Here is a 57,671-nt window from a genome sequence, read left to right on the forward strand (position 1 = left end):
CTGTATAAATTCTCACTCTCGTGGCATGGCCGTTTACCTCCACATTATTATGCAATTCATATAGCCAGAAGGGGATATACATTCCTGTCATACCTTTAATACGATCTGCGCTCATAAACCCGCCTGGTGTAAGAAGACCGTTTTTGCACCATTTTCGAAAAGCCTTTATCGCCTTATCCTTGCTGATTGAGAAAGGAATGACCAAGCCCGGAGCCAGCTTCCCGCTCAAACGATCGCCCAGAACAACAGCCGAGTCACAAAAGCTGCAAACGGTTGCCGCCGTTTCCGCTTCAGTGATAATGACAGCTCCGCAGCTTGTACAGTGGTATTCCTGAACCTCCTCTGGAGAAACTGCTTGCTGGCCAAGAGGATCAGGGAACTGCTCGATATTATCCTTTCTTCCACAGCTATGACATGATAACATCGCCGTCTCCGGGTCAAAGATCATACCGCTGCCACAGTTCGGACATTTATATTCAATAACGTTCATCTGTTCACCTCTATGACATAAGGAATAGCAAAACCTTTATTCCTTTTTTATTTTTGCTTGGAGTGAGGCCAACTCATCCTCAGGCTTGGGAAGACTCGCCGTATTTGCATGAGCATCCGAATTCTTCTCCAATTGTGCAAGCAGCGTATCCAGATCATCTTCCTTCGTTCCAGCCCTCAGTTCAGCCAATGCCTCAGCTTCATTCAACGCTTGATCGGCCCGTTCCTCCATCGCTCTAAAGGAAGCCTGAACATCTCCAGTGGAGGAGTGACCTGAATTCATCCCCTGCTGCAGCTTTGCAGCGGCTAGCTTCCCTTTAAGCTCTATCCTCCGAGTCTCCAGCTGTCCCAGATCCGATATAAGCTTATCTTGCATTTGTTTCATGTTTGCAGCATTTGTGGAAGCAAGATCATAAGCCGCCTGCAATTCGGTTAACCTCTCGCCTAACTTCGCTTTCCTCTCCAGGAATTTCAAGGCGTCATCCTCATTGCCCGCTTCTACAGATTTCTCCGCATATCGCTGCAGCTTCTTGATCTCGGCATTACACTCATCGAGTTGCGTCTGCGCTCTTCGCTCATCAGAGAGCACGGAAGCCGTTTCGGATTTTACCTTACCCAGGTCGCTGTTCAAGGTCCGCATATATTCATCGATCGTCTTCTCCGGATCATCATTCCGCTCCAGCAAAGAGTTGACATTGACCTTCATAATATCCTTTAATCGTGACAAGATTCCCATGATACGCCACTCCCTTTCACGTTAATCATTTATTCTAATAATACAATAGTTTCAGGAAGAAGGTTGCAATGAATTAGGATAAAAGGTGGATATCGATGCCATGCTCCCTCCACTTCGCTCTGGTCCGCGCAAGACTGAACCCCTTAGCGGAATTCTCCTTCCCCTAAGGTCTCTATATTGCAAAAAAAGCTTCGACCGATTGGTCGATGCCTTTTTGCATTTTATGGAGACAAGGGAGTCGCCCCCCTATCCGAAGATAACGCCACATAGGCTTCTACGGGTGTAGTCACAGTTTTGATGTCACCCGAGTAGTTTCCGCCCATCACACCTCACTGGCCGCAGCATTTCTTATACTTCTTACCGCTCCCGCATGGGCAGGGCTCATTCCTCCCCACCTTAATAGACACTGCTTGCTGGTCAAGATATATAATATTGTTATTCTTTGTTGTCTGATTGGAGCTCGAACCTAGTTCGGCAGGTGTATGTCCACGATTGGACCAAATCCTAGTATGATTATAGACATCTATAATCAGCGGTATAATCGCCTGCAGTTGCTCCATTGTATTGAAACGAATATTCCTTCTCTCAAACTCATCCACGATTGCGTCTATCGGCTCTTCCATAGAGCACATAAGCTGAATATCTTCCACAAGGGATTCTGCAAGCCATTTATCCTTGCATAGGTGCTGTGAAATATATTTATGCAAGCTGGCCAACTGAGGAGTCTTTTCGAAATAATCCGACTCTGCGTACTTTAGAAACTCACGCTTGTCTGGAATATAGTAAGGTTTATACTTAACATCCTCAAGAAGTGCATCTTTATCCTCTCGATCATCATAATCAAAATAATCACTGATGACATCGCCGCGTTCCAAGTACCATGTTCGACCCCTGCTTGAAATCTTTACGTAAACACTATAAAACTCGTTCACAGTCAGTTCATACTTATTTTGTGAATTGAAAATTTCGATGATCTTGTCCTGGGGACAGATCCCATATAAATTAGCCGATGCATTGATATACTGTGAAACTAACTGTAAACGGTCACGGTCTTCAAGGAAAGCTTTCTGAGGTAGGCTATGATACGCTTCCTTGATCTCCTCAGGAATTAAGAAGTACATCTTCTCCTCATTATAAAAGGAATAAAGCAAGCCTTTCCCCATCAAAAACAAATATATCTCTGGATACAGTGTGTCATCCTGGACATAAGGAGCCTCTAGAAGCCTATTTATTAATTCCCAATCCTTAGTTTCTGCAATTAATAAGGCAGCTCTCACTACATTGACATTCATAAGATGCTGATAAAGCGCATCTGCAAGGTCCTGCTTCTTCATCTTGGATCGACCTGGAAGCTCGTAACTGGAAGCAAGTAAACTTAATCGCTCCTTTGTAAGGATTTGAAGATTATCCTTCAGCTTTGTTCTGACTTCGCCTTTTATCGCATATTGGATGTTCAACTCTCCTAGCCTTTTTGAAAAATCCATCCTCATTTCCCTTCTTCTATTCATTTGATATGGCTATATTACTGATCCAGTATCTAAGAGTACATTTTTAATATGAAGTTTTCGTCCATCAAAAGCATCCACCGAGTCCTCGTATCGATCAATGACAGTAACCGAATCAATGCAGCGAAGTCCGTCCTCGGAATAAGCTTCTGCAGCTTCAAATACAACCCAATCATCGGGAAATTTTTGTCGCACTTCTTCCCATTGCATCTCGCCACCTCCAGTTAAATCTGTCCACTCTATTATATCATAAATAAAATCCGATCAAACAACGTCCGACAGGCCTATTCCACTAACACCGACTCGAACCTCTTCCCCTAAAAGTGCCTTAAACCCTTGATGGGAAAGGGGTTCAGGATTCTGAGAAGAGCATCGAAATCCCGATTAACCTAACAACGAAGCAGATTGCAGCGGTAAACTTCGATGCCATGCTCGTCCACACGAACGCACAAATACGGGCATTCCCTGACCGCTCCCTGAGCACGGAAATGAACCCATGGGGTTCACCTCTGTTTATGATCAAATACAAAGGGATGGTTTTATCACCCGAAAATTAGTTAATCGACATGCATGGCACAACCAAAATAAGCAGCTGACTCCTCAAAGTCAGCTGCTTATTTGTATTTATTGATATTTTATTTTACAACTTTTTCAATGAACCTTTGGATGATAGTCGATGATTGTGCTCTAGTTGCAGTATCTGTCGGAGCAAGAATATTATTTTCATAGCCGCTGATTAACCCTGAGCCTATTGCCCATTCCATAGGTCCTTTAGCCCAGCTTGATAATTTATTTCCGTCAGTAAAGGCATCCACGTTCTTGGTACTAGAAATGTCATATCCTTTATGCTTTGCATAATTGTACAGTATAGTGCATAGTTGTTCTCTTGATATGTCATCATTCGGTCCGAAGAGCCCATTTCCATAGCCACTTACAACGGTGTTTGATGAAGCCCAAGCAACGGCACCACTATACCATGTGTCTGTCTTAACATCCGTAAAGCTGCTTTCCAATGCTGACGGATTGCCTTCTAGTCTATAAAGAATAGTCACTAACATGGCTCTAGTGATATTTTGAGTTGGGCTGAAGCTGTTTTCGGATGTTCCTACCATAAGCCCTTTTTCACTCATAAATTTTATACCTTTATAGGACCAATCATCTTCCCTTACATCGGTGAATTTTTTAGAATCTGAAGTCCCCGGAACTTGAACTTCTTTGTCTCCATCTTTGGCTTGTTCTTTCTTATTAAATGCAGGCTCAACTTTAGCCCCGCCTTCAGGCATGATAAAGCTATAGGTACCATCTGCATTTTTAGTGATGTTTACTTCCTTACCATTTTGATCGAATACCTTAATAGCATCCAACTTATAACCTTCATTTGGCGTGACGGTAATAGTTACCTTGCTTCCGGCAGTTGCTTTGGCTATGTCATAAGAAACCGAACCGTTTGCCGCCTTGGTACCTTCCGACACGGAATAACTTGTAGAGGCACTGCTACCGCCTCCGCCTCCGCCACTGCTACTTCTACTGCTACCGCTTATGGAAATGCTCAAATTAATGGAGGTGCTTCCCACATCGTTTGTAGCTTTTACTGTGAAGCTTGCTGTACCTGCTGCAATCGGCGTTCCGCTTATATTGCCTGTCGATGCTTCCAGTGAAAGTCCTACCGGCAAGCTACCGCTTGCAATGCTCCAGGTTATTGGGGTATCGCCTGTTGCAACTAACTTTTGACTGTAGGCTGCGCCAATTGCGCCACTTGGTAAGTTGCTTGTGGTAATAGTTGGGGCTACCGGAGTTAATAATGTGCGCGTTACACTTGGCCCATGACCAGTCCATTTTCCAAAAGTCACCTGGTTCCGAGGAAGATCGGTATTTTTTGTACCAGTAAATCCTGTGGAGCCGCTAAGTCCGCCTGAGCCTGACGCGTATTTTAGAATCTCGCTTCCCGCTTCCACCGAGATTGTATAAGGAATATTGGGAAGAAGTCCGGCAGTGGAAAGCACATAAGTATTTTGACCCGGTTTAACGGTTGGTTTCGCGGTTACTTGAACTGCTCCACCGTCCACCGGCACGCCGTTAATCAAAATGCGGTAGCCGGCAAATCGTGCGGTATCGCCATTGGAATAATCCGTCACGTCTTTTTCGTTCCATGTGATGGTCATATCATCCCCAATCCGCCTGCCGCCGCTGACGGTAAGCTTGCTGTCGGGAGCCCACGTCGGAATCTGCATTAAGGTGCCCGGAACGGTAGTGATCGTAACCGGACCCCACTGAGGCCCTTTCTGTCCAATCCAGTTGACGGCTTTCATCGTGACATCATAGGTCACGCCATCATCCAGCCCCCACAGTGAGTAACCTTGTCGGCTGGAGTTTTCAAAATAGGCTTTGTACGTTTTGGTAGCATATTTTGAATCTTTCGGAGTTGCCGTTAACTCGTAATAATGCACGCCGTAGACAGCGTCGGTAACGGCATTCCAAGAGAAATCCTGCCAGGAAATGCCCGTAATGTTTGCAGCTTTAACTTTGAAATTCGGCGATGCAGTCGAGATCGTAGAAGCACCAAGCGTTGCAGCACCCGTCGTTACCATCGACTCCAGCAGTTTACCATAGGAGGCATTTGCACCTGTCGTCTCCGGTCGGACCGCAACTTTGTAAGAGGTGCTCGGGCGCAGCGCGATTACCGTGGATTGCGGACCTGACCCCGTACTCGTTACAATCTTTTTTTGCTGATATCCATAGCCATCCAGCATATCAACCAACACGACGTACTGCGTCGCATTATTGATGGCGGGCCAATTTAAAGTGACATTATAAGTATTGGCCGTCACGGTGAGTGCGCCACTCCCATTCAGCGCATCCGGCTTGCGATCGGCGGTCCCAGCGCTATTCTCGATCGTGACGTTTTTGCTGTTGGTGGTTGTAATGGCTTTTTGAAGACCTGTAATGTTGCGGAAGGTAACATCCGACAAGCCATTTATCGCAATCGTACCACCATTTGCTCCTGAGTAAGAAAGGACCTTGATATCCTCGAACGTGAAATTGCGCAGCACTGGGCTTACGGCATAGGCGGAGCTGCCGTATGTGGTTGTGTTGTTAATCAGCGGTATATTAGTGTTTGACACCGTCATATTGCGTACCAGCACGTTTTCGAACGTCAGCGGCAGATCGCTTTCCGGACCGAAGGCCGTGCTGGCGTTGCCGTCGCTGTAGGATGTGTCAATCACAATCGTGCTGTTTCCACCGCTCGAATAGTTGACCGCATTGTCGCGCACGACAATATTACGGATACCGCCGCCGGTGGTAGCGCCAGACTTCATACGCAAGACGCCGTTACTTCCTGTTTCGCTCGTATTATAGACATTCTCTTCCGCAACCAGATCACCGATCCAGCCGCCGGTATGGCTGCCCATCGCCAACAGGCCTCCATGGCCGTTTCGAATAAAGTTATTGAAAACGCGGCCCTCTCCGCTTGCCACTTTGTCGGTCAAATTGCGTACGCTCGTGCCCTGACCGGCTGCAAAGTTGATGACGTCGTCGCCGGTATCCCAAAAGCTGTTCATGACCTTAAGATCAAGGCAGTCACCAAACTCGATACCGTCGCCGTTGTTGGCGTCGAACATCATCGCAACTATTCCGTTAGCAGTAATCTGCTCGGACTGATAGTTGACGATTCCGTGGAATGCTGGATTATAGAAGGTCAGTCCCTCGTAATACAGGCCATGCACGCCGCGCGCTACCGTCAGGTTAGGACGGGCATTATACCATTGCGAGAGTGCTGAATTCGGGGTTTGATCCTGACGCGACTGCCACATCGCATCAGCCGCGAGGATGCCTCTAACTGAGGCGGAATCAGATGCGCTATTATTATCAACAGTTGTGTTGCTGCCTCCCTGGTAGTTCGGCAAATTCCAGCGATTTCCGGTTGGATCTGTGAAACTGGGAGATGGATCCACTGTCGTTTTGTTCTGTACGACGCTTGCGGTAGTATTTTTCCATCCGTTTCCATCTACTGCGCCCTCGCCAACGATGCGGATGTTCTCTAAGGAGCCAATGTCCGAGGTTACGGCATTCAAGAGGCCATATGTCCGGATATCCTGTGAATAAGGATATACCAGAAGGCTGCGCGGATAGTGGTCAAATACAGGCGAGCCAAGCAATACAGCCCCTTTTGCAATTTCGAACGTCATATTGCTGTGCAGAAACAATGAGCCACTAGTATAATACCAAGGCTCCGCATTGTTTCCGTTCCCCTTCAATACAACCTTGCCGCCTGGAGGGGTGGCGTCGATCGCAGCCTGAATCGCGGCCGTGTTGTCTGCGATATTTTTTATAATCGTTGCATTATTGTTTGCGCCCCGAATTATATAGTCTCCAGACTTAGAAGTAATATAGGTTGCGCCACGACTGGCGGCGTCTATGACGATAGGTGTAGACGTGGTTGAAAAGATAAGCGGCGCACTAAAATCAGATGTTGTCTTGTCGGCGTAAACGGCCCGCACCTTAAATTCATAATTCGTCTTGGGTGCTAGACCGGTCGCCGTATAGGAAAGGATACTGATCCGATGATGCTGCGTACTCAATTTCCCGTAAAATGCGTCCATATACGTATTGACATAGGAATAATTGTCTTTAAAATTTTCGCTTGCAAAACCGAGACGTTTTCCATCCTGGTATACCTCATAGTCCACGATTTTTACTGCACTTTTATAATAGTCGTCCGGCTTTTCCCAGGTAAGTACAATTTTTGATTCATCAAAGGCTAATGGAGGTACGGATAATTTTTGCGGCGCTCCGGAATAGCTGCCCGCTGCATGAACATGCATTGCTGGAAATAAACCAACTAGCAGAGCCAGTGAGAGGATGAAGCTGCAAATAATATTAGCTTTCTTCTTCATTTTCATTTTCTCCTCTTGTTAAAATTGTTAGCTTTATACATTTGCCTTTGAATCTCTCTCCTGTACTGCGAGAAAGATTAGATCATTTCCCCATATTCCCCTTTCTTAATTCCCCTCTCCTATTTACTTGGATTGCGAGTCATTACAGTCACTATTAAAGCGCTTACATTGAATTTCTGTCAATAGATCGATTTTAACTAATCGCGAAAATAGCGCAGTTGACGGTAAATGTTCGTACCAATTAGGTGTAAAACACTCGATAGGGGAATGAATTCGTTTTACATTATAGAAGCAAGCAATAGAATCGAAAATCCGTTCTTTAGCTACTTTTCGAATTTAAACTTTCTAAATGCACTAGTTCTTTTTTCAATATGCGACGAGATAGTTTTCTCTATGTATCTCGCAGGCTATGGTTACAATCAGATCATTCTGGAACAAGCTGATAAAGGCTACAAGTCGCGCTACGATCACCCGATCAGCAAGGGCACCTCATATACGATTCTCTAGAATGAGAAGTACACCGGAACATACATTTTCAACCTGACAGATGGAAAAGACGCGGAAGGGAGCGGAACAGTAATCGAAAGAAAAAACGATGAGGATGTAATTTGCGTGGAGTGCGGGATGCCCGAGATCATCACTAAGGCGGATTTCCAGCAGGTACAAGTAAAGAGATGGATGGCAACAAGCAGGCTCCAGGCTCGTACAAGCAAAGGAAATGTACCTGCTCAGCGGGCTTTGCGTCTGTGGCGCATGCATGAAAAATGTTGGCACTGCCTATTCCATGATGGGCAAATCCAAAAATAGCGGAAGGAACAAGCACAATATATTCGATGGACTGAAGCGTGGAGTGGTAAATTCACAATTCGCCAGCGCATGTTGCTTAAGTTATTTAGGGAATCTTCATAGCCAAACCTCCCCACAGTGATGACAAGCCAAATGAACTATTCACCACTTCTGAAAAGTATGCGTCGTACTAATGCCAGTGACAGACCGACTCCCTGTGAGGCAACTTAATGCATGGATAAGCTAAACTCATTTATTACTAAAAATTCGTCTTTCAATTTGATGTCTGCAGGAATTCAGAACAAATGAGTAGTCTAGAAATTGGCGATGAATATGCACACTTTGAATCTCATCGAAAACGATCGCAAAACTGTTCGTAATCATGAACCGATGTCGAATAGATGGTAATTTTGCCGTAACCTGATTCGTAAGAATGTAGTTTGACCGCGAACTTTTGATACAGGCGATTTGTGTATGCATTTTCCGCCGATGTTGGAATTCTTACTTCTTTTACATCGGGATTCGCATCACGGATTTGCTCAGCTAACACCTGCAATCCACGTATAAACATCCGCGTATTCCGATACTCTACCTTAAAGCAGCTGTTACCGAGCACCGCAATGTCCTTTTGCTGAAATTCGTCTTCCGCCAATCCGAGCACAAAGCTTCCTATACCAACCACCTCGTCCCGTTCATTCACGATGATGGCGCCTCTGCCTTGTTTCATATAATTAATGACATCTCTAAGCACAAGGCTCACCGGGTAACGTGGGATGATAGAAGCCCGGTGTTCGATATAAAAATCTGTAAATCGGCTCCATTGCCGCGTATTAGAGCATAGTTCGATGCGGAACAAGGTATTCACCTCAATTTGTAAATTAATTAACATTATCAAATAATAGGGTTGATTTCTTACTATTCCATGAAGTATCTTATCATTAAATGTATACAGGAGGTGAACTACATGGGAGATTCAGGAGTCCAAAACGGTGAGATCAAAAACCCTCGTGGACCAGCTAACCCAAGACAGTAAGTAAACAAGGCCGGCAGCCGATGCCGGTTTTTTCAGCGGAGATGACCCGAGTTTTCCTGCTTCTTCCGTGAGGTGTACCGGATGACATACTGACTCAGCCTCTCGGGTGTCGTGACGTATAAGCTTAGCATGCCGCACGGATACATCTCCGTACTGCAGAGTGTTGCAAATTTGCCCAACAGCCTACGATGGCCGTCAGTCGGCGTGCAATAAATCTCAATCTTGCCGATCAAATCAAACAGTTCGAGTTCACGCTCAACCAAGGCCGCTATAGCTTCTAATAATGCCTTCCCGCCACGAAAACCAGCCTCGAGGTAAATAAGCTGCACTTCGATTCGGGTTCGATCTTCGCTACCGTCTTCCCCGTAGCCGTACGTGTATGCGAGAACCCCCCGTACCTGACCGGAGCGATCCAAGCCAACCATAAACCCTTTGTCATAAATGGAAGTATAGATCGCTTGGAGGACGGTACACCACTTGTAAGGAAGGCCGAGATCTTCAGCGTATCGGCACAAGAATCGGACTCCGTCCTCTGCCGCTTTTTCCGATTCGGCGACAATCCATTGCAGCATTAATACTCTCTCCTTTACATTCTCGTTTTTAATGTGGCTTCGAGCGCTTCCCGAATGGATGAATAATTCATCATAAGCGGGTGGAAGTGGTCGTACGATAGCGATAGCAGCAAGCATGGCGTTAATGTAACGACGCTGGCCGTTCTCGGAATATGCTGCATAAGCGCAATTTCGCCAAAATGATCGCCATCTTCCAGTACTGATACCCTGCTGCGTTCTCCCGAATCTGAGGATTTGACAATCTCAACCTTCCCTCTTGCAATCAAATAAAATGTGTCCCCTTGATCCCCTTGCTCGAAAACGGTCGTTCCCGCTTCGAATTTTTCGGCAATAAAAAGCCGGGATATTTGATCCAGCGCTCCTTGTTCAATCCCTTGGAAAAAGGGGAGCCCACTCAAACGTTCCGCTTGCACTCGCGCACTGCCTCCTCCCCTGGACAACACAAATCCCTGCTGCTTCTCCCACATTCGGCGATATAATCCATTCTGTTCCAGCAATTGCTCGTGCGGTCCTGATTCGGTTACCTTCCCTTTATCGAGGACGATGATACGATCGGACATCGCCGCATAAGCCAAGCGATGCGTCACAGAAATAATCGTTTTGCTGCGACTGAGTGACAGAATCGTTTCGTTGACGGATTGCTCGGTATCTGGATCAAGCGCCGAAGTCGCCTCGTCCAGGAACAAAATATTGGGTTTCCGCAGAAGCGCGCGGGCAAGCGCTATCCTTTGCCGTTGGCCGCCGGACAAATTATCGCCATGATTACGGACAATAGTATGATAGCCATCCTGAAAAGTAGCGATAGTTTCGTGAATCCCAGCCGCCCGAGCGGCTTCCTCAATCTCTTCATCCGTCGCATCCGGCTTGCCTATCGAAATATTGTCACGGATCGAACCGTGGAATAAAATCGAATCCTGAAACACTATGCCCACCTGCCCTAGTAGTGAAGCATACCGGGCTTCTCGAATATCTTGACCGTCATACCTAACCGCTCCGCTTTCCGGATCGGCGAATCGCAGCATCAGCTGCAGCAACGTGCTTTTTCCCGAGCCACTTGTACCAACGATAGATGTATAGCCGCTTAAGGGGATGCTCAGATTAAAATGCTGGAGTACCGGCTCGCCAGGCATATAGGCAAAGGTGACATCGCGCAGTTCGATATGGGAACGGGCCATGGGCAGTTCCTTGTCTCCCTGCTCTGTCACTTCGGGCTTCCAATCCATCACCTGATGCAAGCGCTGAAGACTTGTTTTCGCCGCCAAGAAATAGGGTAGAATAGCAGCAATACCATACATGGACTGGCCTACGGTAGCAAAAACAGAGTTATAGGCGATAAATTCTCCAACCGTCAGCCTTCCGTCGAATGTCAAATAGCTGCCGTACGCAAGAATGATTGCCGTCAAAATCGAAATACCAAGCAATGGCAGACGGTTCAAATTGGCATCGATAAAATTTCTTTTGACGCCGACAGATGCCATCGTCCGAAGAATACCTTCTACTTTCGCAAGCATGCTTTGGCGCAAATCGAACACCCGGATAACCCGATACGCCTTCATATTCTCGTCAACTGATCCATTGAACTGCCCAAGATGCGCATAGTAAGTATCAGCCAAAGCAAGCGAACGGAACTTCAACATCCGGTAAGGTACGAATAGTAGGATTGAACCGCCGAGCGCTAACAGAGTAAGCTTCCACTCCATTGTGAACAGGATGCCTAGACCAACAGCGACACTAGAGACGGATAGCAACCCCGCGCCGAACGCCTGAAGCAAGGCCGCCTGGATCTCCGGGATATCATCAGAATATCTGGCCAGAAGGTCTCCGACTTGGAAGCGCTCATAAAATCGGTGAGACTGGGCCTGCATGTGCCGAAACAGTGCAATCCGATAGTCGAACAACAACTTGGCACCTAGTCGAGCTTTGGCGTAATCACTGGAAACTCCGGTAATTACATTCAGCAGTCCTATGGCAACCAATAACCCGACAACTATCGCCAGAGCCTCAATATCACGGGGAAGCAGTGCTTTATCAATTAAATATTTATAGCTGAGAGAGGAAAGGTAGCGGAATAAAAGGTCGATTAACACTCCAAATACGATAACGGATATAAAAAAAGGGGACGAACGAACGGAAGCAACTATAGTTTTCCATAACATTTCAGTTATTCTCCTTTAAAGCCAACCTAGCAGATGAAATTAAGACTATGAATAATCATACCATATTTGGAAGAATATCTGGGGCTGATTAGGAGGTGTTCTCATAAAAGTGAATAAAAAACCACCATCCCATCGGATGGTGGTTCTTGTCTTTATGGAGACGAGGGGAGTCGAACCCCTGTCCGAAGATAACGCCACATAAGATTCTTCGGGTGTAGTCACGGATTTGATGTCACCCGAGTATCGCCCCGCGACAGGCTATACGTTGGGTCAGCCTGATTGTCTTCCTACGTCCGACCCCAGGCGGAGACCAAACGTCGTATCCCACTATAGTTGAGCCCCTATCCCAGTCACATGGGCGATGCTGGGTAGATTTTGAATCATCTTTCTTCAGAATGTTCATTCAAAATATCAGCGATAGTCTCCAACGAATGCAAACCTTTTGCAATATCTACTATAAACTCCACTGCGTATTCCCGTTCCATTCGTAGATGATATCCGTTCAGTATCATGAAAGATTTCGTAACCAGATAGGCTGTCCGCTTATTACCATTATGAAAGCAATGATTTTTCACCAGAGATTCCAACAAGGCTGCAGCCTTATCAAATAAAGTTGGATAAGCATCTTCTCCAAAAACACTTTGCTGGGGCCTATGTACCGCAGATTCCAGCAGACCATGATCTTTCACGCCTGCTTGCTCTGCGTCATTCATTTTTTTCATCATAAAATAGTGTGCTGAAATAACCTCTTCTTTGGTAAGAAAGTTTATCATTTCTTTCATCTATCCCTTAAGTCCTCAAGAATACCTTTATCTTCTTCAAATATATCAAAGAAGGCTTCAAGAACTTCAGACCGAACATTATCAGGCAATTGGCCTTGCCGCGCTTTTTTCAACACCACTTCACCACGATCATTTTCAATAAATTCGATTTCATCCCCTTGCGCAACATTCAACTTTGCAGCTAAGCTTTTAGGCAAGCTAACTCCCAAGCTATTGCCCATTCGTCCTATTTTGCGGGAATAACGAGTCACATTCTCTTTATCATTCATCACTTTGACCACACCATTCATGTTCATTCTCCCTTTCTATAGTATGACAGCACTCAATAAATTATACCTTATAACAGTAATAACTTTTATAACATATGTACATTTTATCAAATTTCCCTGCAAATATAAAGTAAAACACCATCCTCATGCTGGTACTCCATAATGGCGGAGGCGAAGAGAGAATCTAACCCATGCCGAGGGTAACGCCAATTAAGCATCTACGGGTATAGCTACACGGGTTTTGATACACATTTAGAAAAAGAAAAAGACACCAACCACTAAGGTCAGTGCCTCTTTACTTTATGGAGACGAGGGGAGTCGACCCCTGTCCGAAGATAACCGCACACAAGATTCTACGGGTGTAGCTACAGTTTTGATGTGACTTGAGAGTGACTAGAATTAGTAGCAACCTGACATTCCATTGCTTCCAAATCACTCAGTGCATGATCATACATTTAGGAGAAGCGAACGGCTTGTCTTCGCATCCACATCGTTGCAACCCACTTTTCCCCTTTAATCACTGGCGTACCTGCATGCAAGGTGAAGTCGTTTAATTCATGATTATTATAAAAATATTCGAAGTAGACCGCCATGCCTTTGTTAGGAACAATAGAAAAATTAAGCATGGGGAACGCCGTTTCTCCCCCTTCCTCCACATCATTCAAATACATCACGAGCGTACTAATTCGGTTGTTGGCACTTGCTCGACTCGTTTCTGTGAAGAAATCATAATGAGGACGATACTCTTGGCCAGGAGTATACAGCAAAACTTGCAAGCCATCACTATGCTCGACAGGAATATTCATAATTTGAGAGAGTCGCTTCTCGATTCTTGTAATCGTCTCATTTTCCTCACAGAATACCCCACTACTCGTTCTAATTTGATTGACCGCATGATCTTCGCCTATTTTTGAACGTTGCAATTGTTGCCTAGAATGTCTAATTAGCTCATCGCATTCCTCATTGCTAAGCACATCTCCTAGTACGACAATCAGAGGTGCCTCATACTTGGCAAGAATTCGAATCTCTCGATCTTCTGTCGTGATCGTATTTCCAGCATGATCAAATATCGTCCGTTCTTTCTCTGTCGTATTCCCTATCATCCTAATACTGCCCCTATACTATGACATCCACCATAAAAATACGATACCATAAAATGGAATACTTTACTCTACAAATTTCAGAAAAATCAAAATAATTAAACTACCTGGTATTAGTGGAGGCGAGGGGAGTATCGATAAACAGATTTAAGTTGCTCCCGATGCTCACTCGACAATGACTACCTTAGCGGTGAATATTGATCCTACACTCCCTTCGCTTACGCTGCGGTCCGTGCGGACTGAACCCCTGATAGGGGCAACTTCCTGTCTTTCCTTTCCATACAACGCAAAAAAGACGCCCGCGAGGACGTCCTTTCTGATAAGCTTTATGGAGACGAGGGGAGTCGAACCCCTGTCCGAAGATAACGCCACACAAGATTCTTCGGGTGTAGTCACGGATTTGATGTCACCCGAGTATCGCCCCGCGACAGGCTATACGTTGGGTCAGCCTGATTGTCTTCCTACGTCCGACCTCAGGCGGAGACCAAACGTCGTATCCCACTATAGTTGAGCCCCTATCCCAGTCACATGGGCGATGCTGAGTAGAAGCACGCTAACAGGTTATTAAGCTGCTAAAGCGTAGTTTGTTTGTTGTTTGCCATTTAATAGGCTTTAGCGTTGATGAAGTGGACGCGTCCCCACTACCCGCTACTCATGCTCGAACTATCCCCGTCGAATCCAAGAACGTCCCCGCATAGTAGAGCCCCCGGTTAAGGAGACTCTTAATTAAAGCAACTTGCTCAAAAGGTTATGATAAAAATTTACCTGATTCTCTAGATGCCATCTTGATACTACTATGAAAGTTTATCTTGATGCCTAATTAGTATAACACACTTCCACATAAAAAGACGAATGAGTTAGTGGAATCCAAGGCAATCTCATGACAAGTTGGGTATATTTACCTTGCCACCTTCTGCTTCTCACGCAGTGCACGCTGGATATCACGCTGAGCATCACGCTTAGCTGCGGTATCACGCTTGTCATATTGCTTCTTACCTCTACCGAGTCCAATCAAAAGCTTGGCAAATCCATTACGAACATAGATCTTGAGCGGAACCAAGGTATAACCCTCCTGCTTGGCCAAGCCGAGCAGCTTGCGGATCTCCACTTTCTTCAGAAGCAGCTTCCGAGCGCGTGTTGGGTCCGTTGGGTTAAAGCGATTGCCCTGTTCGAACGGGCTGATATGAATGTTATGGATGAAGGCTTCTCCATTACGAATCGTAGCGAAGGCATCACCTATATTGGCCCGGCCTAACCGTAGTGACTTAATTTCGGTTCCAGTCAGTACCATGCCGCACTCATAAGTATCTTCAATAAAATAATCATGGGAAGCCTTCTTATTCTGTGCGAGAACTTTGCTATCGGATTTCTTGCTCACCATAGAGCCATTCACTCCTTACCCCACAACGACTGTATCTCAAAAAAGGGATTGGAGTTTATTTTACCAACTCCAACCCTCGGAAGCAAGCGAAACGACTACTTTTTCGCTTGCTTTTTCTTGCGCCGCCGCGGCCCCGTGCGCCCGGCTTCGCCTGTGCCCTTGCCGGGCGCTGCGTCCAGCGCTCGCGCCTTGGCAGCGTCTACGCCGATGCCCCTCGGGGCACCGGCTCCAACAGCCGCCCCGGCGCTGGCGCCCTTGCGCTTGCGGCTCTTGCCGCCGCCGGCTGCGGCTTTGCCGCTGCTGCCTGCGCTTGCCGCGGCGCCTGAGCCGCCTTTGCCGCGCCGTCCGCTGCGGGCGCCCTCAGCTGCGGTGCGCTCGCGGTCGCCGCCACGCGAACCGCGGCCCCCAGCCGCCGCTGAAGCGCCACGGCCTGCGCGGCCGCGCTGCTTGTCGCCGCGCACTGCTTTCAACGCGCCTACGAGGCTTACCTTCTGGCGCGGCTTCATATCCACCATCTCGAAATCGATGGTGTGGTCTTCCATGCTCACTCGGGCCACCCGCACCTTCAATTCATCGCCGAGGCGATAAATTTTCGAGGTACGCTCCCCAATCAACGCATGCTGCGCCTCATGGTAATGATAATAATCATCGTGCATATCGCTCAGACGGATCAGGCCTTCGACCGTGTTATCCAGCTCTACGAAAATACCGAAGCTCGTCACGCTGCTGATCATGCCTTCGAATTCCTCGCCGACTTTATCCATCATGAATTCAGCTTTTTTCAAAGCCTCAGTCTCCCGCTCGGCATCCACAGCTACACGTTCACGCTCCGAGGACTGCTTCGCGATGTCATCCATACGAGCCGTTAAGTATTCATGTCGTTTTTCATCCATCCCGCCCTTTTCCAACACTTCGCGCATGACACGATGTATGATCAAGTCAGGATAACGTCGGATAGGTGACGTAAAGTGAGAGTAAAACTCAGCTGCCAGACCAAAGTGGCCTGTACTCTGAGCATCATATTTCGCTTGCTTCATGGAACGTAGCATCACTTTGCTGATTACCGTTTCTTCCTTAGTTCCCTTTATTTCCTCCAGCAGTGTTTGCAGTGCACGGGGATGAACCGTGTTCCCTTTACCCCTCACGGCATAACCGAAGTTCGTAATAAATTCCATGAAATGCATTAGCTTCTCAGAATCGGGATCTTCATGAATACGATACAAGAAAGGTACTTTCATCCAATGAAAATGCTCCGCAACCGTCTCATTAGCCGCAAGCATGAATTCTTCAATGATTTGCTCGGCAATGGTTCGCTCTCTTTTTACAATGTCCGTAGGCTTGCCGCTCTCATTAACTAATATTTTAGACTCCTCGAAGTCAAAATCTATAGCGCCCCGCTTCATCCTACGCTCGCGCAATTTCATCGCCAGCTCTTCCATCAGCCGGAAATCATCCATTAAATAGTCGTACTTTTCGACAAGCTCCGGCTCTGCGTCCCCAGACAGCAGCTTCCGAACATTCGTATAGGTCATCCGCTCGCTTGTCTTAATTACGCTAGTGAACACATCATGGCGCACCACGTTCGCATTAGCGTCAAACTCCATCTCACAAGACATGGTCAAACGATCTACCTGCGGATTCAACGAACATATCCCATTCGATAACCGGTGAGGCAGCATAGGGATTACACGATCCACTAAATATACGCTGCAGCCGCGATTATAAGCCTCCCTATCCAGCGGAGCTCCTTCATGAACATAATAGCTCACATCGGCAATATGAACGCCCAGCAAGTAGTTGCCATTTTCCAGACGCTCTACGTTAACTGCATCATCCAAATCCTTGGCGTCTTCACCATCAATTGTTACAATCCGTTTATTTCGCAAATCACGGCGTCCTACCAGGTCTGTCTCTGCGATTACTTCCGGTACCTCAGTGGCTTCTGCCAAAACCTCATCAGGGAAAGTCTCCGGCAGCTGATGCTTGCGGATAACAGAGATAATATCGACTCCGGGGTCATTTTTATGCCCCAAAATCTCAATAACTTCACCTTCCGCTGCGGCACGACCCTCCGGATAAGTTACAATGCGCACAACCACTTTATGCCCGTCCATAGCTCCATTAAAAGCTTCCTTAGGGATAAAAATATCACGAACGACCCGCTTATCATCTGCAATTACAAAAGCATACCCTTCATTCATCTGAAACAATCCAACAATCTGTGTATTGGCACGGTTGACTACCCGGACCACTTCACCCTCCAGCTTGCCGCCGGCAGCGCTTTTGGTCGTTATCCGAACGAGAATGATATCGCCATTCATGGCCCCACCCATGTCGTTGGCGTGTATGTACACATCCGGATGATCGCGTTCCTCTGGAATCAAAAACCCAAACCCTTTGGCATGAGCCTGCAGCTTGCCTCGCAGCAAATTCATCCGTTCTGGCACACCGTAACGCTCCGTTCGAGTCCGTATTATGTGCCCTTCGTTCTCCAGCTCATTCAACAGCTTAATAAAATCCTTAAAATCCTGCGCGCTGTTTATCTGAAAATATTTCTCTAATTCTTGATATGTCATCGGTTTATAAGCCGTTTCTCTCATAAAATCCAATACATCATTGCGTTGAACCAAAGTCCTCACCTTCCTCTACCTTACTTCTCTATAGTTTTACCCATTTCTCTATTAAGAAAACACGCCAATCTCATTCTCCCTCGTCCTCTTGATCACCTTAACAGTTTACGCAAATTCGCAGCACATGGAATGGGCGTTTGAGGCTTTACTTGAATAAAAAAACAGCAGGAGTAACATGCCCCTGCTGTAGTGCTTTTAAATTACGCTGTTTTTACAAAGTAAGCAACAATTAGCGTCAGAACGAAGAAAACAACCGCTAACCCCATCGTCAGACGATTTAAAAATAATTCCAAGCCACGCGCCTTTTGCTTTCCGAATAGATGCTCCGCACCTCCGGAGATGGCACCGGATAACCCCGCGCTTTTCCCTGGCTGAAGCAATACGGCTGCAATCAAACCAAGCGACGCAATAACCAGTATAATTTTCAAAACTAATTCCATGTTTCCACCTCCAGCGAAAATCTATCGTCACAAACAACGGCCATTGGCCACTTATATATAATAGAAAATGGACAGTATTAGCATTATATCATAAAGTTGTCCTACTGGCAAACAAGCCCTTACTCATAGTTGGAATAAGGCTGCTTGGCAGGTCTTGGTCTCGTTTTTCTTCGTCCCAAGAAGGCTTGAATGGCACTTTTCGCACACCATAACGAGAATAAAGTAAACAAGACAGACCAGCCTATAGCTGGAATCATCGTGATCCGGCTTAAGTTTGTCGCATCCCCAGCAGACGCAGAATTTTCCACTGAATAAAGAATCAATGAAATCGGTCCAAGCACCGATTCCTCTAGAGTAAGAAAGGCCAGCAGCAAATAGTAAAAATCACTCAGCCATCGCGGCATTAAAGCCAGCATGACAATGTTCAAAGCAATAAAGCCGATCAACCACATCACGCCAAATTCATTGCGGACGAACAACACTAACGAAACAATAGCCAGTAAAGTAATAACCTGCAAGCCTAAGCGATGTTTGTCTATCTCCCTCATCTTGAACAAAAATACGGCAAACAAGGAAGCCGTCATATATCCAGCCAGTGAGATTGGAATCTGTGTCCAATTGTCCATGACTCTGGAATACGTGACGCCGCTATGATTGGCAAAAAGCTCGATATACATCACTTGACCCGAGAAAGCCAAAGTTGCCACGGCATGCCCGAATTCATGAATCATTGTATCCAAATTACGGAAAAATGAAGAAAAAGGGATCAAGCGAGTGAGAAAGGCTGATCCTACTAGAAAAAATACAGTCTTCAACCAGTTGCTCACGTTGATCCCTCCGGGGAAAGTTGGTACTTACTGCAAACTCACTCTAATCTTGTTGTTCGTCTACGGGTTATCACATCTACCTACGGCGGCTGTTGAAATCGTGTTCTCATTGAATATACCTTGCGGTAATAACACGATTTCAAAGGCCGCACGTAAACTCTCCGGTAAATGTGTAACCCTCCAACTACCACAGCTTATCGTAAGCTTACGAAAAAGTACCAACCTATTATTTTACTAAAGTGCCTGGGCGGCAATGATTTGCCGCCGATAGCTATAGAGCCATTGTTGGCTTAAATAGCCAACCATATACACAATATACACAATGCTTAAGGCGCGGCATTAGCCGCTACCTTAAGCATTGATTAGGTAGAGCACGAAGGGTGCTCTATTTTTTATTATTTAAAGTTTTTCAAGTTGAAGAATGCTTTTTTACCAGCGTATTGTGCTGTGTCACGCAATTGATCTTCGATACGAAGCAATTGGTTGTATTTAGCAACGCGGTCCGTACGGGAAGGAGCGCCTGTTTTGATTTGTCCAGCGTTAGTAGCAACAGCGATGTCAGCAATTGTGCTGTCTTCGCTCTCACCGGAACGGTGGGAAATAACAGCCGTGTAACCAGCGCGGTTAGCCATTTGGATAGCGTCGAAAGTTTCAGTCAACGTACCGATTTGGTTAACTTTAACCAAGATGGAGTTACCGATATTCTCTTCAATACCTCTGGATAAACGAACTGTGTTAGTTACGAATAGATCGTCACCAACCAATTGTACTTTTCCGCCAAGCTTTTCAGTCAACAGCTTCCAGCCATCCCAATCATCTTCGGAGCAGCCGTCTTCGATTGTGATGATAGGGTACTTGTCTACCCAATCAGCCAAGAAGTCTACGAACTCAGCGGAAGTGTAGGATTTACCTTCGCCTTCCAGGTGGTACTTACCGTCTTTGTAGAACTCAGTGGAAGCAACGTCCATACCCAGGAATACGTCAACGCCTGGCTTGTAGCCTGCGCGCTCGATAGCTGTCAGGATAGTAGTGATAGCTTCTTCGTTCGAAGAAAAGTTAGGAGCAAAGCCACCTTCGTCGCCAACTGCTGTGTTCAAGCCTTTTTCTTGCAAAACGGATTTCAAGCTGTGGAAAATTTCTGCGCCAGTACGAAGCGCTTCTTTGAACGAAGGCGCGCCAACTGGAAGCACCATGAACTCTTGTACGTCAACATTGTTGTCCGCATGAGCGCCGCCGTTGATGATGTTCATCATTGGAACCGGAAGCTGCTTCGCGTTAAATCCGCCCAAGTAAACATATAACGGGATATCCAAAGCCTCGGAAGAAGCACGAGCAACTGCCATAGAAACAGCTAGAATTGCGTTTGCACCCAGCTTAGCTTTGTTCGGCGTACCGTCAAGCTCGATCATTTTTTGGTCGATACCTACTTGATCCAAAGCGTCAAAGCCGATCAATTCAGGAGCAATAATGTCGTTAACGTTCTCAACAGCCTTCAGAACGCCTTTACCCAAATAGCGGGATTTGTCACCATCACGAAGCTCAACAGCCTCATAAGCGCCTGTGGATGCGCCTGAAGGAACGATAGCACGGCCTCTTGCGCCGGACTCCAGAAATACTTCTACTTCTACTGTTGGATTACCGCGGGAATCCAATACTTCACGAGCGTACACATTAGCAATAGTTGTCATGATTTCGAAACACTCCTTAGACTTTTATAATTTTGTCAGGGCCGTATGACCGGCCCCGGTGACTCTTTCTTGAACATGAGGCTAGATTAATTTGGAACCCGTCATTTCTTCCGGCTGTGCTACTTCCAGCAGCGTCAGAATGGTAGGAGCAATATCTGCCAAAATTCCATCGTTTCTTAGTGTAACATGTTTGGACGTTACAATAAAAGGGACCGGATTTGTTGTATGTGCCGTATTCCGGCTGCCGTCCGCATTTGTTACCAAATCGGCGTTACCGTGGTCAGCAGTGATTAGTGCCACTCCGCCTTTAGCAAGCACAGCCTCAACAACTTTACCCAAGCAAGCATCCGTCGCTTCAACTGCTTTGATCGTAGGCTCCAGTAAGCCGGAATGGCCTACCATATCCGGATTGGCAAAGTTCAGAATGATAACATCCTGACGCTCAGCTTCAATCTCCGCAACCGCTGCTTCTGCAAGCTCATATGCGCTCATTTCCGGCTGCAGGTCATAGGTTGCTACCTTAGGTGATGGAATCAGAATGCGAGTCTCACCTGGAAGCTCCTTATCACGGCCGCCACTGAAGAAGAACGTTACATGCGGGTATTTCTCCGTTTCAGCTGTACGAAGCTGCTTAAGATTGTTTTGGGCAAGAACCTCTCCCAATGTGTTATCCAGGTTCTTAGGCTTGTAAGCTACAAACCCGTCCACGGATTCACTGAACAAGGTTAAGCAGACGAAGTACAAATCAGCAGGACATTTCTCACCGCGATCGAACCCGCGGAAATCGCTGTTCGTGAACACTTGAGAAAGCTGAATGGCACGGTCCGGACGGAAGTTAAGGAAAATGACAGAGTCGCCTGACTCTACCAAGGCTGCAGGACTACCGTCCGCTTTCACGATAACCGTCGGCATTACGAATTCGTCAAACACCGATTTTTCATAGGAATCCACAATGGCTTCCATCGGATCAGTGAACTGCGGGCCCTCTCCATATACCATCGCACGGTAAGACTTTTCCGTACGCTCCCAGCGCTTGTCCCGGTCCATCGCATAGTAGCGGCCTTGTACAGTCGCCATTTTGCCTACGCCAATTTCATCGATCTTAGCGAGCAACTGGCCCATATAGCCTTTGGCGCTGTCAGGAGCTACATCACGTCCATCCAGGAATGCATGGATGTAAACCTCCTCGAACTGCTCCTTCTTGCACACTTCAAGCAGAGCAAACAAATGTGCAATATGGCTATGTACGCCACCGTCAGACAGCAATCCATACAGATGAAGCTTTTTACCATTATCTTTGGCATTACGTATAGCGCCAAGAATAGTTTCGTTCTCAAAAAACTCGCCATCACGAATCGACTTGGAAATACGAGTTAAATCCTGATACACGACACGACCCGCACCGATGTTCAAATGACCTACCTCAGAGTTGCCCATTTGCCCTTCCGGCAATCCAACCGCTTCTCCGCACGCAACCAGAGTTGTATGTGGGTATTCATTCCAGTACCGGTCGTAGTTAGGCTTATTCGCCTGAGCGACAGCGTTACCCGTGATCTCACCACGAAGGCCGAAGCCATCCAATATAATCAGTGCTACCGGTTTCGGTCTGGACATCTTACTTGGCCCCCTCAACAAGCGCTATGTAGGAAGCTGGTTCCAAGCTGGCACCGCCCACGAGAGCTCCGTCGATATCGGATTCTTGCATATATTCGCTGATGTTGTTCGGCTTTACGCTGCCGCCGTATTGGATACGAACCGCATCCGCCACGGATTGGCTGTATAGCCCAGCAATCAGCTCACGAATATAGCTGATAACCTCATTAGCGTCAGCTGCTGTAGAAGATTTACCTGTTCCGATGGCCCAGATAGGCTCATAGGCTACAACCACTTCAGCTGCTTGCTCTGCACTTAGGCCGGCAAATGCGCCTTCAGTTTGCACTTTGCAAACTTCCTTCGTTTGACCCGCTTCACGCTCTTCCAGCTTCTCGCCTACGCACACGATTGGCGTCAAGCTGTGCTTGAAGGCTGCATGCACCTTTTTATTAACGATCTCATCGGTTTCCAGGAAATATGCGCGACGCTCGGAATGGCCGATAATCACATAATCAACACCCAGATCTTTCAGCATGATACCGCTGATTTCGCCTGTAAACGCACCGTTATCTTCGAAGTGAAGGTTCTGTGCGCCAACTTTTAATGTAGTTCCTTTTACAGCCTCAACAAGTGCAGGAAGATTCGTGAATGGAGCGCAAATAACGCTCTCCACACCGTCAACCTCTGCTTTACCTTTAACTTCGTTTACAAAAGCAGTCGCTTCGCTTACAGTTTTGAACATTTTCCAGTTACCGGCAATGATTGGTTTACGCATGTTGGTCACTCCTTTGTATTTGACTGTTTGGTTCAACTCTTACTTATCGTTCAATGCCACAACGCCTGGAAGCTCTTTACCTTCCATAAACTCCAAGGAAGCGCCGCCACCAGTGGAGATATGATCCATTTTATCGCCTAGCTGGAACTTCTCAACGGCTGCCGCTGAATCTCCACCGCCGATTACTGTGTAGCCTGTAGTAGTTGCGCAAGCATTGGCTACAGCTTCCGTACCATTTTTGTATGGCTCAAGCTCGAACACACCCATCGGTCCGTTCCAAACAACCAGCTTGGAGTTTTTGATCGTTTCAGCATAAATTTCACGAGTTTTCGGTCCGATATCAAAGCCTTCCCAATCCGACGGAATCGAATCTACAGGCACAACTTTCGTATTAGCCGAAGCACTGAAAGCATCGCCTACAACGATATCAACGGGAAGCAGGAAGTTTACGCCTTTTTCCTTGGCTTTGAGTTCGAACTCTTTAACAAGCTCCAAACGGTCGTTGTCCACGAGGGATTTACCGATTTCATAGCCTTTGGATTTGAAGAATGTATAGGACAAGCCGCCACCGATAATAATGTTGTCTGCAATGTCGATAAGCTTTTCGATTACGGCAATTTTATCTTTAACCTTCGCTCCGCCCACGATAGCTGTGAAAGGACGCTCTGGATTATTCAACGCTTTACCCAACACTTCCAGCTCTTTCTCCATCAGCAAGCCGGATACTGCAGGAAGATAGTGTGCGATTCCTTCTGTGGAAGCGTGAGCCCGGTGAGCTGCTCCGAAAGCATCATTCACATACAAATCAGCCAACTCGGCAAAAGCTTTCGCCAATTCCGGATCGTTTTTCTCTTCGCCTGCATAGAAACGCACGTTCTCAAGAAGCAGTACATCGCCCTCATTTAGAGCAGCAACTTGTGCTTTAACCGTATCGCCGATTGCTTCGTCTGCTTTTACTACCGGCTTACCCAACAGCTCAGCCAAACGCTTAGCCGCTGCAGTCAAGCGAAGCTCTTCAACAACCTCACCCTTAGGACGGCCCAGGTGGCTCGCCAGAATGACTTTAGCGCCTCTTTCCGCCAAGTACTGGATAGTTGGTACTGTTTCACGAATACGCGTGTCGTCGGTAATTACGCCGTTCTCCAACGGTACGTTAAAATCCACCCGTACAAACACTCTTTTGCCGCTTACTTCTACGTCACGAACGCTTTTTTTGTTCATCCCGATCACGCCTCCCGTTTTTTTCTTTCTACACACAAAAATTGTGGGTATGCCGTTTTTTGTTCTCAATGTTCCGCTAAAAGACAAAATGGGAATGTACTGGAGAGCGTTAGCGAGGTTCCTTTGAGAATGGATTATAACAGCTACCAATTTTAATCAAAGAATCCATTCTCAACAGAACCCGGAAGTACATCCCATTTTGCACAAACTAGGCGAACATTTTTAACAAACCTACGTCATAACCACAATTGGATCTTACAAACCTTTTTTAGCAATAAAAGCAGCCAAGTCTACTACGCGGTTGGAATAGCCCCACTCGTTATCGTACCAGGAAACTACTTTAACCATGTTGTCGCCAACTACCATAGTGGACAAAGCATCAATTGTGGAAGAAGCCGGATCGCCATTATAGTCGCTGGATACAAGCGGCTCAACGGAGAAGTTCAGCACGCCTTTCAAAGGACCGTTAGCTGCTGCTTCCAAAGCTGCATTAACTTCGTCAACTGTTACGTTTACTTTCAATTCAGCAACCAGATCCGTAACGGAAACGTTAGGAGTTGGAACGCGGAAGGACATACCGTTCAACAAGCCTTTTAGTTCAGGCAATACCAAGGATACTGCTTTTGCTGCGCCAGTTGTTGAAGGAATGATGTTTTCAGCAGCTGCACGAGCACGACGCAAATCTTTATGTGGAAGATCCAATACGGATTGATCATTTGTGTACGAGTGAATAGTTGTCATCATACCTTTTACGATACCGAACTTGTCGTTCAATACTTTAGCGAAAGGAGCCAGACAGTTAGTTGTGCAAGAAGCGTTGGAGATAATTGTATGTGCTGCAGGATCGTATTTATCTTCATTTACGCCCAATACGATAGTGATATCTTCATCAGTAGCTGGAGCGGAGATGATTACTTTCTTAGCGCCGCCTTTCAAGTGAAGGGAAGCTTTGTCTTTCGCTGTGAAAATACCTGTGGATTCAACAACGATTTCAACACCGTTAGCTCCCCAAGGCAAGTTCTCAGGATTACGCTCAGCAAATACTTTAACGGTTTTGCCATTAACGATCAAAGCGCCTTCTGTTGCTTCTACAGTACCATTGAATCTGCCATGAGTAGTGTCGTATCTCAACAAATGAGCCAATGTGTTTACGTCAGTCAAATCGTTGATTGCTACGATTTCTACTTCTGGGTTATTAAAAGATGCGCGGAATACGTTACGACCGATACGTCCAAAACCATTAATACCTACTTTTACCATGTGAAAGGCCTCCTAAAGAATAATAGTTTAATTTATGTCAAGACAGGTAAGAACCTATCAAGATGGCAGCATTTGAACCATTTCTATTGCAGCGGCTTCGTCGGTCACCAATATATCCTCATGTCCGAAGCTTAGTACCGAAACGATTGCTTCTCCCTTGCTCTTTCCGCCTGCAACTCCAATCACACAATCCATTTCCTGAATATCATCGATACGCAAGCCGACGGTAGGCATTTTATGAATAATTTTACCCCTTCGGTCAAAATAGTACCCGAATGCTTCGGCCAATGCTCCTTCATGCTGAAGGCTGGCTATTGTTGCATCGTCAACCTTACGGCGGCGTGCCATCACCATAGCTTCTCCCATGCCATGAATGACGATACGAGCCTTGCGAATGAACTCAATGATCTCTGTAATGGTAGTATCTTGCATTAAAGATTGATAAGCATCCTCGCCCAACTGATCAGGAACATGCAGCAGTCTGTAGCTGGCTCCTGTTTTCTTAGCCATCGTTGAAGCGATTGTGTTGGCTTGGAAATCAACGCTTTCCCCCAGCCCGCCGCGAGCCGGTACAAACCAGCTGCCCTTGAGCGATGTTGATGAGGATAAATGATAAGCGACTTCTGCCATTGTCGAACCGCCAGTTACGGCAATGACTTCGTCCTTGGACACGTACTTACGAAGCACAGCTGCTCCCGCGCGACCTAATTCCTTCTTCGTATGCGGTGATGTGTCCGAGTCGCCCGGTACGATGATAACCTGCTTTAAACCAAAATGCTTCCGTATACGCTCACTCAGCTCATTCAAGCCGAACAATTCCTTGACCATCGGTTCGATGCTCTCAAGCAGCTGCCGTCCCGCTTCACTGATTCGCATACCGGCCGCCTCAATCTCCAGCAAGCCCTGGGCCTTCAAAAATTCGACCTCACTGCGCAGAACACGTTCTGTCATATTAAGCGACCCCGCCAATGTTCGGCGGCCTACAACACCCGAAACCATAATGTGATGAAGGATGGTATACCGCTCCTTCATGGTGTCCAATAGATCCGGAAGAAGCTGCTTTTGAATATTGAGTATTTCTCTCATGGAACACTCTCCCGTTCAAACATGGACCATTTTCGTCCCGGCATTACATTTTCAGTCCCACAACTTCCAAAAAAAGTACTAAGCAATCTACTTAGCACTTATAGTATATAAAATCTGTAAGCTAATTTCAACTAAAAATCACAATTTGGACAAAAAATGTGGATTATTCTCTGTTTTGCGCTATTTATAGCCACTAGTACCTAGCCATTATGAGGATCAGCGTTCCCTAATTAATTATCAGACAAACATAAGGTTGCTTTTTTCAGAGCATTATCATATAATAACTTTTGCTCGTCAAATTAACCTTAACATTTATATACAATATGCGCTCGTGGTCCAATGGATATGACGTAGGCCTCCGGAGCCTGAGATCAAGGTTCGATTCCTTGCGAGCGCGCCATTACTTCTAACCATCCAACCTCTTTATTGCAGCAGCTTCTTTTTTGAAAGCTGCGCAGTGAGAGGTTTTTTAGTTGCGTTTGTTTGACCTTTCTTGACCTTAGTTTGTTTTTCCGCTATGATGGGTATAGTGTTACCAACCACATCAGGTGCAACCATTGCTTCACGCAAATCGAAGTTGGTTGTCACTATGAATTTAAGGAGGCTGCAACCTATGAGTTTCATTCCAATGGTAGTTGAACCCGATGCAAGAGGGGAACGCGCTTATGATATTTACTCCCGCTTGCTGAAAGATCGCATTATTTTTCTAGGAACCGGGGTTAATGATGTTGTAGCTAACTCAATCATTGCCCAACTTTTGTTTTTGGCCGCAACAGATCCAGACAAAGACATTCATCTGTATATCAACAGCCCGGGCGGCTCCATTACAGCAGGGATGGCCATCTTCGATACGATGCAGTTTATTAAGCCTGATGTCTCCACGATTTGTGTCGGCATGGCCGCTTCAATGGGCGCCTTCCTTCTCGCAGCTGGCGCTAAAGGCAAACGGTTCGCTTTGCCTAACAGCGAAGTTATGATCCATCAGCCTTTGGGCGGTGCCGAAGGGCAAGCCAGCGACATTGAGATTCGCGCTAAGCGGATTCTCAAAATGCGCGACAAGCTTAACACCATCCTTGCTGAACGTACCGGCCAATCATTTGAGCAAATCGAGAAGGATACGGACCGCGACAACTTCATGTATGCAGAAGAAGCACGCGCTTATGGCCTTATCGATAAAGTAATCGAGCGCAGCTAACCTTTCAACTTAATATAAGAAAAGCTTCTGATCGAAGCCCTTTCGAGGAAGATACATTCGTGTCTAAGTTGTAGCTTTTCTTGCAATATCAGACTTCTTCAGCTCCGCTGAAAACTTATAAAGTCTGATATTATCAAAAAACCGTTTTGACACCCGCTCTATTTGCAGGTTATCAAAACGGTTTTTCTTTGTTTTACGCCGTATTACACTTCAATTGCCCAATTAACCCCATTCAAAGTGCGTCTATTTATCATCCAATGGGTAAAATATTAAATCAATTGGAAATGCCGAACCCGCCGGCGGGGTAAATTCAATATCAAGCGAGTCTTCCTTGCCCGTCGTTCTGGCTAAAATCTGCATGCCGTCAAATGCAGTTATCACACCCGATTCAGGCACCAGGCGGATTTCGCCGTTAATTTTGAACGGTCCTTTAAATACTCCTCCATAGGCCAGTATCATAACTGCCATTTTGCGAGGCTTATCGGCGTGAATTTTATATATCACCCCATAGTTGCCGTCGTTGGTAACATCCTTTTTGCGCATCGGGTCGTATCCCGGCTGGAATGGATCCGTTGTACCGTCACCAATGATAATCCTCGATGGCGTAGTGAAGGAACTGGCGTCTATACCCCACTTCACCTCGGATACAGGAAACGATCCTCTCACGTGTCCTGTGAAGGGCAGAAGCGGAAGCTGGGTCAGCGTATTCTGGTTTACTGCATCCGTTGCTACGAAGGAAAACTCTATCTCTCCATCTGTTTCCACATCGTAGAACAGGTTCACGCCTTGTCCCGGATAAAACTCAGGCATTTGTGAATAAATAAATGTCTGTTTGGCCGGTACTGTCATCGAATCATTGCGCGGATCGTTCATCAAGAAATCAACTGAAGCTTCGTTACCAATCAGATTGGCGTATACAGAAGGCCAAACCTCGCCTTTATTGGTTGTCTTGATGGTTACAGGCTTATCTGTTGTATTCCTAGCCAGAATAGCTAAAGTGACTTTTTCCTTCGTTCCGTTAATGTGGTCAGCATAGAGCCGTCCTTTGCCTTTAACTTTATCCTGGTACAAAATCCCTTTTTCTGTGAACTCCTCCGGACTATCACTAACCAACAGCTTTCTTGTATTGTCTGTTGTGACTTGTTTAGGCAGCTGCGGTAAGCTCCAGAAGTTACCCCACAGCATACTCCAATCCGTTTTAATAAAACCGCCTATAGGCTTCATATAAATTGGATATTCAATAGCGCTCAAATACGTTTTATCTTCAATCGTGATGTTGCGGGTATACGTATCGCTTTTATTGCCATGTCCGTCCCAAACGGTAAGAGTAACAGGAAAAGTTCCTGCCGTAAAGAAAGCTTCTTCCTTACCTGTCCATTCGAATTTAGCAATACCTTCGGCATCCGGATCATAACTCAGGTCTACGTATTTGACCGGTTCGCCAATTTGATAGGTTGATTTAGCAAACGAAAATTTAGCCACAGGTTTCGAGTTGCCCGTATTGGGAATGTAAATCCCGGCCGGCTTTACCGTATGAATAATTTCTACGCGCCGAAGCTCCTCGTTATATGTGTAACGCGCTCCCATATAATCAGCCAGCCACGTCAGCTTAATCAACAGCCTGCCTTCCTTGCTAATAGCAGCGGCAGAGTCAAAGGGCTGCATCAATCCATTAACCCATGCGGAATTTCGATCGCTGTCTAGTACGATATTGTAGCCCGGCGTCGTCATTGTAATTTGCCGCGTTTTATCGTTCCATTCAACCTTCATTCCCATGGCATCACCTAAAAATTTGGCAGGAACGAACATTTTATCTTTAATAATGGTCGCTGGTGAATCCAACTGAACCTGTTTTCCATTCAAAAATGCTTCGACTTTATCAACATAAAGCAAAATATAATTGGAAGCTGTTGACATTGGTTGTGCCGCCGATACAAATGTAGGACTGAATACTGCGAATAATAATGCGATAATGGCGATCAGTGATAGTTCTCTTTTCATCTGTTTCATCTCTCTACTCCTTAGAATTTTTGCAAAAAATTCCTTATTACGCTCAAACCTAAAAAAAATTTAATAAATGAAAACAACAAAAAACCTTTTCGGCTGAAGACACGTCATAATAGACGTTCTTATTAAGAAAAGGTTGCGCTTTTATTGGCAGACCATACAAATCATTATTTGGAAATGTGTCCATTTCGTGCAAGTCGCCAAACAAAAAAAGCTTCCTGATTGGAAGCCCTCTGCGGTCGGTTATTGGTTTTCAAGTTCCTCTTTACTTACTAATGTGACTAAAGCGTTTACAGCCTGTTCTGCGTCCGAACCCTCTGCACTAATATAAACTTCCGTACCTGTGCTGATCGCCAGGCTCATAATACCCATGATACTTTTGGCATTCACTTTCTTCTCATCCTTCTCAACGAAGATTTCGGAAGAGAATTTATTCGCTTCTTGAACGAATAGTGCCGCCGGTCTGGCATGAAGGCCTGTTTTCAACTTCACAACTACTGGGCGTTTCGACATTCCAACCAATACCCCCTACATCTTTAATAGCAAATGACCATTCTCAGATAAATGACCATGAAAAAAGCGATTTATCAATTATTATATCATTTTTCAATCCGATACACTAGGAATAATGTGCATTTACACAAAAATTCTATATTTACCGAAAAATTTACCTAAAAAGGAGTGACAACCAACCTCGCTTCGCTTGAGTTAATGGTTGTACTTTAGTGACATCCAATCCTGCTTCACACGAGGTTATCGTTGCCCTTTATTAACACTTAAGCTTTTCGGATTTTTTCCGCTAATTCATCGATTTTACGAAGACGGTGATTAACCCCGGATTTACTGACGCTGCCTTTTAACATATCGCCAACTTCTTTTAAATTCAGATCCGGATGCTTCATACGAATTTCTGCAACCTCACGTAATTTCTCAGGCAAGTTTTCTAAACCGACTTCCTTTTGCAGCAGCCGAATATTATCGATCTGCCTTACAGCCGCTCCGATAGTCTTATTTAAATTAGCTGTCTCACAATTCACCAACCGATTGACGGAGTTGCGCATATCCTTCATAATCCGGACATCCTCAAACCTGAATAAAGCTTGGTGAGCGCCAATTAGACTTAGGAATTCGATTATTTTCTCGCCTTCCTTAATATAGAACACGAAACCCTTCTTACGTTCAATACAGCGTGCATTCAAATCAAACTCATTAGCCAAATCGCATAATGCCTGGCAATGCTCTTCATACATCGACGAGATTTCCAAGTGGTAGGAGGAACCCTCAGGATTGTTTACAGACCCGCCTGCCAGGAAAGCCCCCCGCAAATAGGCTCGCTTACAGCAGCTGTCTTGAAGAATCACCTCTTCAATCCCGGGAGTAAATATAAACCCTTCGGATACAATTTGCATTTGGGCCAATATCTCCTGCACCTGCTGGGGCACTCGCACAATATACACATTGTTTTTCTTTAATCGCATCTTTTTTCGGACAAGCAGCTCAATGTGAACACGAAACTTCTTTTTCAACAAAGAATAAATCCGTCGCGCAATGGCAGCGTTCTCTGTAGAGATATCAAGTACGATCCGTTGATTCGTCAATTGTACGGAGCCATTCATCCGAATCAATGCTGATAGCTCTGCCGTTTCACAACAGTCATCCGACTGAATCATGGTTAATTCCTTTTTCGTTTGTGAGGCGAAGGACATGATATAGTCACCTCTTCTTAATCATCCAGTTCTCCACCAATTGATAGATGTGCTGGCTTAATTTATCGGCGTCATGGCGAAGATAGGTGCGAAATAATACCAGTTGGTCAGCAATGACCTTGTATCCTTTTTTCGTTACCTCATCCAGATCGAGATGGACGACCTTTGCGCCTTTTTCCGCGTACCTATTTTGAACCTGAGGAGGAATCTCTCCATTATTTACAATAACATAATCAAATAAATCTTGCCCTACATGATCACGAACCGCACGTAAATGGTCGCTTACGGCATATCCATCCGTCTCTCCTGGCTGCGTCATGACGTTACAGATGAACATTTTGAGCGCTTTCGACTCAACAATTGTCCGCGTAATTTCAGGAACAAGGAGGTTTGGCAGAATGCTCGTGTATAAGCTGCCCGGGCCCACCAGAATTGCATCAGCGCGCCTTAGAGCCTCTACTGCTTCAGGCAGGGGAGATACATCTGCCGGTTCAATAAACACCCGTTTAATGACTTTGCCGGATTTGGGGATTTTGGACTCCCCTTCAACAATCGTACCGTCCATCATCTCTGCTTTCAGCACTATCGCATGATCAGCTGCGGGAAGCACTCTGCCGCGCACTGCAAATACTCGGCTAAGCTCCCTAACGCCAGTTACGAAATCACCGGTAATGTCTTGCATTGCAGCCAAAATTAGATTACCCAAACTATGGCCAGCCAATCCCTGACCTTTTTGAAAACGATACTCCAGCATTTTACCGAGCAAGGGCTCTACATCTGCCAGCGCAGTTAGAACGTTGCGGATATCCCCTGGAGGAACCATTTCCAATTCGGAGCGCAGAATGCCTGAGCTGCCTCCGTCGTCCGCAACCGTCACGATAGCGGTAATATCCATCGGCTTCTCCTTCAATCCCCGAAGCATGACGGATAAACCTGTTCCTCCACCGATTACGACGATGCGGGGCTGGTCACCTTCCTCGTGATCCTTTGTCATTTTTTCACCTCAACCCGATCCCGCTCTGAGTCGCGGTGGCTTACCCGAATAATTTCCGTTTCGCTATTATCCATTACTTTACCGAGATACTCCGCAATAGCTACGGAACGATGCTTGCCACCCGTACAACCGATCCCGACTACAACCTGGCTTTTACCCTCTTTCTTATACTGCGGCACCAAAAAGTGAAGCATATCGAGCAGCTTGGTTAGAAACTCCTGTGTTTCACTCCACTTCATGACATAATCGTAAACATCCTGGTCTTGACCGGTATTAGGACGAAGGGCGTCGACATAATGCGGATTTGGCAAAAACCGCACGTCAAAAATTAAATCAGCATCAATCGGAATTCCATACTTAAAGCCGAAAGAGATTACATTTATAGATATGCCGCCCAGTTCCAGATTGGTGAATCGGGATACAATCTTCTCTTTCAGCTGCGCAGGCTTCAGGTTGCTTGTATCAATAACCTGAGTAGCTACGCCTTTGAGTTCTTCCAACAGCTTACGCTCCTGATGAATCCCTTCCAGTGGCACTCCCGTCGGTGCTAATGGATGTTTACGGCGGCTCTCCTTGTAACGCTGTACGAGGATAGCGTCGGTAGCATCCAAAAATAGAATTTCATAGGTCAGCGTGTGATTTTCCTTCACATAACGAAGCGATTCCGATAAGGAAGTGAAGAACTCTCTTCCGCGCAAATCGATTACAAGCGCCACTTTGCCAATGCGGCCCTTCGACTGCTCGATCAACTCCGCAAATTTGGGAATTAATACGGGAGGAAGATTATCCACGCAGAAAAAACCGAGATCCTCTAAGCTTTGCACCGCGATCGTCTTGCCTGCTCCAGACATACCAGTAATAATGACCAGCTTGCCCAAGGTATGCATTTCTTCCATGGGTACTTCCTCCTCCGGGCGCTCGGTGTCCATCGGTGGGCTACCGCGGCAGGAAAGTACCTTCGGCCCCTATTCAAACCATGTTCCTCTTATTATACCTGGCGGTGGGAACTTGGTTTAAAAATGGTGCACGTAAACTCTCCGGTATCTTCCCTACCGCTCTCGCCTCCGATGGAATCCTCGCTATATCTATATATAAGCGCGCGGTAATTAGCGCGCTTGTTCTAGGACTTAAAGACTTGAATGAATGTTGTCTACTTTTAGTTTATTGAAAGATAGAGACAACAGAACTAAACGAGAGCCTCGAATCAAACAAAATATGAATAAGACAACCCTTAAGAGACATACACTCAAAATCGGAAAATTAAGAATGCAGATTTAAACCAGCTGCTCCGACAACACCAGCGTCATTACCTAGTGTAGCGGGCACAATATCCACGCCTTCACTTGCTGATTCTTGTGCATATTCGTGAAAATAATGACGAATCGCATCGAACAAGATATCCCCTGCTTTAGAAACACCGCCACCGATAATGTACCGCTGAGGGTTCAACACAACCGATACCATAGCCATCGATTTACCCAAATAGTTGGCTGCACGATTAACAATCCGCTGAGCAACATCATCGCCTGATTTAGCTGCATCAAATACATCCTTAGCCGTAATGCCTTCTACTAGAGCCAAAGAAGTATGCTCCCCGCGTTCCACTGCTTCATTCGCCATTCTAATTATTCCTGTTGCGGAGGAAACCGTCTCCAGACAGCCATTCATTCCACAGCCGCATTGAATAGCTTCCAGGTCTGGAACCAATCTCATATGGCCCAATTCTCCAGCCATACCTTTAAAGCCTTGATATATTTTTCCGCCAACGATAATACCGCCGCCTACACCAGTCCCGAGGGTATAGCATACCAAGTTGGGAATGCCTGCTCCAGCGCCACTCCACGCTTCGCCTAATGCTGCTACATTAGCATCATTATCGATTTTCACTGGTTTACCCAGCTTTTCTTCAAGAATTTTCTTAACAGGCACGTTGCGCCAACCTAAATTAGGTGACAGCTTGATGAAGCCCTCAGGAATATCCATAAATCCAGCGATGCCTGCTCCAATGCCGGCTACCTGCTCCCAATCATAAGAAGTGTCCGAAATAAGCTTGCGAACATAGCTCGCGATGTTCTCCAGCACAACATCCGCGCCGTGCTCTGTCCCAGTCGGCCCTTCATAAGTATGAAGCAGCTTTCCATTAATGTCACAAAGCCCCACCTTAATAGTGGTTCCCCCTAAATCGACTCCAACATATACCTTTTCTCCCATGCCTTGTCACCTCATAAACATATAATCACATATTGCTCCACCATCAACTATAAGCCAACCCCACCCAGAGGTCAAGACAGAGAAAATCTTGGGATAAACGCCTTGAGGCGGCTGCTATCCCTTATATATAGAACGGTTGCTGACTTATAGCCACTATCCCCTTTAATAAGAACAATTCCCACCAAATCATTGTGCTTGTTACTGCTAGCACTAACTGGAAGCGTGTCCCATAGGGACGGAAGCGATCCTTTATCTACAACATCATACGAAGCACCAAACTCGCCTCCCACTCCTATATTTTTCGGGTGTCCAGAGGGCAGCAGCCCTTGGAGCCCTCCCGGCGGGGAGGGTTTGGGAGGGGGAAAGTATAAAAAAACGTGAAGCCCAGTGCTCCACGTCTCCTTGTATTTACAGCGATTGACTCCAATCGTGAACCGCATGACCATCCAAAAACTTCTCACAATCCAAGGCAGCCATACAACCGCTGCCAGCCGCTGTAATGGCCTGACGATACTTGCTGTCTTGCACATCACCACATGCAAATACGCCCTCAACATTCGTCAGCGACGTCCCCGGCTTCACAACGATGTAACCTGTTTCGTCTGTAGTAATTTGTCCAGCGAGGAAGTCTGTGTTCGGTCTATGTCCGATAGCAACGAAAATACCGTCGGTCTCGATAACTTCTTCCTCACCTGTTTCGTTGTTTTTCACTTTCAAACCTGTTACGCCTTTATCTCCCGAAATTACGGCTAGTGGCGTCTTATTAAGATCCCAAGCAATTTTCTGATTCTCCCGAGCACGGTCCTGCATGATCTTCGAAGCACGCAGATCATTGCGGCGGTGAACCAGCTTAACTTCCGTTGCAAAACGAGTCAGGAAGTTCGCTTCTTCCATGGCCGAATCCCCACCGCCAACAACGATGATTTTCTTGCCGCGGAAGAAAAATCCATCACAGGTTGCACAGGTGCTGACACCGCGTCCCATGCTTTCCTTTTCATTCTCAATACCTAATAACTTGGCTGTTGCGCCCGTAGAGATAATGATGCTCTCCGCCTCAATGTCGCCCATGCCTTCTACCGACAGCTTAAATGGACGCTTTGACATATCAACCGAGTTGACCCAGCCCGTCTTGAATTCAGCGCCAAAGCGTTCCGCTTGTTTGCGCATATTATCCATTAACTCAGGCCCCATAATGCCTTCAGGAAATCCAGGGAAGTTTTCTACCTCTGTCGTTGTTGTAAGCTGACCACCTGGTTCAGGCCCTTCAATAACCAAAGGATTCAGATTGGCACGTGCCAGATAAATAGCTGCAGTGAGCCCCGCAGGACCTGTACCTATAACGATTGTTTTGTACAAAATGACTCCTCCTAAAAGTTTCGCGTCAGCAAAACCAGCATCGTAAGCATCTATAGAGTTTCACCCAAGCGAAACTTCCTTAAATAAGCAGGTCGCTTATTTTATCTTATGATCAAAGCTCGAAAACTTGGGGAAAATAGCTTCCATTTTCTCTTTAAGTCCACACGCTTCGTCGATGATTTTCACGTTCTTGCTTATGGTTGCAACCGATACTTTGTACCTGTGAGCCAGCTCATGATACGAGATCGCACGACGATGCATTTTGGCCGTTAAATATTCAAGCGCTGCTGCCCAGCCTTCAACCTTCGAAATTTTGGGAGAATAAATTGGGTATACACGAGACAAATATTCTACCCACAAAGTCTGAAGGTCATACTGCTGTACCATATCGTAACGGCGATCCATTTCCTTCATGGCCATATCCATAATTTGCTGCCATTTAGGTTCCCATACCGGTAAATTCGGCGAGAATGGAGAGGCCGGGACTGTAATCTTGCTTCCGTCCAGAACAGCCGTAACCGGCTCGTGCAAGCCAATATTGCGCAGCACGAAAATAGCTACCTTTTTCAAGTAATCGTCTTCGCCCGGTTCCTGAATGAATTCGAGCAGAGCTTCCTTCACTTCATTATCAGCAATCAAGCCAAATGCTTGAATAACCTGTAATTTGGTTTCTGTATCCCCGTGGCGCAATGCCCAGAAAAAGGACGAGCGCACCAACGGATCACGTTTCAAGTGGTCGGGCAAACCCTCCGAAGACTTTTCCAAGCCTCTGAACTGCTCTTCAAAAGGAAGATGGTAGTGATAGCTCACCGGAGGTTTTACCTCCTCATCTCGCGCTTTGTGCAGCAAATTCAGGTAAAATCCGGGGATTTCCGAACCGGGATCGAACTTATTAGCTTGACGCCATTGACGCTCAGCTTCCGCATATTTCTGCGTATTGTAGGCAGCAACCGCGGTATAGTGAAATAAACAAGGATCAAGACCCGCTTCCCCGGTTTTCAGCAGTCGCTTGAACAAACGGTACGCCGTCTCATGTTCACTTAAGATACCCATTGTGGTAGCCAGTTTAAACACATGATCCTGATGGAACGGATAGGTTTTACGCAAAACACCCATCAATTCACTGAGATTTTCCTTATCACCGAAATGCTGGTAAAAGATGGCCAGGTTGCACAATGCATGCAAGTTGCCGTGCTCCAGCTCCAGCACTTGTTTTATCATATCGATCGACTTCTCAAAATGACCCATGTAATAATAAGCCAAAGCCAGATTATTACGTGCCGCCATAAAGTCGGGATGCTTCTTAATTATTTTCTCCAATATACGGACCGCTTCAGCAAATTTGCCTTCCTCAAGCATAGCCCGGGCACGGTCATGTTCGAACATTCCTTCACGGCTTTTTATAGAAGTAAGCTTGGTCGGACGATCCAGTTCATAGCTGAGCAGCTCGATCATTTCCTCAGACTCCTCCAAAAATTGGCCGGTAGGGTCATTCTCTAAATAGTGGATAATTGCTTTTTCAGCTAACTCATAATCTTCCATGTTGGCATAATTATTGGCCATGTAGAAATAACATTCTGTCATAGCTGGATCAATCTGATCCAATACCTGCTGAAGGATACGATTAGATTCCTCGTAATTTCCCATCTCCGAGAGAAGCCCAGCCAAGTTACAATGATTAACCGCATTTTCCGGCTCGTATTCGGCTGCGCGACGAAAATACTTTAATGCCTTATCATAATGAAATCTGTCCAAGGATTGAACGGCTCGTTCGAAAAAGAACGTGGCATCCATTTTCATCGAGATCACTTTAGCTGGTGGTTGGGTTGGGTTAGCACGCTTTTTCTTCTCCATTAAACAAGGCACCTCCGGTTCCGTCTGGAATTTGCAAGAAACCAGCGTTATTACTATCAAAAGTATAGCACATTCCTGAAAAAATAAACAAAATAGTTAAACTTCTTATACGCCGCCGTATTTAAATAGCGAACTAATCGACCCGCCGTCTTTAATAATCCGGATGGCATTGGAAAGCAATGGAGCAACGGACAATACCGTGAAACGGGATGAATGGTCGTCCGGAATCGCAATAGAGTCGGTTATAACGACTTCCTTGATGTTCGGATGATCCAACCGCTGTAGAGCAGGCCCCGAGAACACAGGGTGGGTGGCACAGATATAAACGTCGTTAGCGCCTCTTTCCTTCAAGCCCTCAACCACGTTGACAATCGTTGTTCCTGTATCGATCAAATCCTCGATGATAACCGGAGTTTTACCTTCCACATCACCGATGACATGGGTAACTGCTGACTCATTATGGGCATAGCGTTTCTTAAACATCATAGCGATAGGCGCACCAAGCACATTGGCCAGGTTCTCAGCTCTCGTCACACCACCCGCATCCGGGGATACAACGATCAAATCATCAATATTTTTATTTTTGATATGACTGCTTAACAAATCCAGCCCTGTCAAATGATCAACCGGGATATTGAAAAATCCTTGAATCGCAGGCGCATGCAAATCAATCGTAATTACACGATCAGCTCCGGCAGTATTCAATAAATCAGCAACCAATTTTGCCGTAATCGGCTCACGCGGGGCCGCTTTACGTTCCTGACGGGAATAACCATAATAAGGTACGACAAGATTAATCGTTCTGGCAGATGCGCGTTTGGCCGCGTCCATCATTACCAAAAGCTCCATAAAATGCTCATTAATCGGATGAGAGAACGTCTGCACTAAAAATACATCACAATTCCGTATGCTTTCTTCGTAGAGACAGTAAATTTCTCCGCATTTAAACCGGGAGAGCTTGATTTGGCCCAGTGGGACGCCCAATTCCTTACAAATACGTTCTGCAAGCTGAGGATTGGAAGATCCCGAAAAGATTTTCAATTTGTCGCTGTACATGGTTACCTCCGTTGGATTGTTTACATTTTGCAGTCAATAAAACCCCTACGATTTGTATTACGCAGCAGGCCGCATTCCGATACATTTATTCGCCAAATGTCATTATACAATAATACTCAACTATATTATACATGAAAAGAATGCATTAAGAAAAAGGCGATTCAGTGAAAAACAGGGGCATTCCAATTTTTACATGCCGGTTTTTACAGGTTTTAGAAGGCAATCATTTTTCTTTTACGCTTTTGAAAGGTAGCCAATTCTGTGAAACCGATGTCTTTTAACAGAACAACTGCCTGATCCAAGTACTGTGACAGCCGTTCCGGCTGATGGGCATCGGACCCGATTGTTAAAGGAATGCCCCATTCATAGCATAATTCCAGCATGCGGCGGCTTGGGAACATTTCGTTCACAGGCATCCGCAATCCGGATGCATTCAATTCTATCGCTAGCCCTGCAGCTTTAACCGCACGAAGAGCATCATTCTCCAAATGCTCCACATTTTGCTCAGGCTTGAAGCCAAAGCGTTTGATTACGTCAATGTGGCCAATGTAATCATAGAAGCCGGTTTTCGCTGCCTTTTGTACCGCATCATAATATTGCTGATACACCTGGTAGGCATCCCGTTCTTTCCACTGATCCAGCTGCCGGAAATCGGATATATCCCATTCCCCTAGAAAATGCACCGATCCTATCACATAATCCCATGGATATGCTTGTATGATCTGCTCGATTTCGGCTTCATAGCCTTCAATATAATCGCCTTCCAAGCCTACGCGGATATCAATCTGACCTTTATATTGCTGCTGCAAGCGGAAGGCTTCCTCGGCATAATGCGGAAGCTCCTCCATTGGCATTGCCATACCAGGCAAGTAAGTGGCTGGGTCTACATGCAGCAAGGGCATATGGTCGGACAGCCCCAATTGGGTCAGTCCGAGCTCAATGCCCTTTTGCACGTATTCCTCAAGCTCCCCCGATGCATGCCCACAGCGGACATGATGGGTATGATAATCAATGAGCATCGGAATCTCTCCTTAATAGCTTCCCATAAGGAAAGCCTTCTTCGTAAGAGTGAACTACTATTTTTTGTGGCGGCGGTCAAGCTCTCTCATCACATCATCTAACGGCAGCTTCGCTTCGCGCAGCAGAACCATCAGATGGAAGATCAAATCGCTGGATTCGTAGCGAAGCTCTTCATTATCGCGATTTTTAGCGGCAATGATGACTTCAGCGGTTTCCTCGCCAACCTTTTTCAATATTTTATCGATCCCTTTTTCAAACAAATACGTGGTATAAGCACCTTCGGGACGCTCTGCATCACGCTCTGCTATAACCGATTCCAGTCTGGACAGCATGGCGAAACGGTCACCACCGGCAGTCTCAGTTGCTTGCGCAGCTTGTTCCTTGATGGCTCCGTTTACAGGCACCTCGTTATAGAAACAGCTGTATTTCCCTGTATGGCAGGCAGGACCTGCTTGATCCACCAACACCAGCAGTGTATCTCCATCACAATCATATTTCAAAGCTTTCACTTTCTGAATATGGCCCGATGTTGCACCTTTATGCCATAGCTCACTGCGTGAACGGCTCCAGAACCAAGTTTCTCCTGATTCAATAGTCAGCTTTAAAGAATCCTGATTCATATAAGCCAGCATGAGTACATCCTTGCTTGCCGCATCCTGCACGATTGCCGGAACCAGTCCCTGCGCGTCCCATTTAATTGCTGCATTCAGCTGTTCCCCGCTTAATCCAGCTTGCTCACCGCCAGCTTGTTCGTTGCTCATCGGATCTCCACTCCTTTTTGTCTAAGGTCGTCTTTAACCTCATCGATTGTAAGCTCTTTATAGTGAAAAATCGTTGCGGCCAACCCCGCATCCGCTTTGCCTTCTGTAAATACGTCGTAAAAATGCTCCTTCAAGCCTGCACCCCCGGAGGCGATTACCGGAATGCCCACACTTTCGGATACAGCTTTGGTTAAAGGCAGATCGAAGCCATCCTTCGTCCCATCTGCATCCATACTGGTCAACAGAATTTCGCCTGCTCCAAGCTCTTCTACCCGCTTCGCCCATTCCAGCGCCTTAATGCCGGTTTCGTTGCGTCCGCCATGGGTGAACACTTCCCACTCTCCCCACGCCTCGTTATAGCGGGCATCAATAGCAACAACGATACATTGTGAACCAAATCGACGTGATCCGTCTGAAATAAGCTGCGGATTTTTGACTGCTGCCGTATTGATGCCAATTTTATCCGCGCCAGCCCGAAGCATCCGCTTCATGTCGTCCACGCTGGATATACCGCCTCCTACAGTGAAGGGAATCGTAATTTCGCCTGCTGTTTTTTTCACAACCTCCACCATTGTAGCCCGGCCTTCTACCGAAGCCGAAATGTCGAGGAATACCAGCTCGTCGGCACCCTCCCGGTCATAAATCGCAGCTAATTCGACAGGATCGCCGGCATCGCGCAAATTGACGAAATTAACTCCCTTTACTACACGGCCATCTTTCACATCCAAACATGGAATGATCCGTTTTGCCAGCATTTGTTTCCCTCCTTAGAGTTTTGCCAAAGCAAAACTTTACTTTCCTAAAGCATTAGCTACAAATCGGAAGCCTATTAAATAAGTACGGTAAACCAAAGTCCTATTGCAACATACTTACGGTTTGCATAAATCGAGGAAATTACCGAGCAGCTTCATTCCCAGGCTGCCGCTTTTCTCCGGATGGAACTGCATCCCATACACATTTCCACGTCCAACAATGGCTGTAACCTGCTGGTGATAATCCGTTACTGCCAGCAGATCGGAAGCCTGCTCAGGCAGCGCATGGTACGAGTGCACGAAGTACACATGCCCCTCTTCAATGCCTGCAAACAGTGGACTATGCTGCTTATACAGCAGACGATTCCAGCCCATGTGCGGCACCTTGTAGCTGCCTTGGAAACGAACAACCTGCCCAGGCAGCAGGTTCAGCCCCTCGTGAGAGCCGTGCTCCTCACTGCCGGTGAACAGCAACTGCATCCCGAGGCAGATGCCCAAGAGCGGCTTGCCGGTCTGCGCGTAGCGCACGACCGCCCCGTCCAGACGCGACTCGCGCAGCTGCTCCATCGCATCGCCGAAGGCGCCGACTCCCGGCAATATCGCGCCGTCAGCTGCCAGAATCTCGCTCTCGTCAGACGTTACGACAGCTTCATAGCCGAGACGCTCCACAGCCTTGCTCACGCTGTGCAAATTGCCCATGCCATAATCGATAATGGCGATCATGCTACAGCACTCCCTTCGTGGATGGCACGCCTTTCACGCGCGGGTCAATGCTCGTTGCTTCGTCAACCGCACGCCCAAGCGCCTTGAAGATGGCTTCAATCATATGGTGCGTGTTTTGCCCATAGTGGACGATGACATGCAGCGTAACACGAGCTTCCAATGCGAATTTCCACAGAAATTCTTGCACCATTTCAGTTGAAAAGCTGCCAACCTGTGCGGATGGATATTGAGCGCGATATTCAAAATGCGGACGGTTGCTCACATCAATCACGACTTGTGCCAACGCTTCATCCATCGGGATAAATACATTCGCGTAACGCTTAATTCCCCTCTTGTCCCCTAACGCTTCACGAAGCGCGTGTCCGAGGCAAATACCAATGTCTTCCACCGTATGGTGGTCATCGATGTCGATATCGCCTACCGCATTCACGCGCAAGTCAAAATGTCCGTGCTTTGTAAACAAGTCAAGCATATGATTTAAGAACGGAACATCCGTTTCAAGCTCGGAAATACCGGTTCCATCAACGTTAAAGGAAAGCTGAATATCCGTTTCATTCGTTTTGCGCGTAATTTGAGCCGAACGTGCGGCCTGCTGCTGGTCAGCCATGGGAATTCCCTTCTTTCTCCAATCGTATTTGAATCGCTCTTGCATGTGCTTCCAAGCCTTCATGCTGCGCCAAGGCGATAATTTTCTCCCCATTTTGCAGCAAGGCTTCCTTACTATAGTAGATGACACTTGATTTTTTCATAAAATGATCCACATTGAGGGGCGAGGAGAACCGCGCCGTACCGTTCGTAGGCAGCACATGGTTCGGCCCTGCGAAGTAATCGCCGACCGGCTCAGAGCTGTAGGACCCAAGGAATATCGCGCCTGCATTCTCGATGGCGCTCAAATATTGGAACGGGTCGGCCGTGAGGATCTCAAGATGCTCGGGCGCGAGCTGATTGACGACGCGCACACCTTCTTCGAGGCTCGCGACCGTCAGGATCGCGCCGTTGTCGCGAATCGACTGAGCGGCAATGTCCCGCTTCGGGAGCGATTCCAGCTGGCGGGCGACCTCGGCCGCCACGGCCTGCGCCAGTGCTTGCGACGGCGTGATCAGGATCGCCGACGCCATCTCGTCGTGCTCGGCCTGCGACAGCAGGTCGGCCGCCACGTAAGCGGCGTCCGCCGTATCGTCGGCGAGCACGACAATCTCGCTCGGGCCGGCGATGCTGTCGATATCGACAGCGCCGAACACGTAGCGCTTGGCCAGGGCAACGTAGATGTTACCCGGGCCCACGATCTTATCCGCCGCGGGGATCGATTCCGTGCCGTAAGCGAGCGCGGCAACCGCCTGCGCCCCGCCGACACGGTAGATCTCGCGGACCCCCGCTTCCGCTGCCGCCACCAGAATATGCGGATCGATGCCATCGATACCGGCGGTAGCCGGCGGCGTAACCATCACAATCTCCGGCACACCGGCAACCTGTGCCGGAATAGCGTTCATCAGGACGGATGACGGATACGCCGCCTTCCCTCCTGGAACATATAATCCGACCCGCTTCAGCGGCCGGATCACTTGACCCAGGATGCTGCCGTCGGGCTGCAGATCCATCCAGGACGTACGCTTCTGCTTCTCATGGAAGCGTCGAATATTGTCCGCTGCCTCTCGGATCGCAGCGAGGAAACTCTCGTCCACCTTGGCATAGGCGGCCTCAATCTCCGCATCGCTCACGCGCAGCTCGCCAACGCTAACGCCGTCGAACTGCTGAGCGAAGCTCCGCAGCGCCGCATCGCCATCGCGCCGCACCGTCTCAATAATGCTCTTCACGGCGCTATTCTGCTCCTCCGAGCCATATTCCACCTGCCGCTCTAGCGAAAATTCACTTGCCGGCATGATCTTCATCCTGTATCCCCCCTGATTTCCTGAATAGTTCCGTATTTCCTTACACCCTGCCAGTTGAAGCAATCAGGTTCTGCAGTTTGTCGCACAGTGCCTGGATCGTTTCGTTTTTCATCCGGTAACTGACACGATTAGCTATCAAGCGGCTTGTAATCGAAAAAATCTGCTCCTGCTCCACCAAGCCGTTCTCTTCCAAGGTTTTCCCGGTTTCAACCATATCGACGATCCGATCGGCCAAACCAATCAGAGGAGCCAGCTCAATGGAGCCGTTCAGCTTAATGACCTCCACCTGCTGTCCTCTTTCACGGAAGTACTGTGAAGCTACGTTCGGATACTTCGTTGCCACCCGCGGATTCAACACCGGCTCCCAATCGGGAAGCCCTATAACCGACATCCTACAGCGGGCGATGCCTAAATCCAACAGCTCATAAACGTTGCGGTTCTCTTCCATCAGCACGTCTTTGCCTACAACTCCAATATCCGCCACTCCGTACTCTACATAGGTTGGAACATCAACCGGCTTAGCCATAATAAATTCCATTCTTGCTTCCGGCACCGAAATGATAAGCTTTCGCGAATCATCAATATCATCCGGGATGGTCAACCCTGCTTCACGAAACAGCTTGGAGGCCTGCTTATAAATACGCCCCTTGGGCATTGCAACCTTCAATATATCCTGCATGCTCTTATGCTCCTTTAACCGATCTCGATCACGTTTTGATATGCGATGCCATTCACACTATAGGTCCCGTCCAATTGCCTTACTGCCACCAACTGCTGAGCTTGATTCCCATCAATGAAGTCAGATACCAGCCTGGTCTCCACCATCGACCTCTCCTGATCACGCAGCTCTTTCGCTCTACGGAACGCTTCCTCACGTTTAGAGGCCGTGTAAGTGATTAGCACCCGATGAGGCTCCTCTATTGGACGCTTGCTCACCACTTCCAGGATGCGATTTGTTTTAAGTGCAAAGCCCGTTGCCGGAGCCGGACGTCCGAATTGAGTCAGCAAATTATCATAACGCCCGCCGCTGCACACCGGAAAACCAAGATCCGCCGCATAGCCTTCAAAAGTCATGCCTGTATAATAAGAGAAATCTCCAATCATCGTCAAATCGATTAATACATGCTCCGAAACGCCGTAAGCCTTCAGAACATCCCACACTTCACAAAGATGGGCTATCGACTGCTGTGCTATCGGATCTTTCGTAACCTGCTTAGCTTGTGTACATATTTCCTGCCCGCCGCGAAGCCTTAATATGCCTTCCAGCTCCTGCTGTACCCCCGCGGTCAACCCAAGAGATTTGATGGTTTCCCTGTAACCTACATAATCGCGGTTTAACAAGCATTCCTTCAAGCTTTGCTGTGCATCTTGGCGATCCTTCAGCGTTTCATTGAACAGTCCTGTTAAAAAGCCTACATGGCCAAGCGCAATCTTGAACTCTTGGACTCCCGCAGCCTGCAAGCTGGCGATTGCTAGCGCAATGACCTCTGCATCTGACTCTGAGGAAGCATCTCCTACAAGCTCAACTCCAGTCTGAAAAAACTCCGCATCGCGACCGGCTTCAGCTTCAAACGCGCGAAAAACATTCGCATGATAAGATAGCCGAATCGGAAAAGCCTGATCCTTCAACAATGAAGACACTACACGCGCAATCGGCGCTGTAATATCGGAGCGCATGACCAAAGTCGTCCCATTACGGTCCAACAGCTTAAATAACTTGCGGTCCTCGGTGGAGCTTGCTACCCCAACCGTATCGTAGAATTCCAATGTCGGTGTTATAATTTCCTGATAGCCCCAACGCTCCATACATTGCAGAACATTAGTTTCGATAGCACGCAGCTTAGCTACAGCCGCCGGCAAATAATCTTTAACCCCGGTTGGTTTTTCAAACACTTTCGGTTTCGACACCGACCCTCACCCACCTATATTAAACTTAATAATTTTCACAAACGCTTTAGTGCGATACCATACTACCAAAATAAAGAATGTAATCGTAAGTTTATCATTGAAATCGCCTAGAGTCAATGTGAATCCTGATCTTTTGTTTATTAAGAAAATTGCCTTGCGGCGTCCTTGGAAAGTGCTGTCCCAAAATTCATTTTGGAACAGCACTTCCACCATTATCATGAATATAGAGTTGCAAAAGAACCCTCAAGCTTAAGATTCTTTTGCACATTCTATGGGATTCATTCACTCATTAGGTTTTACCCTTTTGAGATAGCCCTTCCTGGGTATTCTCAGCAAATAGCAGAGATGAGGCCGCTTTCCAACGCGTGCTAATCGCGGGGTTCCGGGTGCCGAGTTCGTAACCAGCATGGCATGGCAGCCCAGCGAATCTCACGCGATTAACAGGAAAATGTCACGTTATTTTCTCCCAAACATAGCGCTATAATCCAATAACTGGAATTTATCCTGCTAATTCTACGTATTTTGATTGATATCGTCCCTGTCACTCAGATTAACAGGAGTTTTTCCAGTTAGCTTGCTTTCAAACGATATCCGGGCTAGATTAACGGGAGGATTTCCATCTATCATCTTTCTTTCGGCAGCCGAAGTGTATCCTGTGTCTCCTTTACACTGAAAGCAACCTTTGAGCACCTATTCTCACTCCATAACTTACGCAACATCAGAAAGGGCATTTCCACTTTAAAATGCTGTAAAGAACTTAAACTCCCTCTTATATTAAAAAAAGGACTACACGGCATGGTTGCGCGTAGTCCTCTTTTGCATCAGCAATCCTTACCTTGTTAATCCGGCTAGTTCTGTAACTGCTCTTGTAGTAATTACATCTACCCCAATTTGCACAAATCTCCGCATTGCGTCAGTGTCGTTCACCGTGTACACCCATACCGCAAGACCGGATGCATGGGCCAAATCCACTACTTCCTGACGGCATGTTTCATAATTCATATTCAGACCATAATAAGAGCCACTCACGGCTTCTTTGCATACTTTTTCCGCATACAGCGAATAGTTGTTTCTCTCTTCCGCAGTAAACTCATTTGGCGTATTGAATACAACCTGAATATCATGATGATGAGAGGTGATGCCTTCGCTGCAGCCTGTAATGAAAACTTGATCCTCGGCTTGATATTGCTTCACCAGTTGAATAGCAGGTTCAATGGCAGCAGGCGTTTTTATATCCAAATTTAGCTTCACTTCGTGTTGTTTAGCTATTTGGAGGATGTCACTCAGCCTTACAATTTCGTATTTCTCATATATAGGGCTGACTTTCACCCTTATCTCTGGCTGATTCAGCTGTTCGTAGGTACATTCGTGAAGCAAGGGGGCGTCATCATGGAGTAAGACGATTATGCCATCCTTGGTGACTCTCAAATCGACCTCTACAATATCTGCCCCGAGCCTAATTCCCTCCATAAAGCTTTCCAAAGTATTGTCCGGCGCAATCCCGCACCCTGTATGTGCAGCAATCTTAGGAGCCGACGGTTTGTCCATCTTCATTCCCTCCAGAAATTAATTATCGTGTTGAAAATAGAACGGATTCGTAAACGCAATCATCGTTATGCTGTTATGAAACGCCCCATGCAGCTCTGCCCGAAGCCATATCAATCCTGCCAAATCAACCCCGTATGAAGCTGTTGAAACCTGCCGGGATACTTTAAGCTCCCCAACAGTTCCTTTATTACTCACAAGACGCACCTTCAATTCTTGATCATCCAGCCGCCAATGCTCCGCCCTTTCGGAGAAGTCAACCTCCACCCTGGCCACAGCTGTGCTGGCATCCTCAGTTACTTTTACTACAGAACCGATTCCATAAACAGATCCCGATGGTTCGATTAGAAGGGCACATTGCAACCGGGGCCCCATTGTTACACTAACTGCTCCCTCTTTAATCGCATCGACAGCCAGCTTTTCTACCTCTGTTGGATCCAGCGCTGAATCCCTGTTGTTTTCCAAACCTAAATATGTAACTGCAATGGGCTCCGTTATTTTTATCGAGGAAACATGCCAATCTCTACCACAGACAGCCGCTATCCTATGTCCTTGGTTTAACCGATCCGTCCATAGCTGGAAGGCTCTTTGATTGCTGTTCATAATAGAGGGGAATGTATATGACCAGACTTCAATATAATCGATGTCATCCCAATCGGCTATTTCATATTCCCAATAGCAGCCTGTGCACAAAGGACTTCCAACACGGTAAGGATGCGCAATGCCAACGATGCCACCCTGCTTGTGTACTCTTTCAATTCCTTTATGTATATCCTTGATCCCCAGGTCTCTCCAGTCCACATAATCGGTAATCCCAATAGCAAGCATATGGCCAAAGAAGGTTGTCCACTCCATGCCTCTAATAATTTGCAGCTGTGTTTCAGACTGGATTTGCTCCCTCTCCAAGAGGGGTGACATTGTGTTGTGGTCGGTCATTGCAATCCCGAATAAACCAAGCTCCTTGGCGCTTCGCGCAAGCTCAAGCAGGGAATGTTCGCCATCACTATGAAACGTGTGGGTATGCAGTTCATAAGGAAGCCATTGCTTCATAGCGCCTCATCCCCTTCCCACACGGACAGCTTGTAGCTGCATGTTTCTGTAACGAGCGCGTGAATGCTCAGCGTGATGGACCATTGTCCTGCCGTGAGCGGCCCCTGCATAAGGCCGGGAGAAGCAGCACCTGTGGCAAGAAACAAATGTTGCATTGAATCTTGCCGGTGGCATGCTCCCCGAAACCCATTCGGATCATCGATAGAAACCGTAATCAAATTTTTCAACGGAAGAAATCTTCTCCATCCTTCTTCCATTACCGGATCATTGCCATCGCTATATTTCCGCAAGCTTTGGCCGATGATCTCTTTGGATAAAGCTTCATTGTCCAAGCTTTTCGGAAAGTAGCTGAAGTCGATATTCAGCTTGGGGCACGAATCGGATACATTAAATAAATAGGTGATATGAGTCTGGTTCTGCTCAGACATCAGCTTTTCCTCGATTTCCAGTAATTGATTCATGATTCCACCTTCGTACGGCATTATTTTTGTGCTGCAAGCCATGCTGTCGATTCTTTTTGAGCTTTCTCCAAAGCCGCTTCAAGTGATGATTTGCCAAGCATTCCTTCTTCTACAGACTCCGATAAGATATAACGAGGCTGGCCGGAACGATAAGGATATCGAGGTGCCCAAAGCTTGCCCATCGATTCCAGTTCAATCACCGCATGCGGATTTTTTTGCAAGCTTTCAAACTTCGCTGCTGACTTGATTACCGGTAGAAATTGAGAGCTTTGTTCTTCCCACATATATTTCTGGAAGAAGTCGCTTACACTGAACTTCAGAAACTCCCAAGAAAGCTCTTTATTTGCACTGCTCTTGGCGATCGAATAAGGGCTCCCTGCGAACATGCCGCCCATCTTCTTCTCTTTATTGATAAATAATGGGGCAACGCCATACTGATCCTGTAGGCCGGCCGCATAAATCTGATCGACAAATATCGGCTGTACACGAATATGAATGGCAATATCATTATTCGCCGTTCCCCATTTCTCTCCGCCCTGTTTTACAAGTGCTCCCTTAGGTGCCAAGGTATTCAGCTCATTCATCCATTTAAGCCCTTTTAACATCTCTGGAGAATTAAAGTTCACTTCCATTCCTTTAAAAAGAAATCCTTTCCCCCAGCTGCCGCCATACGCTTCAGCCGCATTCATAACCGAATCCGCCGCATCTGCTCCTGCATAAAAGGCTCCGTAGTTTTGCTTACCGGTTTTAGGATTGATACCCGTCATTTTTTTGGCTTTCTCCAATATTTCCTCCGGAGTCGGATTTTTCGACAGCTCCTCTACGCCCCATTCCTTAAAAATCTTTTTGTCATAAGCGATAACCCTTGTGTCCCCAATAAAAGGAAGTCCATATATTTGCAAATCTTTATCCTTAGGCCCCATCGCCTTCCAGCCTTCAACCTGATTATCGATGAAAATGCCGAGATCAAATTTATCCTTCTCAATATAAGGTGCCAGTGGCTCCAGCAAATCCTGACTGGCCAAGTTCGCAATTCCCGGTACCTGAAATACATCCGCTCCTTTGGAATTGAGCATCGCATCCGTTTTTTGGACGTAGCCGTCCCAGCCTAGCAGAATAAACTCAAGAGTAGCCCCTGGATAAAGGCGCTCAAACTCTTTTTTCAGCACGGATACTCCCTTAACCTTTTTGCCTGAGAGAGGATTCGTTTTGTCCTCCATGCTGAAGTCCCCGATTAACTGCACCTTGAGTGTACCCGACCACTTTTTATCTGAAACCTTAGCCGATGAGTCGCTCACTACCGTTGGTTTAGTGTCAGCCTTACTGCTGCACCCCACAATTAATTGCATCGCGAATACGTTAAGCAGAACAGCGGATACCATCCATTTTTTCGTTTTATTTTTTATCATTCTTAGCACCCTTCCCTGATATGTATTATTTTTTTCTGAGGCCTTACTCCTTACTGTTCTACTCTGCACGGCCTATAACCGCTGCACAATTAGCTCACTCTCCCTTCAGTCCACTTAATGCGATGCTGCGTATGATATATTTCTGCAAGAATAGGAACATAACAACGATCGGTAAAATACTCGCAGTCGCAAGTGCCATCGTAAGACCGCCCAAACGCGTCCCATTCTCAAAAGAGAAGCTGGCGAGAAATAACGGAATCGTTCTTAATGCATGGTCGTTAATTACTACAAGCGGCCACAAAAACGCATTCCAGCTATCCAGAAAAGATAAGATCGCCAATGTTGCAGTAATCGGGCCCGTGAGCGGCAAATAAATTTGAAAAAAAGTTCTCTTTTCGCTCGAACCGTCAATCTGTGCAGCCTCTCTCAAGCTGTCAGGAAGCTGGTCGAAATACTGCTTGGATAACAAAATCCCAAAGCCGTACAAAATAGCGGGTGCAATCAAGGGAACATATGTATTAATCAAGCCAAATTTATTGAACATTGTGAATAAAGGAATTAGTCTTGTTTCCATTGGGATCATCATCGTACCCAGCACAACGAGAAACAGCACTTTTTTCCCGCGAAACTGGCCTTTCGAAAAGGCATACCCCGCCAGAAGGGAGCTGGCAACACTCAAACAAACAGCGCAGACGGCCACAAAGCCGGAGTTTAAATAGGATTTAAAGAGAGTTGCATTTTCCAATACGAGCTCATAGTTAAAGATGGAGGGCTGTTTCGGGAAAAAGGATGGCGGAAACGGTGGCTGCAGGTTAGCCGTCCGTTCAAAGCCAATGCTGAGCATCCATAGAAATGGAGAGATCATGATCACACTCAGGACAAGAAGAGCGGCAAATATAATGATTTCAATCAGGGACGGTTTTCTTGATAGTATGCTTGTTGTTTTCATGACATTTTCCTCTTCCGTTATATTTTCATCTTCGTAAGCTTAAGATTCAGCATGGTGAAGAACAGAATGATAGCAAACAGGACGTAGGCTGCGGCTGAAGCTATACCATATTCCGTGCCCCCAAAGCCTCTTTCGTAAATAAATCCGACAATCGTATGAAGAGATCGGGCCGGGCTGCCTTGAAGTCCACCCAGCAGATAAACGTCCGTAAATCGCTGCAGACCAGAAATCCAGCCGATCACAATAAGAAAGGAGAACGTCCCGTACATATTGGGAATCGTAATATATAGCCACTTTTGAATGCCCGTAGCTCCATCAATTGCTCCCGCTTCGTATATATCCTCTGAAATCGCTTGCAAGTTTGCGAGGTATATAATCACTACAAAGCCCAGCCAATGCCACGAGCCAAGCAAAATCGCTCCCCAACGCGCACTTGACGGTTCAGCCAGCCAGACGGAAGTCGGAAGTCCCAGCATTGAGAGAAAATAATTAAGCAAACCAAACTCCGGATGCAGCACGAACAGGAAAAGCATCGAAGCCGCTACAACAGATGTTATGTAGGGAATAAACAGCAAAATCTTAAACAAATTTTTCCCCCATTTAAGCTCGCTGATGAGCGAGGCCAGAATAAATCCGAACGGAATGGTCAGTAGAAGCTGAAAAAATCCCATATAAAAAGTGTTGAACACCGCTTTCCAAAATACATTGGAACTTAGAACAGACTTATAATTATCAATTCCCGCCCATGTTTCAACTGCTCCCCCGGAAACATAAAGACTCAATCGAAATGATTCAAAAACGGGGTAAACCATGAACAACAGGATACCGAGTAAGGTAGGAAGCAGGAATAAATACCAGATCATTGAACTGCTTTTATGCCGGTATGCTTGGCTTTGCATTATGTCTTATCTCCTTTTTATAAAAAACTTTCTTCAGGTTCGGCTACAAGTCGCTACCGATTGGCCCCGTCGTTCCACGTATAATCAGTTTGGGTTCATATTCAATTTGAACCGGATTAATTTCGAGCTTTTGTATCAAGCGATTCAACATGAAGACCGAATCTTGCCCCATCTTTTCTTTTTCCGTGTGGATCGTAGTTAACGGCGGGTTCGAGAGACTGGCAAAATCAATATTATCCGATCCCACAATCGAAATATGTTGCGGAATCCGCAAGCCTTTTTCCATAATCGCCCTTATTGCCCCAAGTGCCAGCATATCGTTTGTTGCAAAAATAGCCGTGGGATACAAGTTATTCCTGTGGGAACGTTCCCATATCGAATATAAACCTTTACAGCCATCATCAAACAAAGACGTTGGAGAAAAATAAATATGCTCATTGGAAATTTCGCAGCCACGTTCGCGCAAGCGTTCATAAAAGCCTTCGTAACGCAGATGATGACTCCGGTGCTCCTGTGGTCCAGCTATGACACCAAAATGTCTGTGGCCTTGTTCATATAAATGATCTGCAGCCATCCTTCCGCCTTTTCGATCATTATTGACTAGTTGAATCACATTATTATTTTCCGCAGTACCGTTTACCATCAAATAAGGAATATCAAAACCGTCAATGTAGCCTATCATTTCCTGACTAAGTCTACTGACTAAGACGAGTCCATCTACTCTCTTTTCCAGCATATAATCCGCAGAACGCAGTGACATTTCTTTATCTGTCGATACAAATACGGAATAGTTAAGACTTTCAGCAGCTGCCAATATCGAATCAAGAATCTTCCCATAAATAGGATGCGACACAATCGGATAGTCCTTCCGGTAAATGATGACCCCGATATTGTAGGTTCGATGTGACACCATGGCTCTGGCCACCGCATTTGGCTTATATTGTAGCTCTTGAATGGCATTCATCACTTTCTTACGAGTTTCCGGACTCGTATAGCCCTTACCTGAAATGACTCGTGAAACCGTAGACTTGGAAACGTTTGCAATATTGGCGACATCTATAATTGTATAACTCAATCGATCCCCCCCACTTCTGTAATCACTTAGCTGTTCCTTATTCTAATTTACCTCGGAGTGTATGCACTTTGGCAAGTAGCTTAGGCAGCACATCCAACTTGTCTCAAAATTAAACTCAATTTCTTCGTTGTAGGTTAATAAAAAGAAATCCGGTTAAGCGCTTTCCTTTTCGATTATACAATACTGTTCCTGTATTTGACAACTTATTTTTGTTGATCATTTTGCTGAGGAAAAGTCACCCGATTACTTTCCCTGTGAACATATCACATTGATCCTATGTCACAGGGGAAGACAATATCGACCCAGCTTTATCAGTTGCAATTTTGGGGGAGCACAGGCGCCATGACGCCCCCATGATTCACACGCCTCTTTTTCTCCTAACTCTTATGGGATTAACCTTCCACTTCGTTTACCCGCTCAGTTAACCGCATATCTTCCCTAATTACCCTCATAGGATTGCCTGCAACAAAACTGTACGGGGCTACGTCTTTATGTACTACAGAGCCCGCTCCAATTACAGCATGATCTCCTATAGTTACGCCAGGTAAAATAGTCGTGTTAGCTCCCACCATCACGTGGGAACCAATGTGGACTGTACCAATCCGATATTCCTTGATCAGATACTCATGCGTTAAGATCGTTGTATTATACCCAATGATGGTGTTCTCCCCCACTTCAATCCGCTCAGGGAAAAACACATCCACCATCACCATTAAAGCAAAGGAGGTATGCTCTCCCACCTTCATCCCTAACACGCTGCGATAAATCCAGCGCTTCAAGGGTAAAGAGGGGGCATACCGTGAGATTTGAATGAATATGAAATTTTTGACCGCCTTCCACCTGCTGACCGTACGATACATCTGCCATAGTGAGTTCGGCCCTTCTACCGGATACTTGTCCGTCTTTCTCAAGCTACATCTCCTCGACTCCAACGATCGGGAGCAGCTCCCGGATATCGTTAATGATATAAGTGGGATTGTACTGATTCAAATAATCCAAGCCTTTGAGCGACCAGGCAACAGCAATCGAAGGAAGTCCAGCATTGTGGGCCGCTTCGATATCGTAATGACTATCGCCTACCATTGCCGCACCCTCAGCTTCTGAGCCTAATTCCTTGAGAGCTTTACGGATGCCTTCCGGATCCGGCTTCGGCTTCTCTACGTCCTGCACCGTCACAATGGTGTCAAAAAAATCATACAACCCGCAAAGCTTCAATCCCATTTCTGAAGTAATGCGCACTTTACTGGTCACTATACCCATTTTAATTCCAGCAGCATGCAGCTTTCCTAATGTTTCCCGCACTCCCTGAAACTCTGTAACTAGCTGATCGTGCTTTTCAATATTGAAGGTACGATATTTGAGAATGAGGTCCTCAACCTCGTCCTTACCGGAGAAAAACTTCATTTGATCCACAAGCGACCGCCCCATATTGGGGATGATGTGTTCTCTAGTAACTGGCTCTGGTGTAATGCCATCGAATGTATGCAGAAAAGATTGAATAATCAGCTCATTCGTATCGATAATGGTTCCATCTAAATCAAATAAAACAGTGTGAATCATGCTCTCTACTCCTTTATCATGCTGTCTCTATTTATTATATTATAGAAGTTTTTCTTCCGGCTTAACCGTTTCTTCCTTATCCGTCGAGGCTTCCACTACGTTACTCTCGCTTTTGGTTTCTGTCGCTGCTTCGGAGTTATCTCCCTCGGCTTTTGCCCCGCCTATAGGAACTATCGGATCAGCATAACGTTCTGCCGCGGCACCGCTTTTTCTGCGATAGATCATTAAAGCAAATGCAGCTATTACAATTAACACAGCCAACAGCTGTGAAATCCGCACATTGCCGCCATAAGTCATAAAGCCTTGCTCAAAACCCAACCAGTGCATCGGAGCCCATAATCCATTCATCAACGCCGCCAACCAGGCAGGCCCTGTGAAGTCAAGACTATCCGTCCGAAACGCCTCTATAAAAAACCGCCCGATGGAGTACCATACGAAATAACTCATGAACAGTTCCCCAGCTCGCAGAAACGGTCTTCTACGCAACCAGAATAGAAGTAGCAAGCCAGCTATATTCCATAACGACTCATATAGAAACGTGGGATGATAGAATTGTCCGTCTATGTACATCTGATTTACGATAAAATCGGGCAAATGCAGTGAATTGCGCAGGAAGGCTTCACTTACCGGACCGCCATGTGCTTCTTGATTAATAAAGTTACCCCAACGTCCGATCGCTTGTCCAACAATAAGACCAGGAGCACACACGTCCACAATGCGCCAAAACGAATATCCTTTTCTGCGAACATAAAAAACAGTTGCCAATATTGCGCCTATCAAGGCTCCGTATATAGCAATACCGCCATTCCATACCGCAAACACTTGAGGCAGATTATCTTTGTAATCCTCCCACTTAAAAGCTACATAATAGATCCGTGCGCCGATAATCGCGGAGGGGACCCCCAACAGAACCAGATCCATATAAAAATCGGGATTCATTCCAAACCGTTTGCCTTCTTGAATAGCTAGCAGCAGCCCTATCAGCGCCGCTGTGCCCAATATAATACCGTACCAATGCACCTGCAGCGGACCAATACCAAACGCGATCGGATTTATTGCTAAATACATGCCGCTTCTCCTTTCCAATACCTTATGTATGTTCAAAATAATCTATACTATCCGAAGCTTACTCCATATCGTCCATATCTTCGGCTAACGATTCGGTCAGCTTATTTGTAAACTGCAGCGCTGCGTTGTATCCCATCCGTTTAAGGCGGTAATTCATCGCAGCCACCTCGATAATGACAGCCAAGTTACGGCCTGGGCGAACAGGTATAGTGACCAAGGGAATATCCGTTTCAATAATACGGGTTAATTCTTCATCTAAACCAAGCCGATCATATTGCTTATCCTGCTGCCAGGTCTCGAGCTTGACGACAACCGATATTTTCTTTACATTACGGACTGCCCCTGCTCCGAATAATGTCATCACGTTAATAATACCCACACCACGAATTTCTAATAAATGGCGTATCAACTCAGGCGCATTACCTATAAGGACATGATCCGCAGTTTGACGGATTTCCACAGCATCATCAGCAATCAGCCGGTGTCCCCTTTTCACCAACTCAAGCGCTGTTTCACTCTTACCAATACCACTGGTTCCTGAGATTAACATACCAATGCCATATACATCAACCAGAACCCCATGAATAGTGGTCGTAGGAGCCAGCTTATTTTCAAGAAAGCCGGTGATTCGACTAGCAAGTATCGTCGTCGCCATCTTCGTACGAAGGACAGGCAGTTGCTGCTCTTTGGCCGCTTCGATTAACTCTTCAGGCACCTCATAGCCGCGGCTAATCAAAATACATGGCGTATCAACGGGTGCGCACAGCCTGCTCATCCGGTCCTGCCGTTCTTCAGACGATAAACCATTAAAAAAGGTAAGCTCTGTTTTCCCTAGAATTTGCACGCGCTCGGTAGGATGGAACTCGTAATAGCCAGCCATCTCCAAGCCTGGTCGATATAGGTCGGCTGTTGTAATAGGACGCTTCAAGCCCCCTTCACCGCATATCACTTCTAAATGAAATTCAGCAACAAGATCGGATACTTTTACTTTTTTTGACA

49 protein-coding genes, 1 tRNA gene, 2 other RNA genes and 1 pseudogene (1 of these 53 running past the window's edge) are annotated in these 57,671 nt (G+C 46.5%); 3 read left to right on the forward strand and 50 right to left on the reverse strand.

Going from position 1 to position 57,671, the window contains the following annotated elements; translation table 11 throughout:
- The 5 genes from NV381_RS33985 to NV381_RS34005 form a co-directional block, all read right to left on the reverse strand.
- A partial coding sequence (locus tag NV381_RS33985) for a TFIIB-type zinc ribbon-containing protein (protein ID WP_308862399.1) occupies positions 1-490 on the reverse strand: 490 nt, incomplete at its 3' end.
- A gap of 36 nt (positions 491-526) precedes the next feature.
- Entirely contained in the window at positions 527-1,225 is a 699-nt protein-coding gene (locus NV381_RS33990; protein WP_258217745.1) for a PspA/IM30 family protein, read from the reverse strand.
- A 329-nt stretch (positions 1,226-1,554) separates the two neighbouring features.
- Positions 1,555-2,709: a YecA family protein gene (locus tag NV381_RS33995; RefSeq protein WP_258217746.1), complete on the reverse strand. Its 1,155-nt coding sequence runs from the start codon at positions 2,707-2,709 to the stop codon at positions 1,555-1,557.
- A 33-nt stretch (positions 2,710-2,742) separates the two neighbouring features.
- The gene (locus NV381_RS34000; RefSeq protein ID WP_258217747.1) at positions 2,743-2,940 is read right to left on the reverse strand and encodes a hypothetical protein; all 198 of its coding nucleotides are present in this window, start codon (positions 2,938-2,940) and stop codon (positions 2,743-2,745) included.
- Positions 2,941-3,365: 425 nt separating this feature from the next.
- The gene (locus NV381_RS34005; RefSeq protein ID WP_258217748.1) at positions 3,366-7,625 is read right to left on the reverse strand and encodes an S-layer homology domain-containing protein; all 4,260 of its coding nucleotides are present in this window, start codon (positions 7,623-7,625) and stop codon (positions 3,366-3,368) included.
- 540 nt (positions 7,626-8,165) lie between these two features.
- Between NV381_RS34005 and NV381_RS38335 the strand changes: the two genes are divergently transcribed.
- Positions 8,166-8,432, forward strand: coding sequence for a hypothetical protein (locus NV381_RS38335; protein WP_328517117.1), 267 nt, complete (start codon positions 8,166-8,168; stop codon positions 8,430-8,432).
- A 328-nt stretch (positions 8,433-8,760) separates the two neighbouring features.
- Here NV381_RS38335 and NV381_RS34010 read toward each other — a convergent pair whose 3' ends face one another.
- From NV381_RS34010 to NV381_RS34085, 17 genes and pseudogenes are all read right to left on the reverse strand, one after another.
- On the reverse strand, positions 8,761-9,267 hold the full coding sequence (locus NV381_RS34010) for a hypothetical protein (protein ID WP_258217749.1): 507 nt from the start codon (positions 9,265-9,267) through the stop codon (positions 8,761-8,763).
- A gap of 209 nt (positions 9,268-9,476) precedes the next feature.
- Positions 9,477-10,016 (reverse strand): hypothetical protein, encoded by a 540-nt coding sequence (locus tag NV381_RS34015; protein ID WP_258217750.1) that lies wholly within the window; start codon positions 10,014-10,016, stop codon positions 9,477-9,479.
- Positions 10,017-10,030: 14 nt separating this feature from the next.
- Positions 10,031-12,172 (reverse strand): ABC transporter transmembrane domain-containing protein, encoded by a 2,142-nt coding sequence (locus tag NV381_RS34020; protein ID WP_258217751.1) that lies wholly within the window; start codon positions 12,170-12,172, stop codon positions 10,031-10,033.
- 152 nt (positions 12,173-12,324) lie between these two features.
- Positions 12,325-13,112: a transfer-messenger RNA gene (gene ssrA / locus NV381_RS34025) on the reverse strand.
- Positions 13,107-13,250: pseudogene (locus tag NV381_RS38565) on the reverse strand (AbrB/MazE/SpoVT family DNA-binding domain-containing protein); the annotation flags it as partial. The pseudogene NV381_RS38565 and the gene ssrA (NV381_RS34025), both read right to left, overlap by 6 nt.
- A gap of 428 nt (positions 13,251-13,678) precedes the next feature.
- Positions 13,679-14,326: a 2OG-Fe(II) oxygenase gene (locus NV381_RS34030; RefSeq protein WP_258217752.1), complete on the reverse strand. Its 648-nt coding sequence runs from the start codon at positions 14,324-14,326 to the stop codon at positions 13,679-13,681.
- Positions 14,327-14,649: 323 nt separating this feature from the next.
- Positions 14,650-15,015: a transfer-messenger RNA gene (gene ssrA / locus NV381_RS34035) on the reverse strand.
- A 206-nt stretch (positions 15,016-15,221) separates the two neighbouring features.
- Complete coding sequence (gene smpB / locus NV381_RS34040) at positions 15,222-15,701, reverse strand: SsrA-binding protein SmpB (protein ID WP_308862404.1); 480 nt, start codon at positions 15,699-15,701, stop codon at positions 15,222-15,224.
- Between the two features lie 98 nt (positions 15,702-15,799).
- Positions 15,800-18,334 (reverse strand): ribonuclease R, encoded by a 2,535-nt coding sequence (gene rnr / locus NV381_RS34045; RefSeq protein ID WP_258217753.1) that lies wholly within the window; start codon positions 18,332-18,334, stop codon positions 15,800-15,802.
- Positions 18,335-18,534: 200 nt separating this feature from the next.
- On the reverse strand, positions 18,535-18,774 hold the full coding sequence (gene secG, locus NV381_RS34050; protein ID WP_171656468.1) for a preprotein translocase subunit SecG: 240 nt from the start codon (positions 18,772-18,774) through the stop codon (positions 18,535-18,537).
- A 119-nt stretch (positions 18,775-18,893) separates the two neighbouring features.
- Positions 18,894-19,601, reverse strand: coding sequence for a M50 family metallopeptidase (locus NV381_RS34055; protein WP_258217754.1), 708 nt, complete (start codon positions 19,599-19,601; stop codon positions 18,894-18,896).
- Between the two features lie 395 nt (positions 19,602-19,996).
- A complete protein-coding gene (gene eno, locus NV381_RS34060; RefSeq protein WP_258217755.1) occupies positions 19,997-21,289 on the reverse strand; it encodes a phosphopyruvate hydratase in 1,293 nt (430 codons plus the stop codon).
- Between the two features lie 81 nt (positions 21,290-21,370).
- The gene (gene gpmI / locus NV381_RS34065; protein ID WP_258217756.1) at positions 21,371-22,903 is read right to left on the reverse strand and encodes a 2,3-bisphosphoglycerate-independent phosphoglycerate mutase; all 1,533 of its coding nucleotides are present in this window, start codon (positions 22,901-22,903) and stop codon (positions 21,371-21,373) included.
- A 1-nt stretch (position 22,904) separates the two neighbouring features.
- The gene (gene tpiA, locus NV381_RS34070) at positions 22,905-23,657 is read right to left on the reverse strand and encodes a triose-phosphate isomerase (protein ID WP_258217757.1); all 753 of its coding nucleotides are present in this window, start codon (positions 23,655-23,657) and stop codon (positions 22,905-22,907) included.
- Between the two features lie 39 nt (positions 23,658-23,696).
- Positions 23,697-24,878, reverse strand: a complete 1,182-nt coding sequence (locus NV381_RS34075) for a phosphoglycerate kinase (RefSeq protein ID WP_258217758.1) — start codon at positions 24,876-24,878, stop codon at positions 23,697-23,699.
- Positions 24,879-25,133: 255 nt separating this feature from the next.
- On the reverse strand, positions 25,134-26,138 hold the full coding sequence (gap, locus tag NV381_RS34080; protein WP_258217759.1) for a type I glyceraldehyde-3-phosphate dehydrogenase: 1,005 nt from the start codon (positions 26,136-26,138) through the stop codon (positions 25,134-25,136).
- Positions 26,139-26,195: 57 nt separating this feature from the next.
- Positions 26,196-27,224 carry a sugar-binding transcriptional regulator gene (locus NV381_RS34085; protein ID WP_258217760.1) on the reverse strand — a complete coding sequence of 343 codons (1,029 nt, stop codon included), beginning with the start codon at positions 27,222-27,224 and terminating at the stop codon, positions 26,196-26,198.
- A 325-nt stretch (positions 27,225-27,549) separates the two neighbouring features.
- Here NV381_RS34085 and NV381_RS34090 point away from each other — a divergent pair.
- Positions 27,550-27,624 (forward strand) — tRNA-Arg (locus tag NV381_RS34090).
- A gap of 213 nt (positions 27,625-27,837) precedes the next feature.
- Positions 27,838-28,419 (forward strand): ATP-dependent Clp endopeptidase proteolytic subunit ClpP, encoded by a 582-nt coding sequence (gene clpP, locus NV381_RS34095; RefSeq protein WP_258217761.1) that lies wholly within the window; start codon positions 27,838-27,840, stop codon positions 28,417-28,419.
- A gap of 243 nt (positions 28,420-28,662) precedes the next feature.
- Here clpP and NV381_RS34100 read toward each other — a convergent pair whose 3' ends face one another.
- The 28 genes from NV381_RS34100 to hprK form a co-directional block, all read right to left on the reverse strand.
- Positions 28,663-30,429, reverse strand: a complete 1,767-nt coding sequence (locus NV381_RS34100; protein ID WP_258217762.1) for a stalk domain-containing protein — start codon at positions 30,427-30,429, stop codon at positions 28,663-28,665.
- A gap of 240 nt (positions 30,430-30,669) precedes the next feature.
- Entirely contained in the window at positions 30,670-30,939 is a 270-nt protein-coding gene (locus tag NV381_RS34105; protein ID WP_076230567.1) for an HPr family phosphocarrier protein, read from the reverse strand.
- A gap of 263 nt (positions 30,940-31,202) precedes the next feature.
- Positions 31,203-32,132, reverse strand: coding sequence for a DNA-binding protein WhiA (gene whiA / locus NV381_RS34110; protein ID WP_258217763.1), 930 nt, complete (start codon positions 32,130-32,132; stop codon positions 31,203-31,205).
- A gap of 7 nt (positions 32,133-32,139) precedes the next feature.
- Positions 32,140-33,126 (reverse strand): gluconeogenesis factor YvcK family protein, encoded by a 987-nt coding sequence (locus tag NV381_RS34115; RefSeq protein WP_258217764.1) that lies wholly within the window; start codon positions 33,124-33,126, stop codon positions 32,140-32,142.
- Positions 33,123-34,022 carry an RNase adapter RapZ gene (rapZ, locus tag NV381_RS34120; RefSeq protein ID WP_258217765.1) on the reverse strand — a complete coding sequence of 300 codons (900 nt, stop codon included), beginning with the start codon at positions 34,020-34,022 and terminating at the stop codon, positions 33,123-33,125. The genes NV381_RS34115 and rapZ overlap by 4 nt, the downstream gene beginning before the upstream one ends.
- A 364-nt stretch (positions 34,023-34,386) precedes the next feature.
- Positions 34,387-35,337 (reverse strand): ROK family glucokinase, encoded by a 951-nt coding sequence (locus NV381_RS34125; RefSeq protein ID WP_258217766.1) that lies wholly within the window; start codon positions 35,335-35,337, stop codon positions 34,387-34,389.
- A 408-nt stretch (positions 35,338-35,745) separates the two neighbouring features.
- The gene (trxB, locus tag NV381_RS34130) at positions 35,746-36,693 is read right to left on the reverse strand and encodes a thioredoxin-disulfide reductase (protein WP_258217767.1); all 948 of its coding nucleotides are present in this window, start codon (positions 36,691-36,693) and stop codon (positions 35,746-35,748) included.
- A 96-nt stretch (positions 36,694-36,789) separates the two neighbouring features.
- A complete protein-coding gene (locus tag NV381_RS34135; protein WP_258217768.1) occupies positions 36,790-38,547 on the reverse strand; it encodes a tetratricopeptide repeat protein in 1,758 nt (585 codons plus the stop codon).
- Positions 38,548-38,652: 105 nt separating this feature from the next.
- Entirely contained in the window at positions 38,653-39,603 is a 951-nt protein-coding gene (locus NV381_RS34140) for a ribose-phosphate diphosphokinase (protein ID WP_258217769.1), read from the reverse strand.
- A 212-nt stretch (positions 39,604-39,815) separates the two neighbouring features.
- The gene (hisJ, locus tag NV381_RS34145; RefSeq protein ID WP_258217770.1) at positions 39,816-40,622 is read right to left on the reverse strand and encodes a histidinol-phosphatase HisJ; all 807 of its coding nucleotides are present in this window, start codon (positions 40,620-40,622) and stop codon (positions 39,816-39,818) included.
- 57 nt (positions 40,623-40,679) lie between these two features.
- Complete coding sequence (gene hisIE, locus NV381_RS34150; RefSeq protein ID WP_258217771.1) at positions 40,680-41,384, reverse strand: bifunctional phosphoribosyl-AMP cyclohydrolase/phosphoribosyl-ATP diphosphatase HisIE; 705 nt, start codon at positions 41,382-41,384, stop codon at positions 40,680-40,682.
- Complete coding sequence (gene hisF / locus NV381_RS34155) at positions 41,381-42,139, reverse strand: imidazole glycerol phosphate synthase subunit HisF (protein WP_258217772.1); 759 nt, start codon at positions 42,137-42,139, stop codon at positions 41,381-41,383. The genes hisIE and hisF overlap by 4 nt, the downstream gene beginning before the upstream one ends.
- Before the next feature lie 114 nt (positions 42,140-42,253).
- Positions 42,254-42,859, reverse strand: coding sequence for an imidazole glycerol phosphate synthase subunit HisH (gene hisH / locus NV381_RS34160; RefSeq protein ID WP_258217773.1), 606 nt, complete (start codon positions 42,857-42,859; stop codon positions 42,254-42,256).
- Between the two features lies 1 nt (position 42,860).
- The gene (gene hisB / locus NV381_RS34165) at positions 42,861-43,466 is read right to left on the reverse strand and encodes an imidazoleglycerol-phosphate dehydratase HisB (RefSeq protein WP_258217774.1); all 606 of its coding nucleotides are present in this window, start codon (positions 43,464-43,466) and stop codon (positions 42,861-42,863) included.
- Positions 43,459-44,748, reverse strand: coding sequence for a histidinol dehydrogenase (hisD, locus tag NV381_RS34170; RefSeq protein WP_258217775.1), 1,290 nt, complete (start codon positions 44,746-44,748; stop codon positions 43,459-43,461). The genes hisB and hisD overlap by 8 nt, the downstream gene beginning before the upstream one ends.
- 40 nt (positions 44,749-44,788) lie before the next feature.
- Positions 44,789-45,427 (reverse strand): ATP phosphoribosyltransferase, encoded by a 639-nt coding sequence (gene hisG, locus NV381_RS34175; protein WP_258217776.1) that lies wholly within the window; start codon positions 45,425-45,427, stop codon positions 44,789-44,791.
- A gap of 14 nt (positions 45,428-45,441) precedes the next feature.
- Positions 45,442-46,656 (reverse strand): ATP phosphoribosyltransferase regulatory subunit, encoded by a 1,215-nt coding sequence (locus tag NV381_RS34180; RefSeq protein ID WP_258217777.1) that lies wholly within the window; start codon positions 46,654-46,656, stop codon positions 45,442-45,444.
- Positions 46,657-47,487: 831 nt separating this feature from the next.
- Positions 47,488-48,204: a glycerophosphodiester phosphodiesterase gene (locus tag NV381_RS34185; RefSeq protein WP_258217778.1), complete on the reverse strand. Its 717-nt coding sequence runs from the start codon at positions 48,202-48,204 to the stop codon at positions 47,488-47,490.
- An 18-nt stretch (positions 48,205-48,222) separates the two neighbouring features.
- Positions 48,223-49,251 (reverse strand): CehA/McbA family metallohydrolase, encoded by a 1,029-nt coding sequence (locus NV381_RS34190; protein WP_258217779.1) that lies wholly within the window; start codon positions 49,249-49,251, stop codon positions 48,223-48,225.
- Positions 49,248-49,712 (reverse strand): hypothetical protein, encoded by a 465-nt coding sequence (locus NV381_RS34195; RefSeq protein WP_258217780.1) that lies wholly within the window; start codon positions 49,710-49,712, stop codon positions 49,248-49,250. The genes NV381_RS34190 and NV381_RS34195 overlap by 4 nt, the downstream gene beginning before the upstream one ends.
- A gap of 20 nt (positions 49,713-49,732) precedes the next feature.
- Positions 49,733-51,121, reverse strand: coding sequence for an extracellular solute-binding protein (locus NV381_RS34200; RefSeq protein WP_258217781.1), 1,389 nt, complete (start codon positions 51,119-51,121; stop codon positions 49,733-49,735).
- Between the two features lie 94 nt (positions 51,122-51,215).
- Positions 51,216-52,070 (reverse strand): carbohydrate ABC transporter permease, encoded by an 855-nt coding sequence (locus NV381_RS34205; protein WP_258217782.1) that lies wholly within the window; start codon positions 52,068-52,070, stop codon positions 51,216-51,218.
- Between the two features lie 17 nt (positions 52,071-52,087).
- Positions 52,088-52,969, reverse strand: coding sequence for a carbohydrate ABC transporter permease (locus NV381_RS34210; protein WP_258217783.1), 882 nt, complete (start codon positions 52,967-52,969; stop codon positions 52,088-52,090).
- A 43-nt stretch (positions 52,970-53,012) separates the two neighbouring features.
- Entirely contained in the window at positions 53,013-54,044 is a 1,032-nt protein-coding gene (locus NV381_RS34215) for a LacI family DNA-binding transcriptional regulator (protein ID WP_258217784.1), read from the reverse strand.
- A gap of 392 nt (positions 54,045-54,436) precedes the next feature.
- A complete protein-coding gene (locus tag NV381_RS34220; RefSeq protein ID WP_258217785.1) occupies positions 54,437-54,955 on the reverse strand; it encodes an acyltransferase in 519 nt (172 codons plus the stop codon).
- A 1-nt stretch (position 54,956) separates the two neighbouring features.
- Complete coding sequence (gene ppaX / locus NV381_RS34225) at positions 54,957-55,604, reverse strand: pyrophosphatase PpaX (protein WP_258217786.1); 648 nt, start codon at positions 55,602-55,604, stop codon at positions 54,957-54,959.
- Between the two features lie 39 nt (positions 55,605-55,643).
- Positions 55,644-56,672: a prolipoprotein diacylglyceryl transferase gene (gene lgt / locus NV381_RS34230; RefSeq protein WP_258217787.1), complete on the reverse strand. Its 1,029-nt coding sequence runs from the start codon at positions 56,670-56,672 to the stop codon at positions 55,644-55,646.
- A gap of 58 nt (positions 56,673-56,730) precedes the next feature.
- Positions 56,731-57,671: the 3' portion of an HPr(Ser) kinase/phosphatase gene (gene hprK / locus NV381_RS34235; RefSeq protein ID WP_258217788.1), read on the reverse strand. It continues 1 nt past the right edge of the window; 941 of the gene's 942 nt are visible here — the last part of the coding sequence; only part of the start codon is in view: it crosses the right edge, with 2 bases visible at positions 57,670-57,671; its stop codon occupies positions 56,731-56,733.

The organism is Paenibacillus radicis (ex Xue et al. 2023), assembly GCF_024722015.1.
Classification (GTDB): Bacteria; Bacillota; Bacilli; order Paenibacillales; family NBRC-103111; genus Paenibacillus_S.

Excerpts from the sequence above, each read along its gene's own strand:
- NV381_RS34105 (WP_076230567.1), bottom strand. The coding sequence starts at position 30,939 with ATGTCGAAACGCCCAGTAGTTGTGAAGTTGAAAACAGGCCTTCATGCC.
- ppaX (WP_258217786.1), bottom strand. The coding sequence starts at position 55,604 with ATGATTCACACTGTTTTATTTGATTTAGATGGAACCATTATCGATACG.
- NV381_RS34200 (WP_258217781.1), bottom strand. The coding sequence starts at position 51,121 with ATGATAAAAAATAAAACGAAAAAATGGATGGTATCCGCTGTTCTGCTT.
- hisF (WP_258217772.1), bottom strand. The coding sequence starts at position 42,139 with ATGCTGGCAAAACGGATCATTCCATGTTTGGATGTGAAAGATGGCCGT.
- tpiA (WP_258217757.1), bottom strand. The coding sequence starts at position 23,657 with ATGCGTAAACCAATCATTGCCGGTAACTGGAAAATGTTCAAAACTGTA.
- gap (WP_258217759.1), bottom strand. The coding sequence starts at position 26,138 with ATGGTAAAAGTAGGTATTAATGGTTTTGGACGTATCGGTCGTAACGTA.
- clpP (WP_258217761.1), top strand. The coding sequence starts at position 27,838 with ATGAGTTTCATTCCAATGGTAGTTGAACCCGATGCAAGAGGGGAACGC.
- whiA (WP_258217763.1), bottom strand. The coding sequence starts at position 32,132 with ATGTCCTTCGCCTCACAAACGAAAAAGGAATTAACCATGATTCAGTCG.
- NV381_RS34085 (WP_258217760.1), bottom strand. The coding sequence starts at position 27,224 with ATGAGAGAAATACTCAATATTCAAAAGCAGCTTCTTCCGGATCTATTG.
- NV381_RS34030 (WP_258217752.1), bottom strand. The coding sequence starts at position 14,326 with ATGATAGGGAATACGACAGAGAAAGAACGGACGATATTTGATCATGCT.
- hisIE (WP_258217771.1), bottom strand. The coding sequence starts at position 41,384 with ATGAGCAACGAACAAGCTGGCGGTGAGCAAGCTGGATTAAGCGGGGAA.
- hisJ (WP_258217770.1), bottom strand. The coding sequence starts at position 40,622 with ATGCTCATTGATTATCATACCCATCATGTCCGCTGTGGGCATGCATCG.
- hisG (WP_258217776.1), bottom strand. The coding sequence starts at position 45,427 with ATGCAGGATATATTGAAGGTTGCAATGCCCAAGGGGCGTATTTATAAG.
- NV381_RS33990 (WP_258217745.1), bottom strand. The coding sequence starts at position 1,225 with ATGGGAATCTTGTCACGATTAAAGGATATTATGAAGGTCAATGTCAAC.
- NV381_RS34185 (WP_258217778.1), bottom strand. The coding sequence starts at position 48,204 with ATGGACAAACCGTCGGCTCCTAAGATTGCTGCACATACAGGGTGCGGG.
- secG (WP_171656468.1), bottom strand. The coding sequence starts at position 18,774 with ATGGAATTAGTTTTGAAAATTATACTGGTTATTGCGTCGCTTGGTTTG.
- NV381_RS34210 (WP_258217783.1), bottom strand. The coding sequence starts at position 52,969 with ATGCAAAGCCAAGCATACCGGCATAAAAGCAGTTCAATGATCTGGTAT.
- rapZ (WP_258217765.1), bottom strand. The coding sequence starts at position 34,022 with ATGGAAGAAATGCATACCTTGGGCAAGCTGGTCATTATTACTGGTATG.
- NV381_RS34015 (WP_258217750.1), bottom strand. The coding sequence starts at position 10,016 with ATGCTGCAATGGATTGTCGCCGAATCGGAAAAAGCGGCAGAGGACGGA.
- hisB (WP_258217774.1), bottom strand. The coding sequence starts at position 43,466 with ATGGCTGACCAGCAGCAGGCCGCACGTTCGGCTCAAATTACGCGCAAA.
- NV381_RS34005 (WP_258217748.1), bottom strand. The coding sequence starts at position 7,625 with ATGAAGAAGAAAGCTAATATTATTTGCAGCTTCATCCTCTCACTGGCT.
- NV381_RS34100 (WP_258217762.1), bottom strand. The coding sequence starts at position 30,429 with ATGAAACAGATGAAAAGAGAACTATCACTGATCGCCATTATCGCATTA.
- NV381_RS34140 (WP_258217769.1), bottom strand. The coding sequence starts at position 39,603 with ATGTACAGCGACAAATTGAAAATCTTTTCGGGATCTTCCAATCCTCAG.
- NV381_RS34075 (WP_258217758.1), bottom strand. The coding sequence starts at position 24,878 with ATGAACAAAAAAAGCGTTCGTGACGTAGAAGTAAGCGGCAAAAGAGTG.
- eno (WP_258217755.1), bottom strand. The coding sequence starts at position 21,289 with ATGACAACTATTGCTAATGTGTACGCTCGTGAAGTATTGGATTCCCGC.
- NV381_RS34115 (WP_258217764.1), bottom strand. The coding sequence starts at position 33,126 with ATGACAAAGGATCACGAGGAAGGTGACCAGCCCCGCATCGTCGTAATC.
- gpmI (WP_258217756.1), bottom strand. The coding sequence starts at position 22,903 with ATGTCCAGACCGAAACCGGTAGCACTGATTATATTGGATGGCTTCGGC.
- NV381_RS33995 (WP_258217746.1), bottom strand. The coding sequence starts at position 2,709 with ATGGATTTTTCAAAAAGGCTAGGAGAGTTGAACATCCAATATGCGATA.
- hisH (WP_258217773.1), bottom strand. The coding sequence starts at position 42,859 with ATGATCGCCATTATCGATTATGGCATGGGCAATTTGCACAGCGTGAGC.
- NV381_RS34205 (WP_258217782.1), bottom strand. The coding sequence starts at position 52,070 with ATGAAAACAACAAGCATACTATCAAGAAAACCGTCCCTGATTGAAATC.
- NV381_RS34190 (WP_258217779.1), bottom strand. The coding sequence starts at position 49,251 with ATGAAGCAATGGCTTCCTTATGAACTGCATACCCACACGTTTCATAGT.
- NV381_RS34020 (WP_258217751.1), bottom strand. The coding sequence starts at position 12,172 with ATGTTATGGAAAACTATAGTTGCTTCCGTTCGTTCGTCCCCTTTTTTT.
- NV381_RS34135 (WP_258217768.1), bottom strand. The coding sequence starts at position 38,547 with ATGGAGAAGAAAAAGCGTGCTAACCCAACCCAACCACCAGCTAAAGTG.
- NV381_RS34000 (WP_258217747.1), bottom strand. The coding sequence starts at position 2,940 with ATGCAATGGGAAGAAGTGCGACAAAAATTTCCCGATGATTGGGTTGTA.
- NV381_RS34125 (WP_258217766.1), bottom strand. The coding sequence starts at position 35,337 with ATGGGAGAAAAGGTATATGTTGGAGTCGATTTAGGGGGAACCACTATT.
- lgt (WP_258217787.1), bottom strand. The coding sequence starts at position 56,672 with ATGTATTTAGCAATAAATCCGATCGCGTTTGGTATTGGTCCGCTGCAG.
- NV381_RS34195 (WP_258217780.1), bottom strand. The coding sequence starts at position 49,712 with ATGAATCAATTACTGGAAATCGAGGAAAAGCTGATGTCTGAGCAGAAC.
- hisD (WP_258217775.1), bottom strand. The coding sequence starts at position 44,748 with ATGAAGATCATGCCGGCAAGTGAATTTTCGCTAGAGCGGCAGGTGGAA.